The 42,523-nt window shown below is 50.7% G+C and carries 31 protein-coding genes; 9 read left to right on the forward strand and 22 right to left on the reverse strand.

What is annotated here, in order from left to right; genetic code table 11:
* Window positions 1-291: 291 nt before the first annotated feature.
* The 3 genes from DEF47_RS19990 to DEF47_RS20000 all read right to left on the reverse strand — a co-directional run bounded on the left by DEF47_RS19990 (window position 292) and on the right by DEF47_RS20000 (window position 6,430).
* Window positions 292-1,326 (reverse strand): hypothetical protein, encoded by a 1,035-nt coding sequence (locus DEF47_RS19990; protein WP_012190516.1) that lies wholly within the window; start codon window positions 1,324-1,326, stop codon window positions 292-294.
* Window positions 1,323-3,647 carry a fibronectin type III domain-containing protein gene (locus tag DEF47_RS19995; protein ID WP_012190517.1) on the reverse strand — a complete coding sequence of 775 codons (2,325 nt, stop codon included), beginning with the start codon at window positions 3,645-3,647 and terminating at the stop codon, window positions 1,323-1,325. Before DEF47_RS19995 ends, DEF47_RS19990 begins: the two co-directional genes overlap by 4 nt.
* Window positions 3,648-3,856: 209 nt before the next feature.
* Window positions 3,857-6,430: a choice-of-anchor I family protein gene (locus DEF47_RS20000; RefSeq protein WP_012190518.1), complete on the reverse strand. Its 2,574-nt coding sequence runs from the start codon at window positions 6,428-6,430 to the stop codon at window positions 3,857-3,859.
* Between the two features lie 135 nt (window positions 6,431-6,565).
* Between DEF47_RS20000 and trmD the strand changes: the two genes are divergently transcribed.
* Complete coding sequence (gene trmD / locus DEF47_RS20005; RefSeq protein WP_012190519.1) at window positions 6,566-7,330, forward strand: tRNA (guanosine(37)-N1)-methyltransferase TrmD; 765 nt, start codon at window positions 6,566-6,568, stop codon at window positions 7,328-7,330.
* A gap of 156 nt (window positions 7,331-7,486) precedes the next feature.
* On the opposite strand, the gene DEF47_RS20010 is transcribed toward trmD, so the two are convergent.
* The 7 genes from DEF47_RS20010 to pabB form a co-directional block, all read right to left on the reverse strand.
* Window positions 7,487-10,051 carry a polynucleotide kinase-phosphatase gene (locus DEF47_RS20010; protein ID WP_012190520.1) on the reverse strand — a complete coding sequence of 855 codons (2,565 nt, stop codon included), beginning with the start codon at window positions 10,049-10,051 and terminating at the stop codon, window positions 7,487-7,489.
* Between the two features lie 12 nt (window positions 10,052-10,063).
* Window positions 10,064-10,960 (reverse strand): nucleotidyltransferase domain-containing protein, encoded by an 897-nt coding sequence (locus DEF47_RS20015; protein ID WP_012190521.1) that lies wholly within the window; start codon window positions 10,958-10,960, stop codon window positions 10,064-10,066.
* Window positions 10,950-12,332 carry a 3' terminal RNA ribose 2'-O-methyltransferase Hen1 gene (locus DEF47_RS20020; protein ID WP_012190522.1) on the reverse strand — a complete coding sequence of 461 codons (1,383 nt, stop codon included), beginning with the start codon at window positions 12,330-12,332 and terminating at the stop codon, window positions 10,950-10,952. Before DEF47_RS20020 ends, DEF47_RS20015 begins: the two co-directional genes overlap by 11 nt.
* Before the next feature lie 114 nt (window positions 12,333-12,446).
* A complete protein-coding gene (locus DEF47_RS20025) occupies window positions 12,447-13,472 on the reverse strand; it encodes an STAS domain-containing protein (RefSeq protein WP_012190523.1) in 1,026 nt (341 codons plus the stop codon).
* Complete coding sequence (locus tag DEF47_RS20030) at window positions 13,450-14,466, reverse strand: terpene synthase family protein (RefSeq protein ID WP_012190524.1); 1,017 nt, start codon at window positions 14,464-14,466, stop codon at window positions 13,450-13,452. The genes DEF47_RS20025 and DEF47_RS20030 overlap by 23 nt, the downstream gene beginning before the upstream one ends.
* 73 nt (window positions 14,467-14,539) lie before the next feature.
* Entirely contained in the window at window positions 14,540-15,529 is a 990-nt protein-coding gene (locus tag DEF47_RS20035; RefSeq protein ID WP_012190525.1) for a terpene synthase family protein, read from the reverse strand.
* A 292-nt stretch (window positions 15,530-15,821) separates the two neighbouring features.
* Window positions 15,822-17,576 carry an aminodeoxychorismate synthase component I gene (pabB, locus tag DEF47_RS20040; protein ID WP_012190526.1) on the reverse strand — a complete coding sequence of 585 codons (1,755 nt, stop codon included), beginning with the start codon at window positions 17,574-17,576 and terminating at the stop codon, window positions 15,822-15,824.
* Between the two features lie 98 nt (window positions 17,577-17,674).
* Here pabB and trpC point away from each other — a divergent pair, with 98 nt between their 5' ends.
* The 3 genes from trpC (at window position 17,675) to DEF47_RS20055 (ending at window position 21,275) form a co-directional block, all read left to right on the forward strand.
* A complete protein-coding gene (gene trpC, locus DEF47_RS20045) occupies window positions 17,675-18,493 on the forward strand; it encodes an indole-3-glycerol phosphate synthase TrpC (protein WP_012190527.1) in 819 nt (272 codons plus the stop codon).
* 249 nt (window positions 18,494-18,742) lie between these two features.
* The gene (gene ettA / locus DEF47_RS20050; protein ID WP_012190528.1) at window positions 18,743-20,422 is read left to right on the forward strand and encodes an energy-dependent translational throttle protein EttA; all 1,680 of its coding nucleotides are present in this window, start codon (window positions 18,743-18,745) and stop codon (window positions 20,420-20,422) included.
* Between the two features lie 385 nt (window positions 20,423-20,807).
* The gene (locus DEF47_RS20055; protein ID WP_012190529.1) at window positions 20,808-21,275 is read left to right on the forward strand and encodes a hypothetical protein; all 468 of its coding nucleotides are present in this window, start codon (window positions 20,808-20,810) and stop codon (window positions 21,273-21,275) included.
* 272 nt (window positions 21,276-21,547) lie between these two features.
* On the opposite strand, the gene DEF47_RS20060 is transcribed toward DEF47_RS20055, so the two are convergent.
* From DEF47_RS20060 to DEF47_RS20070, 3 genes are all read right to left on the reverse strand, one after another.
* Entirely contained in the window at window positions 21,548-22,612 is a 1,065-nt protein-coding gene (locus DEF47_RS20060) for a saccharopine dehydrogenase family protein (RefSeq protein WP_012190530.1), read from the reverse strand.
* A 62-nt stretch (window positions 22,613-22,674) separates the two neighbouring features.
* Window positions 22,675-22,971, reverse strand: a complete 297-nt coding sequence (locus tag DEF47_RS20065) for an ArsR/SmtB family transcription factor (protein ID WP_012190531.1) — start codon at window positions 22,969-22,971, stop codon at window positions 22,675-22,677.
* 123 nt (window positions 22,972-23,094) lie between these two features.
* Complete coding sequence (locus DEF47_RS20070) at window positions 23,095-23,856, reverse strand: DUF2249 domain-containing protein (RefSeq protein WP_012190532.1); 762 nt, start codon at window positions 23,854-23,856, stop codon at window positions 23,095-23,097.
* Between the two features lie 269 nt (window positions 23,857-24,125).
* Here DEF47_RS20070 and lon point away from each other — a divergent pair, with 269 nt between their 5' ends.
* The 4 genes from lon to mutL all read left to right on the forward strand — a co-directional run bounded on the left by lon (window position 24,126) and on the right by mutL (window position 30,586).
* Complete coding sequence (gene lon / locus DEF47_RS20075) at window positions 24,126-26,573, forward strand: endopeptidase La (RefSeq protein WP_012190533.1); 2,448 nt, start codon at window positions 24,126-24,128, stop codon at window positions 26,571-26,573.
* A gap of 199 nt (window positions 26,574-26,772) precedes the next feature.
* Entirely contained in the window at window positions 26,773-27,144 is a 372-nt protein-coding gene (locus tag DEF47_RS20080; protein WP_041306511.1) for a response regulator, read from the forward strand.
* 11 nt (window positions 27,145-27,155) lie between these two features.
* Window positions 27,156-28,349 carry a class I SAM-dependent rRNA methyltransferase gene (locus DEF47_RS20085; RefSeq protein ID WP_012190535.1) on the forward strand — a complete coding sequence of 398 codons (1,194 nt, stop codon included), beginning with the start codon at window positions 27,156-27,158 and terminating at the stop codon, window positions 28,347-28,349.
* Window positions 28,350-28,690: 341 nt separating this feature from the next.
* Complete coding sequence (mutL, locus tag DEF47_RS20090; RefSeq protein ID WP_012190536.1) at window positions 28,691-30,586, forward strand: DNA mismatch repair endonuclease MutL; 1,896 nt, start codon at window positions 28,691-28,693, stop codon at window positions 30,584-30,586.
* A 253-nt stretch (window positions 30,587-30,839) separates the two neighbouring features.
* On the opposite strand, the gene DEF47_RS20095 is transcribed toward mutL, so the two are convergent.
* The 7 genes from DEF47_RS20095 to DEF47_RS20125 form a co-directional block, all read right to left on the reverse strand.
* Window positions 30,840-31,706 (reverse strand): hypothetical protein, encoded by an 867-nt coding sequence (locus tag DEF47_RS20095; protein ID WP_012190537.1) that lies wholly within the window; start codon window positions 31,704-31,706, stop codon window positions 30,840-30,842.
* A 101-nt stretch (window positions 31,707-31,807) separates the two neighbouring features.
* The gene (locus DEF47_RS20100; RefSeq protein WP_012190538.1) at window positions 31,808-32,182 is read right to left on the reverse strand and encodes a cupin domain-containing protein; all 375 of its coding nucleotides are present in this window, start codon (window positions 32,180-32,182) and stop codon (window positions 31,808-31,810) included.
* Window positions 32,179-32,886 carry an ABC transporter ATP-binding protein gene (locus DEF47_RS20105; protein WP_012190539.1) on the reverse strand — a complete coding sequence of 236 codons (708 nt, stop codon included), beginning with the start codon at window positions 32,884-32,886 and terminating at the stop codon, window positions 32,179-32,181. The genes DEF47_RS20100 and DEF47_RS20105 overlap by 4 nt, the downstream gene beginning before the upstream one ends.
* A 217-nt stretch (window positions 32,887-33,103) precedes the next feature.
* Window positions 33,104-33,919: an ABC transporter ATP-binding protein gene (locus DEF47_RS20110; RefSeq protein ID WP_012190540.1), complete on the reverse strand. Its 816-nt coding sequence runs from the start codon at window positions 33,917-33,919 to the stop codon at window positions 33,104-33,106.
* Window positions 33,920-33,928: 9 nt separating this feature from the next.
* The gene (locus tag DEF47_RS20115) at window positions 33,929-35,680 is read right to left on the reverse strand and encodes a branched-chain amino acid ABC transporter permease (protein ID WP_012190541.1); all 1,752 of its coding nucleotides are present in this window, start codon (window positions 35,678-35,680) and stop codon (window positions 33,929-33,931) included.
* A gap of 13 nt (window positions 35,681-35,693) precedes the next feature.
* Window positions 35,694-36,707, reverse strand: coding sequence for a branched-chain amino acid ABC transporter permease (locus DEF47_RS20120; RefSeq protein ID WP_012190542.1), 1,014 nt, complete (start codon window positions 36,705-36,707; stop codon window positions 35,694-35,696).
* Window positions 36,708-36,965: 258 nt separating this feature from the next.
* Entirely contained in the window at window positions 36,966-38,189 is a 1,224-nt protein-coding gene (locus DEF47_RS20125) for a branched-chain amino acid ABC transporter substrate-binding protein (protein WP_012190543.1), read from the reverse strand.
* Window positions 38,190-38,742: 553 nt separating this feature from the next.
* On the opposite strand from DEF47_RS20125, the gene DEF47_RS20130 reads away from it, so the two are divergent.
* On the forward strand, window positions 38,743-40,473 hold the full coding sequence (locus DEF47_RS20130; RefSeq protein ID WP_012190544.1) for an endo-1,3-alpha-glucanase family glycosylhydrolase: 1,731 nt from the start codon (window positions 38,743-38,745) through the stop codon (window positions 40,471-40,473).
* Window positions 40,474-40,538: 65 nt separating this feature from the next.
* On the opposite strand, the gene DEF47_RS20135 is transcribed toward DEF47_RS20130, so the two are convergent.
* Window positions 40,539-41,153: a thioredoxin-like domain-containing protein gene (locus tag DEF47_RS20135; protein ID WP_012190545.1), complete on the reverse strand. Its 615-nt coding sequence runs from the start codon at window positions 41,151-41,153 to the stop codon at window positions 40,539-40,541.
* 21 nt (window positions 41,154-41,174) lie between these two features.
* Entirely contained in the window at window positions 41,175-42,086 is a 912-nt protein-coding gene (locus DEF47_RS20140) for a pseudouridine-5'-phosphate glycosidase (protein ID WP_012190546.1), read from the reverse strand.
* Between the last annotated feature and the right edge of the window lie 437 nt (window positions 42,087-42,523).

Below are 42,523 nucleotides of genomic sequence, written 5' to 3' on the forward strand. Positions count from 1 at the left end.
AGGCTATTCCCAATCTGATCGATCCCAGTCGGAACTGGGGTGGCCCACAGGATATCGAACTTACAACATAGAGCATAGAGCGATTGGGAGTTTCGATCCACGAAGGGCACAAAGGGAGATTAGGCTATGGGCTGATGGCTATCGGCTTTTGGAGTAGAGAATTTTTTGAACTGATTAAACCATTCCGATAGCCGATAGCCATAGTTCCTCTGCGCCTCTGCGTAAAATGTTCTATGTTCTATGTTCTATGTTCTCCCCTTCATCCCTCATCCTTCATCCTTCATCCTTGACCTAAGGGTTACATGGCAAATACTCGATACCACCATAGACTTGAGATTTTGACGACTGTCCATCGCTGCCTTGGGCCAAAATATAGTATTCGAATGCCCCAAAACGTTGCCCTGACATTTCGCGTTTCGCGAACAAGGTACGGCTCCAATTACCACCACCACCTTGCATCACCGTCGATTGCCAGCGGCTTGGCCCAGCGTGATAGTACAAGCTCACATCGCCTGCGGGGAAATTATCGACCGACACGCTGATCGTAATTTGGTCGGGCATGCCACAAGCAGTTTGTTCGGCAAAGGCACGTGCTGAAGCTACTGGCTCGCCAATAATTGGTGGCAGAATTGGCGCAGGTGTGTCGGTTGGCGTTGACGGCACAGGCGTATCGGTCGCGGTTGGTGGCACTGGTGTATCAGTTGGTTTTGGCGGCGCAGGCGTATCAGTTGGCGTTGGCAGCACAGGCGTGTTGGTGCTACGCACCGGCGTATTCGATGGCCGAACAGTTGTTGGTGCTGGTCGGGTTGTATTGCTTGGAATTGGTCGGGTTGGCGTTGCCGTGAAGGTTGGCGAACTCGTTGGCGTGGCAGTCGGAGTCGTGGTTGGCGTTGTGGTGGCACTCGGCACGCTGGTTGCACTGGGCAAGGCTGCTATTCGCAAGCTATTAATCTGACCAACTGCCACCTCAGCACTCGCCGGATCACTCCATTGGCCTTGGCTGCTTTGGGCACGCACCGCTAAACGATAGGCGGCGGCTTGGCTCGGCTGCCATTTGAGATTGGCATAGCCAAATTGTGAGCCGCGCATGGTTGGTTGTTGGGTTGCCACAACTTGGCCATTGACGCTTAATTCAATCGTGCTGAGACCCATTGGATGATAGCCATGAGCCAGCACTTGAATCTCGCCAAGTTCCAAAGCGCTGCCAGCTAATGGTGCGTCGATCCACACTTGAGGCATAATTTGGGCTTGACTTGGTGCGGCTGCTGGTTGCTGTTGGCAAGCACCCAAGAGGCCAATTAACAAAATTCCAAGCCATCGTTTCATGGTTGCACCGTTAGTTTCAATGAAAAATCGCCTAGCTCGCTACTGCAACGTTGGTTGCGATTGGCAAGTTGGCGCTCGGCTTGAAGTGTAAAGTTCAATTTGGGGTCATTCGATTGCCCAATTTGTTCGAGCAAGGCTTGATCAACAGCAACTGTAACCAAGCCATTCGTGGGCCAAGTTGCTAAATCAATTGTTTGGCTAGCGCTCCCGATTTGCAGGCTGGCGCTGGCGGGGCAGGCTTCGTTGGCTGGCTCAGGTTGACTTGCGACACTAAAACTTAATTCTAAGCCACCAACTGATTGATCGAGTCGCGGCAAAATAAAACTCACACTGCCATCAAACCAGCTGGCCGTGTAGCGCCGACAGGCAGTTTCGGCCACAGCATTGCGCTGAAGTAGCAACAAACTACTGACATAGGGATAATTCAGGCTGGTTGATTGGCTTTGGTTGATCGGCAAGGCTGGGCAGCCATCACCAACCGTTTGCTGAGCCACGCCTGCATTCAGATTAAACAAACTTGGGGCGAGGGTATAGCTACCTGCTGCCAATTTAAGCGCTGGCAAACAGAGCACTTCACTATCCAGCGAAACGGCCAAACCACGAAAAGCTTGCACACTCAAACATTCATCGGTTGGGCTGGGCATGGTACGTGGAGCCAAAAACACCAAGCGTTGTTCAGGATTAACGCGGGTTAATTCGAGCGGCGTTCCAGCCAAGCGATCGTTAATTTGAAAGCCTTCAAGATTGGCGTTGGCACTACAATCTTGGCCGTCAGCGCTTGGAAAACAGGCCTGTTCGCTCCATTGCCAGGTTAGAACGGTCGCTCCCGCCGCCAGATTGGTGCTACAAGCCGTCCGCCAAAAATCATCAGCTTGCGGCGCTGCTTGCACACACTCCTCAAGATCGGTGGTTAAGCGAAGGTTGGTTGGCGGCGCAATTGTGCTGAGCGTAGGCACTTGCTGAATTTGGGTGCTAGTGTTCAATTGGCCTTGCAAACTGAATAAATCGGCATCGAGGGCAATTATTTGCTCCTGCCCAAGACTTAATGTGGTGCTGGTGTTGCCCAATAATTGTGGCTGCGTGCCATTCCAGCCCCAGCATTCCAAATTCCAAGTTTGGCTGGCGCTGATCGCGGTTAGTGGTAAAGCGCTGGCTAAATCGTAGCCGCCAGCAATTGGCAGCAAAAAGCCTTGATTGGGCACTCGTTGCCATGGGCCGTTTGCTAACGAGCTATAACAATAAACATCGCTGACGGCTATTTTTGGCGTGAGCAGCAAACTGGCAAATTGAGGCACTTGCAACGTGGCACAAGCCGAATCAGCATTCTCTAGTGCCACCACTGGGCTAGCCGCTGCCCCAGCTGGATTAAACGCCACCACATAATAGAGCGTTTGGCCAAAATCGGCTGGTTCTTGCCAAAGCTGTGGGCCAGAACCATTGGCGGCAACGGTTGCCACCAACTCAAAATGGTTTTGCGTTGGCCCAGCCCGATAGATAAAAAAGCCATCAGCATCATCTGATGTGGGCGTAAACACCAACTGGGTTTGGCAATTGCTGCTGCCAACCAGCGCCTCAGGAGCTAACGGCACATTGGCTGTGCCAAAACGGCGCTGCAAATCAAACCAGATTGCATTGGGGTCGTAGGGTGTAGCCAACGGCAAATTGGCAACATCAGCCGGAAGTGGCGTTTGAGTCGCGCTCAGGCTGGTGGTAGTGCTGATGGGGGTAAATTGACCAGCCAACTGAATCGTAATCGATTGATCGCTGCCCAAGGGCTGGTTCAAGGGCAAATTGCCAAGCTGTGGGTTGAGCTTCAGCAGAGTTTGGGGCGCAACGTCAAAGGCTTTGCTCAGGCTTTCCAGGCTTTCACCTGCTGACTGTTGCACTTGGAAGGTCGCAACAGGCTCATATGGCATCACAGCATTCAAGCGCACAATCGCCGAAGTTGAGGGAATTTTGCTGGTATCGTTGGTGCGAGCAACCAAACTGTGGTCGCCCAAGCCAAGAGATTGCCAAGCAAATAAGCCTTCGTATAGCGTTGCATTATTGGCTGCTTGCAGCGCCCATGGCTGACCATCAGCCCATAATTCGACGTTCTCAATCGGCTGGCTGCCCCACGAGCGCGAATGCACCGTCAGCACTTTGCCCACTGGAATCAAACTCTGATTGAAAGGGTATTGCAACTGGGTAAAGAGGGTTGGTGGCGTTGGTGAAAGTTGGGCGACAACTGGCTGCACCAACAAGGCATAGCCAATCAAGCCAACCAGCAGCGCCAAACTGAGAATGGCAATAATTAACATTCCAGCACGTCGGCTCATCATAACTACCTCCCGTTGAAGCCCAGCCATAGCTGCACCCCAAACGGTTATACGTAAAGACGCTGGTCAGATCGTGAAGTTGCGCAGCGTCGGATCACCGATGCGTAATCCGACGCTTGGTCTTTACGTTGCATTGCGCAATCATTCAATTAAAGGTTGTTGATTACGCTTGTGTATGTCACTTTGAGCTATTGACGAATCGTTGCTGCTGCTTATTTCCCAATCAAGGGTAGGTAAACCGCGTTGGCTTCGATGGTGAGTATGCCAGCGCTAAAGCTCATTTGGTAGTGTTGAGCCTGCAAACTACCTTGGCTAATTGGATACTCACCAAGCGGGCTGGTGAGGGTTGCGGTGGTGGTTAATGTGCCAGTTAATGCACTTGCAGCCGTATCTTGCAAGCGCAAGCCAGTTACTTGATAGCTCAAGGGCGGGTTGGGTTGGCCGAATAAACGACGTTGGTTATCAGCAACGACCTGCAATGGCGCTTTGGCAACGGTCAGCGTAAAGCTTTGCGTTACCATTGTACCAATTCCGTTGCTCACTTGGAAGATCAAATTTGGGAAACTACCGCTGGTGGTCGGCGTACCCGCCAAAATTCCAGTTTGGCTATCGAAGCTCAAGCCTGCTGGCAAGTTGCCAACAAGATTGAGAGTTGGGGTTGGCATGCCGCTCGCCGTCAGGGTGTGGCTATAGATCGCGCCATAGCTCGCCGCCGTGGGCAAGCCACTGGTAATCAACGGTGCAACGCCAATTGTGGTCGTATCGCTGACTTGAACCGTGGTTTGCAATTCGCCAGCATCGCGATAGCTGAGGCTGGCTTGATGCTCAATTGTGCCTGTGGCATTGGGCTTGACCGTGGTGGCAACCTGCAACAAGCCTTGGCTAGCCGAGGCAAATGGTGTGGTCAGATTGAAGGTTACTAGGCCATTTTGCTGGCTACATGTGCCCGCCAAGGGGCTGGCAATTGTACAACCGTTGTAGCTTAATTGGCTTGGCACAAGATACTGCACTTGGACTTCAGTTGCCGGGCGAGCGCTTGGCTCAGTTTGTTGATTATTCAAGCTCAGCGAGGCAATAACCGAGGTGTTGGGTTGCACGCTGGTTAAGCCATCGCTCAGGTTCAAGTGCATGCGAGGAGTTTGGGCGCTAATTTGATAGATCGAAACCGAGCCGCTCACTTCGTTAGCAACCAACAACAAGGGCTTGCCAGTTGGGCTATCTTCGGCGGCGATCACATGCATGCCTTCAGGCCCAAGATCATCGGGCGTGCCAGTAACATAGCTGCTGGGGAAGCTACGCGCAGCGAAATATTCGAGAAATTGGGGCGCGTGCGGGTTGCTCACGTCGTAGGCCATAATTCCGCCCATCCGCTCCAAGCCGACAAAGGCATAGCTGCGGCCATCAATCGTCGCTACCGCCAAAGCTTCTGGCTCTGGGCCTTTATCGTCGCTACGGTTATCGCGGCTGTGGGCGGTGTTATTGGCATTAAAATTATTTGGAAACGTAGCGGCAGTCCGGGTTTCCAAATCATCGCCACTATCAAATACCAACTGACCTGTCGTACCATCCCAAATTGAGAATGAGCGTGCGCCAAATGAATAGAGTGCATGGTGCTGCCCGCCAAAGTTGCCCTTAGTATTGGTGATATTCAAGCGCCCAAGTTGGGCATCTTGTTGCAGGCTGGCAGCGTTGGTAAACACGCTCGAATCAAGCATCACATTTTTGATCCGCACTTCTTCGGTAAATCCGGTGTAGTCGCGGGCATCACCTTCATTGGCAGTTACCAAATAGGTTTGGTTATTGGCAGCATAGCTATTAATCGTATCTGGCTGATACATACCCAACACAGGCCATGGCGCAATTGCATTCATGCCATCGCTATCGCTGGGATCAAGCCCATAGCCCGCGAGATTGTGATTTTTATAGCCCAAAGCTTTGAGCCATTGCACCCGCCCTGCATTCAGATCGATCAAGGCCAAGCCATTATTTTCTTGCAGCGTCACATAGGCTTTGCTCGAATCGGCAGAGATTGTTAAATATTCCGGCTCTAAATCTTGGGCGACGCTGGCGTTTGGCCCGAAAATTCGAATTTGCGGGTCAAGCTCAGCATGGCGACTGCCACCCAGATTAAAATCAGTAAAGCCAACCAAGCTTGATGAAAGCACGCTGGTGGTTGTAATGTTGGCAAAATTTTGCGGCAAATCGATAATCGCCACCGCCCCCTCAGGATCAACCGAATCAACTTGGTTGTAGCTGTTGGGTTCGCCCTCAATTGCCACCACGATCCGGCGGCCATCGGGCGTGAAGGTCAGCATATCGGGCACTGCTCCAACTGTGATTTCATTCAAAAACACGCCATCGCGATTGAACAACACCACCCGCCCAGGATCGGTTTTGACGGCAGCATTGGCGGCCACCGCGACTAAGCCATTGTGCACGGCCACGCTGTTGGGCACATTGCTGCTGGTGGGCGTAATGGCGATCGTTGTAAGCAACTGCGGGTTGGCCGGATTGCTCAGATCAACAATATCCAAGGCGCTGTTAAAGCCATTGATCAAGACCATGCGCTGGCTTTGCGGATCAAAATCGACAATTTCAGCTGCCCGTGGATCAGCGCTACGAAATGGGCCTGGGTTATAACGGCCAATTCGCGTGAGTTTGATTGCCGGAGTGGGGTCGGTTGGAACGCCAGTTGTGGTGAGCGCTGGGGTTGCCAAGCTTGCGTGGGGGAGGGTCGCTAACAATAAACTTAATCCTAGCCCGTATGCTGTTCGCCGAAAACGCATAGCCAATTGCTCCTCATAGAAGAAATATTATTCACACAGCGATTTTTTGCACCAGCCCTAAGCCATCGAGTATCATAGGCGTTGATTAACAAACAACAATCAACAGGTTAAATCTGCTACGATAGGATTTTTGCAATGCGTTTTGATATTTTGACCTTGTTTCCGGCCATGTTTACTGGCCCGCTGACCGAAAGCATTTTGAAACGGGCGGCTCAGGCTGAATTATTGCAATTTCACTTGCATGATATTCGCGATTACGCCACCGACAAGCATAAGATGGTCGATGATTCGCCAACTGGCGGCGGGGCAGGGATGGTGATGAAGCCTGGGCCGTTGGCGCTTTGCACTCAGACAGTACTGTCCGCCGATCCCAATCCAGCTCCGGTGGTGCTGATGACTCCCAGCGGACGTGTGTTTAACCAAACGATCGCCCGTGAATGGGCGCAATTGCCGCGTTTAGTGCTGGTGTGTGGTCATTACGAGGGCATCGATGAGCGCTATATCGAACGTTATGTGACCGATCAAGTGTCGTTGGGCGATTTTGTACTGACTGGCGGTGAGCTGGCAGCAATGACTATTGTCGATGCAGTTGGCCGCCTCGTGCCCGAAGTGCTCGACCCTGAATCGCTGCTGCACGAAAGCCACGACGATGGCCTATTGGAATATCCACATTACACCAAGCCCGCCGAATGGAATGGGGTTGCCGTGCCGCCAATTTTGCTGAGTGGGCATCACGCCAAGATTGCCCAATGGCGACATGAGCAGCGTTTACGCCGCACCTTGGAGCGCCGCCCCGATATGTTGCGCCATGCCACGCTCTCCAAAAAAGATCGTCAGTTACTCAAAGAATGGGGCTGGGAAGAAAAATCAGAAGGCAAAAATCAAAAGGCAGAAGGCTAAGATCTAAGAAGAGATAGCTATGAGCTATCGGAATTAATGAGCTACCACAAAAACGTTCCGATAGCCCATAGCTTTCATCCTTACAATCCTTCGTGCGCTTCGCGTCCTTCGTGGATCAAACCTGCTCCCCGACCCCCAACAACTGATCCCCAAGCCTTACAACCGTGGATCGATTGGCTCGCTTTCAAGCGCAAGCACCCCAAAAACACATTCATGCACACGGCGTAATGGCTCACGATTGACAAAACGATCGAGGGCTTCGAGGCCTAAGGCAAATTCGCGCAGCGCTAACGAACGTTTGCCACTCAGGCCGCGCTGGCGTAAGCGCTCCAAATTTTCGGGCAAATCGTATTCAGGGCCATAAATGATCCGCAGATATTCAGCGCCACGACATTTAATTGCTGGTTGTACGATGCCGCGCGAATTCTGCACAACCCATTGTTTGGGCTTGATGACGATGCCTTCGCCACCCGCCGCTGTGAGTTTTTGCCACCATGCAATTGTTTGCTCAACGCTGGCTTGATCGTGCAAATCGACTAGGCGATAGGGTGTGGCTACCAATAAACGTGGCTCGGCCTCGGCCAAGGCTGCCAAAGTTTGCATATGCCACTCGTGGTCACGATCATACAATGGGCGTTGTTCACAAGCTAAAAGATGAAACGGCGCTAACCGCAAATCATCGAGGCTGCGGACTGGCCAGCAATAGTGTTGGTAGGCCTCAACATAGCCTTGCACCGCCTGTTGGCGCAATTGAGTATGGGCAATCAGCGCTTGCAACTCAACCGATTCGGGCAGGCGCGTGACCGTTTGGCGCAACGCGGCTTGGGCGGCGCTCATGCTAGCGGTTGCGGCAGCTCCGACGGGCGCATATTGATTTTGAATCAAATCATGCGCTTTGGCCGACCACGGCAGCAGTTCACAATCTAAGGCAAACCAGCCTGAATCGAAGCTTTCCCACCAATTAAGCTTACTAATTGCTTGTTGCAGCCGTTGCAAAAAGGCCGTTTCAAGCTCAGGATCGCTAAAGAAGCGCCGCCCAGTACGGGTGTAGCAAACGCCAATTTGCTCGCCAGTTACGCCAAAGCGCTCACGAGCAACCTCGCTATCGCGGCAGATAATCACAATCGCCCGCGAACCCATATGCTTAGCTTCGCACACAACTTCATTAACCCCCGCCCGCCGATAATATTCTAAGGCTTCGGCAGGATGCTCCAAGAAACTGCCAAGTTGGCTAGTTTCAGAGGGCGACATCGTTGGTGGTAAGTAGATCAGCCATTGTGGCTCGATAGCAAAACGGCTGATCACTTCCAATGCGGCGCTGGTTTGTTCTTCGCGCAGGTTGATTTGGCTGATCAAGCTGGTGCTAATTTGCAATTTGCCTTGAAAATCGCTCAAATCGAGCACTTGATCATGCGCTTGTTGAGCTGAAAGTTGGGTTGCATTCATTTCCAAAGGCCGTTTGGGAATGGCATATTGGGCAAAGGCTGGCACTCGCACAAACTCACGCTCGGGATAACGCAGCGCGGTGAGTGCTCCGCCAAAGGCACAGCCAGTATCAATATCAACCGTGTTGTTCAGCCATTCGGGCTGGGGAATTGGCGTATGGCCATAAACAACCAAACCCTCGCCGCGATATTCTTTGGCCCAGGGGTAGCGCACGGGCAAGCCAAACTCATCGGTTTCGCCCGTAGTTTCGCCATATAAGGCAAATTCGCGCACGCGCTTCGACATCCGCCCTTGTAACTCTTGTTTCATGCCAGCATGGGCTACCACCAACTTTCCATCATCAAAAATTAAATGACTGACCATACCTTCGATAAAATGGCGCACTGCTTGGCGAAAAGCCTCATCAGTTTCAGCCAACGCTTGCATCGTTTCGGCCAGGCCATGAGTTTGTTTGACTTTACGTCCAGCCAAAGCCCGCGCTAATTTATCGTCGTGGTTACCTGGCACGCACAAGGCTGCGCCGGTTTCAACCATACTCATCACCAAGCGCAACACGCCAACTGAATCTGGCCCGCGATCAACTAAATCGCCGACGAACACTGCGCGGCGGCCAGCAGGCGGCGTAACCGTAAAGCCATAATTGTGGCCTGGCGTGAGATTAATGCTATAACCCAATTCCAGCAGCAAGCGCTCAAGTTCAGGGTAACAGCCATGCACATCGCCAATAATATCGAAAGGGCCATGCTCAACTTTACGGTTGCTCCAAGCGCGTTGGCGCACAATTTCAACGCTATCAACCTGCTCAGGCGTAACGCTATGCACCACCCGAAAGCCTTCATCGTGCAGCGTGCGCAGCGAACGCCGCAAATTATCGATTTGGCGCTTGACCACAAAATCGCCAAAATCGCGATTGGGGCGACCTAAATTGCGCTCCAAACAGACGCGTTCAGGCGTGTGCAGCACAATCGCCACGGGCCAGACGTGATAATGCCGCGCCAAGGCTAACAACGGTTTCCGTGCTTCGGCCTGCACATTGGTCGCATCGATCACAGTCAAACGGCCCAAGGCTAGGCGCTTGGCAGCAATTGTATACACTAAATCAAAGGCATCAGCTGAGACCGATTGATCAGTTTCATCATCGGTGAGCATTGCGCGACAGGCATCGGACGAAATAATTTCGGTGGGCTTGAAATAGCGCTGCGCAAAGGTCGATTTGCCTGAGCCAGAAGCCCCAACCAATACCACCAACGACAATTCAGGTATTCCTAATTCCATGAAACCAGCTCCTTAGTCCACTTGGGCGCGACGCACTTGGAGCAACCAAGCATTCGCCGCCGCTAGATCGGGCAAAATTGGCAGTTTGGTTGCGGCATAGGCTTGTTCAAATTCAGCATGCAGGGCAATTCGCCAACGATTAATCGTATCCCATTCCAATTCGCCAGCGCGAATCGCCATCAGTTGATCGTGTTCGGCAACGTGACGCAAGCGTAATTCGCCATGGCGCAAAGCGTGGATGCCGCTCAGCAACAAGCGAATCAAATGCATCACATGTTTCCAGCGCAAGCTGCCATGAGTGCGTAAATCGCGCTCAAGCAGGCGAAATTGGGCCAACACATAGCTGTTATGGCTTTGATAGATCCGGCTGGTCAGCAGTTTATGGCGCATTGCGCGTAGCTCCAAGGCCAACGGCGAGGCATGCTCAACCATGTCGGTATACAAACATTCAAGCGCATTTGGATTGGCTCGCAACAGCAAATTCAAAAATTTTTGCACTTCCCAATAGTGTTCTTGGGTTTCAACAAATTCATATTGTTCAGGCACGGTCGCCAAGCCCCAATCTACTGCTGCTGCTGGCACAAAAAAGCCACGCCAATCAGTATCCGATTCAGGCGTATCCAAGCCATAAGCGCGTGAGCCAACCACACAACGATAGTGAATCCATTGGCGGTTTTCAGCGAGTTGCGGTTGCTCCAAGCCCAACAATGGGTCGTTGAATTGCTTACGCAGGCCAAAATCTTGGCGGGTGAGTTGCAAAAGCGTACCATCAACACAGCGCACCGTGTAATATTCGCTATGTTCGCAGGGCGTTGCAACCACTTGAGCCACACTATGTTTGGCCTGATTATCGATCGTGCGCAACAGCACCACATGGGTTCCGAGCGCCAAATGCAGTTTAGGTTGCATCTTCAAACACCCCCAATTGCGACGGCGCACCATGGTTGGGATCTTCGGGCCCCAACGGCTCGATGCTGACGCGATAGTTGTAGCTTGCCGCAACTCGTTCGGCCCAAACTGCAAATTCAGCCCGCGTCCATTCAAAACGATGATGGCGGTGGCGCAGCTGGTCGGCGGGCAAACTTGGAAACAATTGATTGTACTCACGGTTGGGCGTGGTTACGAGCACCAATTTCGGGCGGGCAAAACCAAATACAGTTCGTTCAAAGGCCGCCAAATGGCCAAGCTCAAGGTGCTCCAAAACTTCGACGATTGCGGCGGCATCGAAGCCTTTCAAGCGAGCATCGCGATAGAGCAACGAGCCATGCAGCAAGCTCAGGCGTTGGCGTTGACGTTCGGGCAAGCGTTCAATCCGTTGCTGTAAAATTGCCAACGCACGGGTGCTCAAATCCATGCCAACGACCGCACTAAATTGGCTCTCTTTGAGCAATTCACGTAAGAGCTTGCCTTCACCACAGCCTAAATCGAGAATGCGTTGTGCTCCGCTGGCCTTCAACCGCTGTACAATTACATTATGGCGCTGAGTATGCAGGCTTTGGCGTTCAGTTGGTTCGCTCACTTGCTCCTGATCTAGCTCGGTTTGAGTTGTGGTTTCAGGCGCAACTGCTTGGAGCAAATGCTCAAGCGCAGCGCTGGTAAGGCTTTTTTGATAGCGCAAATAACGGGTTGTAATCAACTCGCATTCTGGATGTTGCGCCAACCACCCATCGCCTTTGCGTAACAATTTGCTCACCTCGTCATTGCCAATCCAATAGTGTTTAGCATTATCTAACACAGGGATGAGCACATATATGTGCGTGAGCAATTGTTTAACCGTGAGATTGGCAGTTAATTTAAGCGCAAGATAGCTATTTGCTGGATTATCATTGGCAATTGGCTCGGCGCTAACCTGATAGCCCAACGGCTCAAACAACCGTTGAATTAAGCTTAAACCAGCCTTCGCCCGCACTGCCACAACTGGCAACTCGACGGTTAGCGGCAACACCAAATCGACCAACTCTGGGCGTTTTTTACAAATCCCTGCCATGGCGCTCGAAAAAACATCACCCATGGCAACACATAGCAACGACGAAGCCACATATGGGCGATCGTTGACATATTGGCTGAGCATGCCCTCGCTGCCACGATTGCCGCGCACCAACGCCACCGGATCGACATCAAGCAATAGGGCGATGGTACAGCGCTCGGCGCTGGCTTCGGGGTAGAAGATATGGGCCGAGCCAAAGGGGAGCGGGAAGGTTTGCACCCGATCAGGATGCTTATGTAAAATAAAACTCAAGTCGGTTGCAGGTGTATGGGTGGTTGTTAATCTGAGTAGCATCAGCAGACTCCCTCTAAATCCATCTCGGCATGATGGCTATTTAACCACAAAAAACCCTCTTGCAATCCATCGCAAGAGGGAAGCCGCGATTCATCATTCGACCGACAAGCAGACTTAGCCAAGCATCAACTGCTTTTCGCCGACACCCAGCATGCGCATCGCATCGCTTGGGCTACGAGCCACCCGCAGATCTTCGCCAAACGAAATGCCTAAGTTGGTCAAAATCATCGCCATCGAGGCCGAAATACCACAAAGCACGACTTGGGTTCCCAACAATTTGACCGTTTGAATCGTTTGGGTCAGCAACCCGCAGCCATAGGTATCGATATGGGCAATACTAGTAACATCAAGCACCACTGCGCGAGCACGCTGCTCGTGGACCCGTTTCAATAAGGCTTCGCGAAAGGTATCGATCCGTTGATCATCGAGATGCCCAACAATTGGGGCATAAATCACGTCGTGGGCTAATTCAGTAATTGGCACTTCTAGATCAGCAATTTGCTCGCGTAATTGTTTTTCCAGCTCAATTTGCTTTTTCAAATCGCCGTTGGTTGAGAGCAAAACCTCATTTTTGAGCGCCAACGCAGCGTTCGATTCCGTAATCGAATCGATCATGCTAATCAAGCGTTGATTGAATTGCCATAACAAAAAGCCAATAATAATAAAGATCCCGATAATCACTGCTGCATTCAAATAGACAAACCATGACAAGACTTGATATTCTTTAAATGGGCTAAATAAACCAGCAAAAAAAGCCACAATACTGCTACTAATTGACGTAACAACAATCGTACCTTTTTGCTCATTAGAAATATATTGTAGCCCGGTAATTGCTACAATTAATGGCGTAAACATATAGCCAGTTGATAAAATTGGCTGGATCAAAGCCAATATAATCGTTGAAAACAGTAAACTTGCCCCAATCGACCAGACGACTGTGGTGTTACTATAATTATCGTAACCATACCACATAAAACCACAGATGAGCGCATTTACTCCCATAATGCTACTAACTATTAAAAGAACTGTATTCGAAAATACAGTTCCTAAGCCCAAAAACGCTAAACCAAATACACCAATGATGACCGTCAATGAAATAACAACCTGCAACAGGCGTTCACGCACAATACTGAGATCCATGGGATTCCTCGGTAGATGTCTGATAACGAGAGGTCATGGTAGACCAATCGTGGTTTGCTCGCATCCAGGTAGCTAAACCATCGACAAAGCGATACAAGCTTGGTGAACAAATCTCAGGAGCCAATTTATCGAGCATAATGCGTTCGCGAGTGAATTGGTTGATTGTATCATTATGCAAACGGGCGACATAATTTAATGCTTCGCCGATTGGTAATTGATGTTGCGTATGCACGAGATACACCAAATTTTGCCAATCGCCAGCTAATAATTCTTTACGCAACGAAATAATATCATTTGAGTAGAACACCACCCGATTAACATATTCACACAAACGCCGCACCATGGGATGCAAACGCACTTGGGGATGCAGGAAATCGTTATTGCCAAATTCAATCAAAGCCAAGCATAAATAAGTACCACTGGTATATAAACGTTGCATTGCATAGGTTTTTTGAGTTGGAATATAGCCCTGAGCACGGTTGTTAGCTTCCCATTGCACTGCTGCAAACGATTTGCGCAATGAATCAAAAAAGTAGTGTTGCCAGGCTTCGGGCGAACCTTGCACAAGTCGGCTGGTTACATCGCCCATTGCTTGCACAATTGGCAAATCGTGGCGCTTGGCAGGCGAACCTTTGAGTACCTTCATCAAGCGTTGCAACAAGGTTGCCATGGCCCCGGCATCATGCTCACGGCCAAAGCGATCCAATTGATCATCTAAGAGAAAGAGGCTGGTGCTCCAATCGGCAATGGTTGGCATGCGCTCAGTTAAAGCATTAGGATAAGCTCGCGCCATCAAGGTACCATAGCCACGTTGATTAAAAGAGAGCCGCGTCTCCAAATCATCGAGCAAGCCAAAGCTATCAGCCCATGCTTGGGTTGAGGCTTGAATCGCAACCGCATCGGGATGAATCGCCGCCGGAAATGGGCAATAGAGCACCGGAAGATCACGAGGCATAAGCGTGGCTAAGTGATGCAATGTAGTACGGGTTGGCATTGAGTCAATCTCCTAGATGCTTGACAAACCTAATGCAAATTGGTTGTTTCAGCAAATAATTCATCTCTACGTTTCATGCAGCATACGACAATTCGGTAAGTTTAGTAGCATAACGGCTAGTAATATCCGACCAATCATAATTTCCGCGCATCAATGTCATCATACCGTTTAATACTTTTTGAAGTGCCACGCTACAATTTTTCAGTTGAGTGGTAGTTGTTATAAATTGTTGAATACAATGATTATGCTCATTGGCGACTATTTCTAAGGCTTCAGGAATACTCATACCTCGTTTTAATGCAACAATTGCTCCATAATTATGCCAATCGCCTTGACGTAATTCTTTTTTAACTGAAACAAGATCATTACATAAACTCAGTACAAGGTTCGTCCAATTTTGTAGATTGCGTAAGTCGATTGATTGACGTTCATCAGCGGTTAAATAACTTGCATTCATAAATTCAATAAACGCAATATAGATCGCAACAGCACTAGTAAATTTACGATAGTGCAAGTATTCAATTTCGCTGGGAATAATCGAGTACAGCCGATTGTGGGCTTCCCATTGATTGCCAATAAAATAATCGTCAACCTGTTGGGTAAAAACCTCAAACCATGCCAGTGGTGCTAGCGCCCGCATCCGACCCATAATATCAGCGAGGGCTGTAACTAATAGTGGTTCGTCGGCAGCAACCGTGGCTCCGCGAATAACTGCCCCAAGCCGCTGATGCAAGCGAGCCAACGCTTGAGGGTCATGGCCAATTCGCGCTTCGTCACATTGATCATCAAGTTCAAACAGCCAAGCATTCCAATCGCTGATAATTTGCAGCCGCTCAACACTCGCATACGGATAACAACGGGCAATCAACAAGGTATAGTTGTAATCAAGAAAAGCTTTACGCCGCGCTTCGCTCAATAAACCTTGTTCAAGCACCCATTTGGTCGTCTGCTGTTGAACCTCCGCTGCCAATGGATGGATTTGCGCAGGAAACGGTGATTCCAACTTGGGAATGGTTGCTGGAACCGTTCTCGCTAATTGTTGTAGGTGTGCTGTATTTGGCATAACATACCTCATCTACACGTTCTACACGGGCTACCATCTGCGCTTCTCACGGCGACACATGGCGAGTAGGTTAAATTACCTTGGTACTACCTTAATCTATCCACCTAACCTATGTCTATCACCCAAAGCGCATTCTTTAGTCCTCTCTTTGATCACCGCTATAGGTGAATCAGTTAATAGCTACTTAGCTACACAAATGTACACACACATCGCGATTATATGAATATAAAGTGATATAACACATTGCGTTATACCACTTTTGACTATACCTTTAGTACTAGTACCTAGGGTGTTATTGGCAAGAAATGGTAACTTCTGTAGTAGCTAACTCAACTAATACCCAGCCACGAACGCTATTAATCAGCCAAATTTTGCTGGCCGCCCAAAGATCGGCTAGGACTAAAGTACGCTCTTGGATAGCGCGTTGTTGCAACAATTCGGCACGATAAGTTCCGGCCAATAAGCCAACTTCGACTGGGGGAGTCCAACGCTGGCCATCAAGTTCAAGCACGAGGTTGCCTCTGGTAAATTCGGTCAATTGACCATGCTCATTCCATAGCAACACATCAAAATCTGTGGGGGATTGTTGGGTGTACTCGTCGTACAATCTGCGGTTAGTCGTTTTGTGGTAGAGGAAGCGGTTCTGGGAGTTAACCGCTGTTGCCGCCAAGCTCACCTTTTGGCCATCGGCGGTCGGCGTTAGCGGGCTGCTACTAATTGCAATATCACCTGTATGGGTGAGGTTCAAACGCACTCGCAACGCAGTTGAATGGCCAAAGCTATGCTGATTGAGCGCATTCAGCACGGCGCTTTGGTCGTAGGCAAAGCCAAAATAGGCCGCCGAATCGTGCAAACGTCGTAGATGGTGTTCAAGCAACCAGTAACGCTGACCATCCCAACGCAGCGTTTCGATCAGATCAAATTGGGGCCAGCGCTCGGTCAATAACTGAGCTTTGAGTTGGGCTTCAGCATATTCGTCGTCAGCCTGCGAATCCCAAGTAATACCGCCGCCCACGCCATATTCGGCCTGCTGGCGCTGTTGGTCGATCCATACGGTGCGAATGGCCACATTAAAGGTTGCGCTGCCATCAGGCCGCAGTATGCCAATCGCCCCACAATAAACCGCCCGTGGATCAGCCTCGAACTGGCGAATCAGTTCCATGGTTTTGACTTTGGGAGCACCAGTGATCGAGCCACAGGGAAAGAGCGCTTGCAGAATATCAAGCAGGCTGGTGTTCGGCTTGGTTTTGGCGGCAACAGTTGAGGTCAGTTGCCAAACGGTGCGATAGCGCTCTAGCTCGAATAAACGTGGCACGCCAACGCTGCCAATCGCTGCGACTCGCCCCAAATCGTTGCGCAACAGATCAACAATCATCAAATTTTCGGCACGGTTTTTCTCCGAGGCCAATAATTGACGGGCCAAGCGTTGATCTTCTTCAGGCCAACGCCCACGCGGAGCCGTGCCCTTCATTGGCTTGGTGGTTAACCGCTGATCACGCCAATCGAAAAAGAGTTCGGGCGAAGCCGAGAGAATTTGATACTCGCCAAGATTGAGGTAGGCACAATAGTTGGCAGCTTGAGCCGCCCGCAAATCATGATAAAAGGCTAACGGATCGCCGTTAAACGTGGCTCGTAGTCGCAAGGTATAGTTAACTTGATAGGTTTCACCACTGGCAATCGCTGCATGAATCGCCGCGATCGCTTGGCGGTAGTGTTCAAGGCTAATCGTCGGTTGCCACGGCGAGAGCTGGTAGTGCTGCGTTGTTGGTTCAACCACTTGAGGCACAGCAAAGGCCGCAAACCAGACCAACGGCAATGCGGCTGGTGGATACGATTGCAAGGCCGAATCAAAGGCGACTGCTGCCTCGTAGCTCACATAGCCAATTACATACGCTCCAGCTTGCGCCGCCGCCTGAGCGGCTTGAATCGTCGGCAGCACCTCGGCACTGGTCGTCGCTTGGTAGATTGCCAAGGGTTGACGAAACTCCAACGCTTGGGGCTGACCAGTTGCATCAGCAAAATCAAAACGCCCATAAATCGCACTCACGAATTGTTGCCTCCCAACAATAAAGCCAATTGGCATAGCCCGCAACGATATGCTACTCTAGCGGCATGCACACCGGTTTCTAGCCCACGAGGTTTCTGATGACTGCGACAATTCTAGATCAGATTTTTGCCCATAAACGCACCGAGGTCGAGCGCCAAAAATTGAAGATCCCCCAAGCTAAACTTGAACAACAACTTGGCAACGCCCCCAAGCCGCGTAGCTTGCGCCAAGCCTTGCGCCAACCTGATCGGATTAGCTTGATCGCTGAGGTCAAAAAGGCCAGTCCATCCAAAGGGGTCTTTTTAGAGAATTTCAACCCAACTGAACTAGCTGAAACCTACGCTAGCAATGGGGCGGCTGCGATTTCGGTGTTAACTGATGTGCGCTTTTTTCAAGGCAGCTTAATCTATTTACGCTCAATTCATGAGCACCTTGATACATTGGGCTATGCTACGCCCCTGTTGCGCAAAGATTTTCTCTATGATCCCTATCAAATTTATGAGGCCCGCGTATCGGGAGCCGATGCAATTTTGTTGATCGTGGGCATGCTCGATGATCAAACGCTGCATGAGTTGTATCAATTAACCTATGGCTTGGGTATGGAAGCCTTGGTTGAGGTGCATACTGAGGCTGAAATGGCCCGTGCTCAGGCATTACAAGCCCAAATTATCGGCATCAACAATCGTGATCTGCATAGTTTTAGCGTTGATCTTGCGACAACTCAACGGGTTAGCGCTAGTTTGCCTGCAATTGGCGACCCTCAGCGGCCTGTGTTGGTGGCCGAAAGTGGCATCCATGGCCCTGATGTGCTGCCAACGTTGCGTGAATGGGGTGTTGAGGCAATTCTCGTAGGCGAATCGATCGTGCTAGCCCCCGATCATGCGGCCCATGTTCGCGCCTTGAGCCAAAAAGCGTAAAGAATAGAGCGCATAGCATCGAGAACCTAAGGTTTTTTAGCGCAGATGGGATTTAGGGATCAGGGGCTAGCGATTAGGAATCAGGATTGCTGATAGGGCTAGATAATTCAAATCTGATCCCTAGCCCCTGAATCCTGACCCCTCGTCCTTCGTGTCCTTCGTGGATCACCACACCCGATCCCCAACAACCAATCGCCAAATTCAAGTACAATAAGGCCGAATGAACTCTGGCCTAGATGTGAGGTGTTTGTGGATAACAAAGTTATCTACTCGATGATTCGGGTGAGCAAAATTCATCCGCCGAATAAGCAAGTTTTGAAGGATATTTCGTTATCCTATTTTTATGGTGCAAAAATTGGCGTACTCGGGGCGAATGGCTCGGGTAAATCCAGCCTGTTGCGCATTTTGGCGGGCGTTGATCAAGAGTTTCAAGGCGAAACGGTTTTAGCGCCAGGCTATACCATCGGCTATCTTGAGCAAGAACCCCAACTTGATGCCAGCAAAACGGTGCGCCAAATCGTTGAAGAAGCAGTCAAACCCGTCGTTGATGCCTTGCGCGAATACGATGAAATCAACGCTAAATTCGGCGAATCCATGAGCGACGACGAGATGGATGCGCTGATCCAACGTCAAGGCGAGGTGCAAGATAAGCTTGACCAAATGAATGCCTGGGATTTGGATAGCCGCCTCGATTTCGCCATGGATGCCTTGCGCTGCCCTCCATCGGATACGCCAGTTGAGGTGCTTTCTGGTGGCGAACGCCGCCGCGTGGCGCTCTGTCGGCTGTTGCTCGAAGAGCCAAGCATTTTGCTGCTCGACGAACCAACCAACCACCTTGATGCCGAATCGGTGGCTTGGCTCGAAAAGCACTTGCAAGAATATCCTGGTACAGTCATCGCGGTTACCCACGATCGCCACTTTTTAAATAATGTGGCTGGCTGGATTTTGGAGCTTGATCGTGGGCAGGGCATTCCGTGGAAGGGCAATTATTCGTCGTGGCTTGAGCAAAAACAACAACGTCTAGCCAACGAAGAAAAAGCCGAATCACAACGCCAAAAAACCCTCCAACGCGAGTTGGATTGGATTAACATGGCTCCGAAGGCCCGTCAAACCAAGAGCAAAGCCCGCATCAACGCCTACGAACAATTGCTCAGCCAAAATACGGAAAAAGCTCAAGGTGAATTGGAAATTTTCATTCCACCAGGGCCACGCTTGGGCGATATCGTGATTCGTGCCAATAATGTGAGTAAATCGTTTGGCGATAAGTTGCTTTACGAAAACTTAACCCTCGATTTGCCTGCTGGCGGGATTGTAGGCATTATTGGGCCAAACGGCGCAGGTAAAACGACCTTGTTCCGCCTGATTACCGACCAAGAACAGCCTGATGATGGCGTGTTTGAGGTTGGCTCAACTGTCAAATTGGCCTATGTTGACCAAAGCCGCGAAACGCTTGACCCCGAAAAAACCGTTTGGGAAGAGATTTCCGAAGGCGCTGAACAAATTCAGCTTGGGCCACGCACGGTCAATTCACGTGCCTATGTTGCCCGTTTCAATTTCTCAGGCTCGGATCAACAAAAGAAGGTCGGTGGCCTCTCTGGTGGCGAGCGCAACCGCGTGCATTTGGCCAAAATGCTCAAATCGGGCGCAAACGTTATCCTGCTCGACGAACCAACCAACGACTTGGATGTGCATACCCTACGAGCCTTGGAAGAGGCCTTGGAAAATTTTGGCGGCTGTGCCGTGATTATTTCCCACGATCGCTGGTTCCTTGATCGGGTTGCTACCCATATGTTGGCCTTTGAAGGCGATAGCCAAGTGGTTTGGTATCCTGGCACCTACAGCGAATACGAGGCTGATCGCCGCAAACGCTTAGGCAGCGCCGCCGATCATCCGCATCGCATCACTTACCGCAAACTACGCCGCGATTAATTTCCCTCAGCCCTCCTTCCAAGGGTAGGTTTTAATAATGATTGGGTGAAATTCATCGTCGATGATCATGCGCTCACCCCCTAGCCCCCTCGCCCGCTGAGCGAGGCGAGGGGGAATTGCCAAATAAGCTTGATCATTTCTATCAATAAATTCAGCTTAACTCCCCTCTCCTACGGCGCAGGAGAGGGTTTGGGGTGAGCGCATGATCTTCTCCACTATTGAACAATGCTTATCGTATTTGCTAGGCTGCCGCCCGAGATTAAGCGTCGCCCCATCCTTCTGCCAACCCACCCCAATTCACTCTTTTTGGCTTTACTGCATGTGATTCAACAATTTTTTGATCGCTAAAACGCTTATTTTTTCAAATGATGAGAGGAGGTTTTCAATGCTTTTGTCGCTTTTTATGATTGGGATCGGCTTAATTGTATGGATCATTCTATGTTATGGTTATGCATTTTTCAAAACAAAAATTCGCTGGTTTTTGCTGCATAGTTTGCGCTGGATCGGCATTGGTCAATATTTTGCCCTGTTGCTCTATCTGATGCTAATCGGGGTTTTACCACTACCCTATGGTGAATTAATTGTCGTTGCGACGATTGGGTTTATCATTGCGCGAAAACATGGGCCGATGTTGCGCAATACTTACACCGAGGGGCCATATCGGACACGAGATATGTTATTTTTTCGCATATATGAACCAGCCATTGCCGCTGAACAAGGTTTTTTTGTGCCATTTCATGCCGCCGTTGATTTTGGCGCACAACGCCAATTACGCACCCAGTTGCTATTCCATGGGGCAATGATTCTGATTAATTGTCTCATTCTTTATGGTGCGTTTTTATTGGCCGATTAAGCTTAGGCAACGCAAAGCAGCACCTTACATATAATGGTTGATTGGAATTAACTATCACGTGGAATGCCCTCACCCCCTAGCCCCCTCCTTTCAAGGGTAGGTTTTTAACAATCGTTGGGTGGGATGTACCGCCGATTGGAATGCCCTCACCCCCTAGCCCCCTCTCCCACCCAGCAGGCGAGGGGGAAACCATCCATCAGGATCATTGGATCTCGCCTCTCCCGCCACGGTGGGAGAAGGGTTGGGGTGAGGGGTTTACATTGTTTGATCGATTAATTTAATTCCACCCCAAGCTGCTGCATCCGCCCCAAAGCATAGGCCAATTTCGGCGCTGTCTCAGGAAAATAAATGCCTGGCGCAAATGCTTGGCTGCCATCTAGCCCCAACATTGTTTCAAGCTGAATCACCGCACCCACTGCCGTCAGATGAGTTTGGCCTTGGCGATCAACAATTGTTTTGGTCAATTGCTGGGCTTTGCCAGCATGATCACGCCCGCTGATCTGCCACACCAATTCATGCGCCGCACCCGTGCCAGGATTGTAGAGCAAGGCATGGCGCAAACGATCAAAGCGCCGATGCATCAACAATTTCCACACGCCAGAACGCGCCAAGCCCAACAACAAACCCATGGTCAAACGATCATCAAAGGTGATGCGGGCCGAAACACTCGCAGCCTTGGTGCTTTGCGGCAATGTCCATTGATCAGGCGTATCAAAGCGATAAGTTTTGGCGCGATAACCATTGGGAAAAGTCACAGTTTGCGGCTCGGTATAGGGGTAAACCTCACGTGGCTGATGTTTCTCAGTGATGGTAAACGGCGTAGCAATATGCTCCATATATTCAATTGAATTTGGCCCAGCTTTATCTTTGAGCGAAAACAGCACATGCAAATCCATCTGTTCGGTTTGGGCTAATTGCTGGGTTGCTGCAAACGCCACCACACTAGCCAAGCCCGCCATCCAATGCGAGGCAAACAGCAATGGAGCCTTCAGGGTGTTGCGATCAATCCTATCCAAGGTTTGTTGTAAACGTGATGTCCAACGGGTGATATCAACCATAGGAATCCCACGGGCCACTGCTTCTTGCAACACATAATCATGCGGGTCATTGACAGCATTGATAATCGCCTGTGGTTGCAACCCCGCCAATGGTTGCGGCTTGAGCACATCGATCGCCGCCGCGCTGGTTGGCCCGCCAAGTTCGGCAACCAATTGCTGGGCTTGCTGTGGATTACGCCCCGCCAAAATCAACGGCAGATCAGGGTGACTCTGGCGCAAAATCTGGGCAATTTGCGAACCAACCACGCCATAACCACCCAAAATAACGATTGCTTGCATTGCTAGCTCCTTGTAATATATCGTCATTTCGGAATATAACGATATGTTTGATAAAAAAATAATTATTCGTAGGTACAGGTTTTTAAGTAGACCACTAATTCCTCGGCATAGGCGACCATCCGCTGAGTATCGGCTTGGTAAATCACCTCTTTGCCTTGGCGGGTCGAAATCAACAAGCCCGCCCGTTTGAGCATGGTCAGGTGTTCCGAGGCGGTTGATTGGCCAATTTGGGCAAGTTCGGCAATTTCGCCGACCGTGAGTTGCTGATGGTTGGCAAACAAAAACAAAATCGTTTGGCGGGTTTCGTTGCCCAATGCCCGCAGAAAAGCCTGAATTTCAGTTGGGAGTGCCGCTGTCATGCGCAACCTTCATTTCGGTAATATCCGATATGATACTCTAATTTTGATCAAAAGTAAAGCTCCAGATTAAGCCAAAAATCCCAAGGCCAGAGGGGCAGCAACATTGCTCACCCCATCCAGCAATTAATTAACTGAGATCAATGGCCGATTGATCGTGGTGATATAGCCATAATCGATCGCGCGACTAGTACTGTAGATAAACCCACGTTCTTCGAGCATCGGGTAAAGATAGGTTGGCTGGATATCAGTCAAGGCTAACAATTGCTGGCCTGGCTCCAAAGTTGTCAAGGCTGCCAAGGTATTGACCAAGGGCAAGGGCGTTTTGAGGCCACGATTATCGATCACGGTGGGTTGTTGCAACACAAGCCGCGACGCGAACCACTGCTCTTCGCCAGGCAATTGGCGATACAGATAACAATCCCAGCGTTCACGATTTGGCCGTTGCCAACTGACAAAGCCTTGATGATCTAAAGCGGCACTAATTGGCTTAGGATCAAATGAATTAACTAATAATAAGACCATGCCAGCGGGCACTGCTTTGGCGCTGCGCAAAATCAATTGCACCGGATCATCAACCTCATTGGTTAATTGATCAACCTGAATTGTGCGATAAATTGGGCGTTCTTGCAGCCATCCTGGTGGCTCTTGGGGCGTAACTTCGGGCTGATTGGTGGCATTTAAGGCCTGATTGACCGCCATCAGCAATTGATCAACTTCTAAGTGCATCATTTGCGCCAATTGGCTGAGCGTCAACCAACGGCTTAAAATCCGCCGCAAATGTGGATTCGACAGGCGAGCCAGCCTTGGCACGTTCAATACGAGCCAATCTTCTAGCTCAGGATGCCGTCCCAGCAATTCACCAACACGCATCGTTGCGGTAATCATCGCAGCCTCCCCCAGACCTTCAAAGCCTGTTGCCGTTGCGTGGCCATAGCGATCCTCCTTTGTCGTAATTCAGTTTAATCAGCCAAGCACAGCCGCTAAAGTGGGAATTTGCCTACGCTATGTAACAATTTCTTCACGATCGCCACCAAGCTTAATCTGCTAAAGCCTGAGACCGACCCGCAACCGTTCATCGCAAGAAGGCTGTGCTATAATGCCCCGTATGTTTCAACGAGCAACCCAAGCCAGAATTGCGATAAAAGGTGTAACCCATGGCAGATGATCGACAGTTGGTGGATGAAATTTCGGCAGCAACCACGCTGGAATTGCCAGTGCTTCCACTCATCAATACCGTGCTTTTCCCAACAATGGTCACCCCACTTTTTGTAGCCCGCGAGCTATCAATGGCTGCGATCGAGGCGGCGATGAGCGCCGATCGGCAAATTGTCGCGGTAGCGCAACGCGCAATTGAAATCGAGGAGCACGATACCAGCCAACTGTATCAGGTCGGGGTGATTGCCCATATTGAGCGGGTGCTCAAACTGCCCGATGGCACAACCTCGGTCTTGGTGCAAGGCCAACAGCGGGTGCAAATTGTCGATTGGCTGGCAACTGAACCCTACATTAATGCGCAAGTGCAAATCATCGAGCCAGATCATGAATCGAGTTTGGCGATTGAGGCCATGATGCGCGGCGTATTGGCTTCCTACGAAAAAGTGGTCAAACTAAGCCGCACTATGCCCGATGATGCCTATGTTGCGGCGCTCAACCTTGAAGATGCGAGCGCCTTGGCCGACTTAATTGCCTCGACCTTGCCGCTTGATATCGTGCGTCGCCAACAATTGCTCGAACTTTTTGAGGTCGAGGAGCGCTTGCGGCGGCTGAGTGTGGTGCTCTCACAAGAGATTGATGTGCTTGAATTAGAGCATCATATTCAAAATCAGGTGCAAAAAGAGGTCGATAAGTCGCAACGTGATTTCTTCCTGCGCGAACAACTCAAGGCCATCCAAACCGAGCTGGGTCAAGAAGATCCATTGACCCGCGAATTGAATGAACTGCATGATCGGATTGTTGCGGCCAATTTGCCTGCCAAAGCCCAAGCCAAAGCCTTAGAAGAACTTGGCCGCTTGGAGATGATGCCGCCAGCCGCACCCGAATATAGCGTTATTCGGACGTATTTGGATTGGTTGCTAGAACTGCCTTGGTCAAAAACCAGCGCCGATGTTGCTGATCTTGAAGTGGCGGCCAAGGTGCTCGAAAACAACCACTATGGCTTGAAAAAAGTCAAAGAACGGATTTTAGAATTTATCGCCGTGCGCATGCTGGCTGGTGATAGTACCAAATCGCCAATTTTATGTTTTGTTGGCCCGCCAGGTGTCGGCAAAACTAGCCTTGGCCGTTCGGTCGCCGAGGCGTTAGGCCGCGAGTTTGTGCGGCTTTCGCTTGGTGGCGTGCACGATGAGGCTGAAATTCGTGGCCATCGCCGCACCTATATTGGAGCCATGCCAGGCCGCATCATCCAAACCATGAAAGATGCAGGCACGATCAACCCAGTTTTTATGCTTGATGAGATCGATAAGCTGGGCAATGATTTCCGCGGCGATCCAGCGGCGGCCTTGCTTGAGGTGCTTGATCCTGAGCAAAATAATACCTTTGCCGATCACTACCTTGATCTGCCGTATGATCTTTCGAAGATTATGTTTATTACCACCGCCAACATGCTTGACCCAATCGACGAGCCATTGCTTGATCGGATGGAGATTGTTGAGCTACCAGGCTATATCGAAGAAGAAAAAGTGCAAATTGCCCGTAAATTCTTGATTCCCAAGCAAATCGAAGCTAACGGTTTAAAGCAACATCCAATTACGATCAGCGATGAAGCCTTGCGCCAAATCATTCGCACCTACACCTGGGAAGCGGGCGTGCGCAACCTTGAGCGCGAAATTGGCGGTATTTGTCGCAAAATTGCTCGCCGTGTTGCCGAGAAAAAGCGCTATCCACGCCGAATCACGCCAACCATGCTCACCGATTTCCTTGGTCAGCCGCCGTTTGACTACAGCCGCGCCAATGATCGTGATGAAATTGGGGTAGCGACAGGCATGGTTTGGTCGAGCAACGGCGGCGATGTGGTCGCAATCGAAACCGCGATTGTTGATGGCAAAGGCACAACGACCCTCACTGGCCAACTTGGCGATGTGATGCAAGAATCGGCCCAAGCAGCGCTTTCGTATGCCCGAGCTTCATCGCGCCGTTTAGGCATCGATGGCAAACGCTTCGAAAAAATCGATATTCATATTCACGTACCCGAAGGCGGTGTGCCCAAAGACGGGCCATCGGCAGGGATTACCTTAGCCTGTTCGGTGATTTCAGCCTTAACTCATCGGCCATTGCGTCGCGATGTGGCCATGACTGGCGAAATTACCCTACGCGGGCGGGTGCTGCCAATCGGCGGGTTACGTGACAAAATTTTAGGGGCATATCGCGCAGGCATCACCACCATGCTGATTCCCAAAAAGAATTTGCGTGATTTGGAAGAAGTGCCCAACAATGTGCGCCGCCAAATAACCGTGGTTGCGGTTGAACATATGGATGAGGTCTTGCCAATTGCCTTTGTCTCGAACCCGCTTGAGCGCGGTAGCCAACACACCAGCGACGGCGATCAAACCAGCGTGGTACTACCGACGATCACCCAACCGCAGCTTGGATCAGTCGAATTGTGATTTATTGCGCAAGTTGGTAAGCTCGGAAGTAAACTCACCCTCGTAAGCTAGGATTAAAGTCATCCATTCAAGTAGCACAATCGCGTACTCTTGGCATGATATCTGCCTAGGTAGCTACATGAGATTACGCGATTGGACGCAGGAACCTGACCTTTGCGAGGTTTTTAAATCGATCCACATTACGGGGGTATTGCAGATTATGCAACATATCGTGGTTGTTGATGATACACCAGCGTTAGCCGAATTAGTCATGCGCATGTTGACTCGCTATGGCTATCATGTGCGCACGCTGAGTGGCGGGCTGCAATTAATTGAATATATGCGCCAACATCGCCCAGCACTTGTACTACTCGATGTAGGACTTCCAGTCAAAGATGGTTGGACGCTGATTCGCGAAATTCGCATGCAGCCTGATTTAGCACATATTCCGGTGATTGCCGTCACCGCTCATGCCGCCGACGAAGACCGCCAACGCGCCTTCAGTGCTGGCTATACCAATTATCTTTCTAAGCCGTTTGATGTTCAAGATTTATTGCAGATGGTGCGCGGATACGTGCCATCGGCAGTCTAGAGGAGTCGTGTGTGGCCGCCCGTTCAATGCCAACAATCAACTTGCCAACCCAGCTAAAGGCTCATCTTCAGGCCGGCCATCCATGGGTCTACCGCGACCATGTGCCGCCGAGTACTCGTTTAGCCAGCGGCACATGGGTGCGGCTGCATTGTGGCAATTGGCAAGGGTTTGGCTTGTGGGATGCTCGCTCGCCGATCGCTCTACGCATCTTTTCGAGCCGCATGCAGCCCGATGCCAACTGGATCAAAACGGTCGTTCAGCAAGCATGGCAGGCACGTGAACCGTTGCGCCAAACTGCCACCACCGCCTATCGTTTGCTGTTTGGCGAGGGCGATGGCCTACCAGGGATCACCATCGATCTCTACAATCAATATGCCGTGATTGCGACCTACGCCGATTGTGTTGAGGTATTGATTGCCGATGTGGTCAAGGCCTTGCAAGCCAGCGTGCCACAACTGCGGGGCGTGGTGCGCCGCCGCCGCGACGATAGCGAAAACGACGATGAAACTGGCAAAATTGAGTTGTTGTGGGGCGAATTGCCACCAGCCCAACTGATAGTCGAAGAACATGGCCTTAAATTGATCGCTAATTTGTTTGAGGGCCAGAAAACTGGCTTATTCCTTGATCATCGTGAGAACCGCCATACCATTGAGCAATGGAGCCATGGTAAAACGGTGCTGAATTGCTTCTCGTATACTGGGGCATTTTCGTTATACGCTGCTCGTGGCGGCGCAACTGCCACCACCAGCGTCGATATTGCGCCAGCCGCTGCCCACGATGCTGAACAAAATTTTATGCTCAATGGCTTGATGAATGAACACCAGCGCTTTTTGGCCCGCGATTGCTTTGATTTTCTGAGTCGCACGATTCAGCGTGGCGAAACCTATGATTTGGTGATTCTTGACCCACCTTCGTTTGCCCGCTCGAAGAAAAATATTCATGCAGCAACTCGAGCTTATGTCAAACTCAATGCCTTAGCGATTCAATGTGTGGCGAAGGGTGGGCTACTGGCCTCAGCCAGTTGTACTAGCCAACTTTCGCCCGCCAATTTTCGCTTGATGCTGGGCGAAGCTGCTGCCCAAACCGATCAGCAATTGCGCATTATTCATGAGGCAGGGCAAGCGCTCGATCACCCAGTGCCAGCGCATTTTACCGAAGGCCGCTATCTCAAATTTGTGTTAGCCCGCGTTGATGAGCGTATGTAAAGTAATTCACCACCCTTCCGTCCCGCCTCAAGGCGGGAGACGCAGGGGGTTTTCATCCCCCTGCACCCCCAAATGTTTATGTTGTGGATTATTTCTGTTGATTCTATTACCCCAACTCCTAGCCTTCGCGTTCTTCATGCTCTTCGCGGTTTCAGTGCTTAATTCGTTTTCTGGATTATTCCTATTGATTCTATTACCCCAACCCCCAGCCTTCGCGTTCTTCGTGCGCTTCGCGGTTTCAGTGCTCCCGATCTCCATCCCAAACTAGCTCATTTATGCTAAAAAGCCCAATTTATGCTACAATAGCAGGGCAGAATGTGTATCTACGAGGAGCCTGAGCAATGCCAATTCGTGTTTTAGACCCAACTTTAGCTGCCCAAATCGCCGCTGGCGAGGTGGTTGAACGCCCAGCCTCGGTCGTCAAAGAATTAATCGAAAATTCGGTCGATGCTGGCGCTACCGAGATTCGGGTCGAGGCACGCGAGGGCGGCAAACGCGAGTTGCGCATCCAAGATAATGGCTGTGGCATTGCCAGCGATGAGGTTGAAACGGCATTTTTGCGCCATGCCACCAGTAAAGTAACCGAAATTGAAGACCTATTTTCGATTCGCACACTGGGTTTTCGTGGCGAAGCCTTGCCTTCCATTGCCTCAGTTGCTCAAGTAACATGCCTTACCCGCACTGCCGCCGATGAAGTTGGTACTGAATTGCGGATCGCTGGTGGCGAAATTCAGGCTAAAACGCCGCGTGGCTGCTCGGTCGGCACAACCTTCACGATTCGCAATTTGTTTTATAACACCCCAGCACGGCTCAAATTTATGCGCTCCGATGCCACCGAAATGAGCCAAATTAGCACAATCGTGACCCAATATGCCTTGGCCTACCCCAACATTCGCTGGACCTTGCTGCTCGATGGCAAGCTGGCCTTACAAACCCCAGGCAATGGGCGTTTGCTCGATGCCTTGATTGAATTGTATGGGATTGATGTTGGCCGCGAGATGATCAGCGTTGATCGGACCTCGGAAGCCGAAGATGAAACTGTGCGCGTTCATGGCTTTGTCAGCCAACCTTCGACCTTTCGCGCTGCCCGTTCGTATATGCACTTATTCGTCAATCAGCGTTGGATCAAGCCGCAAGGCAATTTGGTCTATATGATCGAAGAGGCCTACCATACCTTATTGATGAAGGGTCGGCATCCGATTGTGGCCTTGAATATTGAGCTTGAGCCAGAAGCGGTTGATGTGAATGTGCACCCAACCAAGAGCGAGGTCAAATTTCGCAATCAATCGCATGTCTATGGCGCATTGACCAAAGCAGTACGCGAAGCCTTGGCTGCTCAAAGCACTATTCGGGCTTGGACAGGCTTTGGAGCCAACGAAAGTGTCAATCGGCGGGTCGAATTACGCTCGCCCAATGGCGAACGACGTGGCTCAAGCAATGATGCACCCTTGTTTGATGATGCACCAGCAGCGCCACGCCCTCAGGTCAATAATTATCCTGATGACGATTTTGATTCGACCGTGAATTTGCCGCCAATTGCTAAACAAGCGCGGTTTGAAACCCCAACCACCAGCCAAACCAGCAGTTTCTTGCCGCCGCAGCAACAAGCTTTTGATCCGGCGTATGCACCGAGCATGCCAGCTCCAGGCGAGGCCAAATTGCCGATGTTACGGGTGGTTGGCCAAGTTAACGAAACCTATATTGTGGCCGAAAGCAGCGATGGTATGTATTTGGTCGATCAGCATGCGGCCCACGAACGGGTGGTGTATGAGCGCTTGATGGCCGAACATCAGGATGTGCCAATTGAACGCCAAACCCTGATGTTAGCCCAACCGATTGAACTACCACCAGCCGTCACCCGTTTGCTCAGCGCTCACTTGGCCGATTTGGAGCAATGGGGCTTTGAGGCCGAGGAATTTGGCGAAGGCACATTAATGTTGCGAGCTGTGCCAAGTGGCTTGCACGTTGGCCAAATTGCCACCGCCTTGATGGAAATCGCTGATCATTTGAGTTATGAAGGCGGGGCCACTAGCGACGATCGGCGTGAAAAAATGTTGACCACGATCGCCTGCCATAGCTCAATTCGCGCGGGCAAAACCCTGACCCACGAAGAGATGCGCCAGCTTTTGCAACAACTTGAGCGCTGCGAAATGCCGCGCACCTGCCCGCATGGCCGCCCAACCATGCTCCAAATTACGCAAGGCCAAATCGAACGCCAATTTGGGCGCAAAGGCTAGGGATCAGGGATCGGTTGTTAGGGGCTGGGGATCAGGATTTAACACAGAGGCACAGAGACGATTTAAGGGTTAGGGGCCAGCGATCAGGACTCAGGATTGACGCTTGGGTTCGGTAATGCCAATCTGACCCCTCGCCCCTGAATCCTAACCCCTCACCCCTTTGTGCTCTTCGTGTCCTTCGTGGTTAAAAAACTAAACTCCAATAACACTCAAGATCATTTTATGCTCTATGTTCTATGCTCTATGTTCTTCACTAGATTTGCCAAATAAACAAAGCGAGGGTTGCTAAACTAATGGCGATGATTTTGCGGGCAGTCAATTGTTCGCGGAACAATGGTACGGCAATAATCGCAGTAATTGGCGTTTTGAGATTAATTGCTAGCAGCACAAATGGCAGCGTTGCCGCGTCGGACATGGCTTGGGCATGCATCATCGCCACAAAACCACCAAAGGTGATCAAACCAACCACCGCGCCCCAACCCCATTCGTGGCGGCGCACTTGCGGCGTAAGGTGCAAGCCAGGAATCACCCCAGCCGCAAAATCAACAAACATCAACAAGCCAATTTGTGCCCCAAAATTACGGGCATAGGTCACAGCAGCAAAACTTGAAACCACCAACAAGCCTAAACAAACATAGGTGGCGTTGCTCAGTTTCTCGCTACCTTTAACTTGAGCACCAATGAGCACGGCGACTGCGGTTAATACACACGCCAATAGATTGCCCAGCGTAGGATTGCCAGCCTGCGAGGGTAAATTGATCGTGACCGAGCCAATTTGCAGCATATTCCATGCGGCGGGCAAGAGCAAAATAATCACCCCAGCTACCACTAGATCTAAATTGCTGATCGCAAAAACCAACGATGCAGGCGAATGCTCCAAGGCTTTGGCGCGGGCAATCGTGGCAAAATAAAAGGTCACGCCTGCCAAAAAGGCCAATATCGCCGCAGGCCACGACCATGATTCGCCGCTGGCGATAAAATAAATAAGCCCACAAATTGTTGCAATCACGCTTGAAGCATAAACCATCTGGGCCGGACGTGTCCGACTAGCAAGCGCCTTGAAGAGCAGTGACAATCCCGAATAGGCCACTACTGCCAACGCTGTTAATCCAAAAACCATCGTGTTCCACCTTGGTGTGTCAATAAAGAGTTCAATGCTGGTTGGAACAGAGACGACAAAAAAGCGCGGGAAGACCCGCGCCCAAAGACTCATCAGCGAGGCTACTCAGTAATCGTCTCGCCTGCCGCCGTCCAAGGCGGCTCGACGATACATAAAAACTCTAAGCGTTGTTCGCCATCATTGCGCAACCATTGTGAGCAACGTGGCGGAATATAGTAATACGAACCAGCCTCGATCGCATGGGCCTGACCATCAAGCACCATCGTTCCATGTCCAGCGATGATGTAGTATACCTCAGATTGCTCAAGCCAGTGATCGGCAGTGCGACAACCAACATCAACGTAGGCATGGGCTAAGCTATAACCAATGCGAATTGGCTGCTGAGTTGGATGCAAGAGTTCGCGCAAATGGCAACCATCGCCAGCCACAAACTCGGCTTGATCGCGCAGATGCGCCAAAAAAACTCGGTCGCTCATTCCATCCCCAAGTAGGCCTTTTGTACATCTTCATCTTCGCGCAAAGTTGCGGCATCGCCTGCCTTAACAATTGCCCCAGTTTGCAGCACATAGGCTCGATGGGCAATTCCTAACGCCATCAAAGCGTTTTGCTCAACCACCAAAATGGTTGTGCCTTGGCTGTTGATATTTTGAATAATTTCAAAAATCAGGTCAACCAACACTGGAGCTAATCCCATCGATGGTTCATCGAGCAACAGCAAACGAGGGCGTGACATCAAAGCGCGGCCAATTGCCAACATTTGCTGCTCACCGCCAGAGAGCGTGCCGCCGCGCTGGACAACTCGCTCCTTCAAGCGGGGAAACAGCTCAAACACCCGATCCATGTCACTGGCAATTTCAGCTTTATCGTTGCGGGTGAATGCGCCCATTTCTAAGTTTTCGCGCACGGTGAGGTTGGCAAAAATCCGCCGACCTTCAGGCGATTGCGAAATGCCCTGCGAAACAATTTTATGGGCGGGTACACCATTGAGCGGCTTGCCTTCAAACAGCACTTGACCTGTGCGAGGCGGCGTAATGCCGGAGATCGTCCGCAGGGTTGTGCTTTTCCCAGCGCCATTCGAGCCAATTAGGGTCACAATCTCGCCTTGATTAATCTCCAGCGAAATGCCCTTGAGCGCATGAATGTTGCCGTAATAGGTATGTACATTTTGCAATTGCAACATCGCGAATGTCCTTATCATTAAAGGATGAAGGATGAGGGATGAAGGATGAAATACCAAACCATCCAATCGATCCTTCTTTATAGGCAACCATGAATGCTAGGCCACAGCGATCGGGTTGTTAACCAGAAGTCTTGAATTATGCTAAGCGACTTAGCATTCTTCGCGCCCTTCGCGGCTTCAAACCCGACCTCTGATCCCCAACAACCAATCCCCAAACCTAGGCTTTATCAAACACCGGAGCGCCGCCGCCTTTGCCCTTGGCGGCATGGCCTGTGCCAAGATAGGCCTCGACAACCTTGGGATCGGTTTGGACTTCGCGTGGCAAGCCTTCGGAAATTTTAATCCCGCGATCAAGCACGGTTACCCGCTCGGAAATACCCATAACCACTTTCATATCGTGTTCGATCAGCAGCACCGTCAGATCGCGCTCATCACGTACCTGATAGATCAATTTGGTCAAGGCATCGGTTTCTTTGGGGTTCATACCAGCGGTTGGCTCATCGAGCAACAACAGTTTGGGATTGGTTGCCAAGGCTCGTGCCACTTCCAAACGGCGCTGATCGCCATACGGCAGATTTTTGGCCATTTCGTCAGCACTGTTACGGCCTAAACCGACATATTCAAGCAGCTCAAAGGCTTTGTGTCGCGCTTCTTTTTCCTCGGCTCGCATGCTGGGCGTGCGAAAAAGCGTGCCCAACAAGCCAGTATGCATACGGCAATGCTGGCCAACCAAAACATTTTCAAGCGCCGTCATGTGCGCAAACAAACGAATATTTTGGAAGGTTCGGCCAATCCCCAGCTTGGTTACTTCGCTGGGCTTTGTGCCATTAATCCGCTGGCCATCGAAAATCATGTCGCCATCGCTGGGCGTATACAAACCAGTGATCATATTGAAAAAGGTGGTTTTACCAGCACCGTTTGGGCCAATTAGCCCAACAATCGAACCTTTTTCAATCTCAAATGAAACATCGCTCACGGCGGTTAGGCCACCAAAACGCTTGGTAATGCCGCGAGCTAGCAGCAAAGGTGCCATGCAGGTCTCCTACGCCGCCAACGACGGATCAGCATCCGCCTCGGCTGCCACGCTATTGATATTGATCGGATCATCATCGGAATGTAATTCGGCTTTACGGCGCTCGTTGGGCAACAGGCCTTCTGGTCGAATCAGCATCATCACCACCAACACGATGCCAAACAACAATAAACGTTGTTGGGTCAAATCTTGTAGAGCGGAAACCCCGACCGTACTACCACCGGTGGTGAGGGCTCTCTGGTCAGCAATATCGCGGAACAATTCGGCACCTTTGGGGATAAACATCTTATCAGCGCCCTGAATTAGCAAGCCACCGACAATCACCCCGGCCATATTGCCCAAACCACCAAGAATCACCATACAGAGCAAGATGATTGAAACGCTAAAGTCGAATGAGCTTGGGAAAATCGCTCCGATGAATGCGCCATAGAACGCACCACCAAAGCCTGAGAACATTGCCCCCATCGAGAAGGCTAACAACTTGGTGCGTACTACGTTGATACCCATGGCATCAGCGGCCAATTCATCCTCGCGCATGGCCATCCAAGCGCGGCCTTGGCGTGAATCACGCAGGCGGTTGATGAAGAAAATCGCCAAGCCCATGATGATAATCAACAGGTAATACCAAGGAATTTTGTTCGATGGCTCGAAATTGCCAATCAACGGCAAATTTGGCGGCGAGATTGGGTTAATCCCCTTATTACCACCAGTCAAGTCCATCTGTTCAATCCCAATTGGCAGGCCGAAGAAGCGCAAGGTCAAGGTTCCTGTGGGTGGGCCACCACCAAGGTTGCGGAAGAGAATCGGCACAATTTCGCCGAAACCAAGGGTCACAATCGCCAAATAGTCGCCTCGTAAGGGTAGCGTGGGCGCACCCAAGGCTAAACCAGCAATTGCCGCGACCGCCGCCGCCACCCAAATTACCAACCAAAAACTAATGTTGATGCCAAGGTGCGGCGATGAGAGCATGGCGGTGGTGTAAGCACCAATTGCAAAGAAGGCTGCATAACCTAAATCAAGCAAGCCCGCATAACCCACCACAATGTTCAAGCCTAAGGCCAGGAGAATAAAGATATAAATCGGAATCAAGGCATCAAGCAAGAGCAAGTTGCCAGCACGATCAATCAAGGGAATCAAGATCACTGGCAGGGCAATCACCGCTAACAGTGGGATATTAGGCCGCAACGGCAAAGCCCGTGCTGCACCCGCTGCCGCCCCCAATAATGCGCCAGTGATGGTACAAAACACCAACACAAACAGCAAAATCAGAATATCGCTGGCTAAGCCCATCGCATCAGCCAAAATCACGGTTTCGGATAAATGCTCGGCAAACTCGCTAGCATCAACCCCAGCGGCGGGAGCGATCACAAAGGCAGTTAAAAAGAGGGCGAGGGCCGTCCAAGCGCCAGCAATTGCGCCAGCCCCAGCGCCCAAAGCAGCCCCAGCTTGGGGCGTTGCTTGTGGTTTGCGTTGAAATGCCAGCAAACCAGCGCCCAAACCACTGAGCATGCCCGCAATAATCGCCACCCCTGGCTTATCGGGGCCATAGACAATTGTCATGACTGCGCCGAACAAACCAGCAATTAAGCCACCTTTAACCATATCGGGTAAGGGCGCACTATAGAGCAAACAGAGCGCGGCAATGACCAGACCACCAATTATTGCCGAGCCAAGCGCAAGATTCGGGTAATTCCATAAAAAGAATGTCCCAACTGCAAAGCCAATTCCACCAGTTATCAAATAGCGCTTTGTATTTGGCATACAATCCTCGTTTCTAGGCTTTTTGGCCACCTTCTTGTCCGAGCAAACCAGTTGGTCGGAAGAGCAAAATCAAGACAAGAATGGCGAAAATCACCGCATTCGACCAGCGTGCGCCAATATATTGATCGCTCAAGGCGAGGATCAACCCAATCAGCAAACCACCCAAAGCCGAACCAAGGATATTGCCAATGCCACCAAGCACTGCCGCCGTAAACGAAAGCAAGCCAGCGGTAAAACCCATGGTAAATAAGGCAGTTCCGTTGTAGAGACCAACGATCATACCAGCAGCACCGCCCAACGCGCCACCAATAAGGAAGGTTACAGAGATGGTGCGGTCGGCGTTGATGCCCATCAAACGTGCTGCATCACGGTCTTGGGCCGTTGCACGAATTGCTTTACCAAGCTTGGTAAAACGCACAAACGAATATAAGCCCGCGAGCAAGCCAAGACTCACAACGACTACCAACAGATCTTTATAGGTATATTTCAAACTATCTGGAATAAAAAAGACTTGGCCATTTGGCAGCAAGTCGGGGATGTTTTTTGGCGCAACCGATTGGCTACCCATAGCGGTGGAAACCCGTTCAAGCGCATCGGAACCAAGGGCATCAGCAGCTTTGCCCCAAATCAAGCCATCGCCGAGGAAGATCCCGACGTTCTGCAAGACAAACGACATGCCAATCGCTGAAATCAAGGGAGCCAACCGTGGGGCATTGCGCAATGGCCGATAGGCAAAGCGCTCAATCCCAGCATTCAAGAAGGCGGTACAAAGCATTACCAAGCCCAAAATGGCAATTAACGAAAAGAAAATCGTTAAGCCTGAGCTGGTTTTGGGGTCTAAGCCAAATAAACTAATAAAGATCAACGAAAGAAATGCCCCGATCATAAAGAGATCGCCGTGGGCAAAGTTGATCAACTCCAAAATCCCATAGACCAAGGTATAGCCCAAGGCAATTACGGCAATGTAAGTGCCTTTGGTTAAGCCAATCACGATCTGTTGCATGAGTTGGCCGGTATCGCCAACCATCTCAAGTAAAATCGTTTGGTAAATGGGAATGGCAAAGAATCCGAGGAAGATAATCAGGCCGACAATCGAAAAAGCCCGTCGCTTGGTCAGAAATGGCTCACGTGGTACAAGCGGAGCCGACTGCGGCGACGTTGGAGTTTGAGATGCTGCCATAGCGCGTTATTCCTCTGTACCCAGCAAGGGGCTGGCAACGACACAATCCACACAGGGGAAAGGGACGATCAGCGGAGGATCGTCCCTTGGAAACGGTATCAAATCTTACTTGAGGACTTGAACGAATTCGAACGCGCCACCCTTGATTTGTTGGCCGCTCATTTGGGTCAATGTCGTGTCGCCACTTGCATCGAAGCCCCATTTGCCCAACACGCCATCAAAATCTTTGGTTGCGAAAACGTTCTTCAAGATGGTTTCGCGGTTGATGCTAGCACATGATTGGTTGATCGCAGCCAACGCCACGTTGGTTGATTCGTAGCCGTAGACAGCGTAGGCTTCTGGTTCAGCGTTGAATTTGGCCTTGTAGGCGTTGTACCATTCGGCACCTTTGCCTTCAAGCTTGGCTGGTGGAACGCCACCGAAGGTTGCATAAACGCCTTCAGCGTTATCAGCACCAGCAGCGTCGATAAAGGCTTGTTCGAAGATCCCGTCTGGACCCATGAACTTAACTTTATCAGCGGTCATCCCAGCAGCCCGCATGTCTTTGACCAATTGGCCTGCGTTGCTTTGGGTGATGCCACCGAAGTAGATCATATCGGGGTTGGTAGCGGCGATTTTCGACATCAACGCCTTGTAATCGCTAGCTTTGGCATCGATGCTATCGCGACCTGCAATCTTGATGCCATTCTTTTCAGCGGTAGCAGCAAATACGTCAGCAATCCCTTTGCCATACAACTCGGTATCATCCAAGATGTAGACATTGGTTACGCCCAATTCTTTGGCCCAGTTGCCTGCGGCAGCGCCTTGCAAGTCGTCGGCTGGCACCACGCGGGTGTAGTTGCGCGTACCTTTGGGATAGTAAACTGCTGGTTCGCCTTCAGCACCTTTGCCATCCTTGGTCAAGCCAGGGTAGGTGTTGGCAGGGCTGATCATCACAATCCCAGCATTGTTCAAGATCGGAATCGAGATCTTGGCAGCACCTGAGTTGAAGGTACCGATATAGACCATCACATCTTTGTTTGAAGCAGCAGCATTAGCGTTTTCGGCTTCTTTCGCTTCATCCCAAGCGCCTTTAGCTGCGGTTGCATCGTCAAGATCTTCATACTTGATCTCAACATTCCCATCGCACGCGGTGTATTTGGCTTCTTCTAAACGCATCTTAATGGCGTTTACAATGGTATCTGTTTGTCCTTTTGAGGAACCGGTGCGGGGTAAGCTACTAACAATCGTGACGGTAGTTTTGGTTGTTCCACCAGTTTGGGTGCCACATGCGGCCAAAATCACCATGATCATGGTCAAGACGAGCGAGAATGAAAGGAAACGTTTCATAATTCCAGTTGCTCCTTGTTTAAAAGCGAGGAAAGCCTAAAACTGGCTAGCCCAAAGCCATACATGGTTTTAGTGATGAGGCAAAAACCTCCTTAAAAGCCACATTCAACTCAAAGGTGCAATCATTGAACGACGGCTACCTGCAATGGTAGCGGGTTGGATTGGGAGAAAGTAGAGGGTCTTATAGGGCGGTAGTGTACACAACGACCATGGTTTTGTCAAACAATCAGGGTAGGACAATTTGAAAATCAAAAGGCAAAAGGCCGAAGGCAAAAGAGGTGTCCTGGCCAAGAATGAAGGGCAAGGAATTAACCTAGAGGCGCAGAGTTAAGCAGGATGAGGGATGAATTATGAGGGATGAAGAACCATAATCAAACAAATCTGTGCTCATCTGTGGCTAAATATACCTTCGCGTTCTTCATGCCCTGCGTGGTTTCGGCCTTCGTGTCCTTCGTGGATCAAAATAAACTGGCCCCTAATACCTAATCCCTTTTTGCCGATTTTGCCTGTACAATACCAAGTACCTGAGTCGCAGTGGACGAAAGGAGCAAACATGCGACGGATTGTGATCCTGCTGGGCTTGATTTTGAGCCTGATTCTCATCCCCTCGAATTCGCCCTCAACCAGTGCCGCCGAGCCTTCGCGTCCGGTTTTTGCCTACTACTATGGCTGGTGGGGCAGCCAAACTTGGTATCTCGACAAGATTCGCGACCGCCCGCTGGAACTCTACGAGAGCGACCGCGATAGCACCATGCTCAACCATATTCGCCAAGCCAAAAATGCTGGCATCGATGGTTTTATCTGTACATGGCGCTATACCTGTGCCCGCTTGTTGCAACTGGCTGAGCAAGAAGGCAATTTCAACGTGGTTTTCAGCGTTGATCCGGTAGCTGATGGCACGCTCAACTCAACTCAGGCAATTGTCGATAATATGCGCGAAATGGCTGGCCTCGCCAGCAGCAATGCCTATTGGCGCTGGGATGGCAAGCCAGTTTTCGTGTTTTGGAATGATACAATTTTGCCTGGTGGCCGTGGTTCGCTCAGCGATTGGACCGATCTGCGCAGTCGGGTTGATCCCAATCGCAATCAATTTTGGCTCGGGGGCGGGGTAAACTTCAGTCTGCTCGATGTGTTCGATGCGATTCACTTTTTCGATATTACCTGGGAACGCAAGCAAGGCGATGCGATGATTTCGTATAGCCGCAATTTGCGCGAATATAACAGCAGCCGCAATAGTAACAAACCATTTGTCGCGACTGTTATGCCTGGTTATGATGATTTGCTCTATCGCAACGGCCACTTCCGCGACCGCGAAAACGGCAACTACTATCGCGCTGGCTGGGATACGGCGATCAATTATCAGCCCAAGGCGATCATTTTAACGAGTTGGAATGAATGGTATGAAGGCAGCCAGCTTGAGCCAAGCCAAGCATATGGCAACCTCTACCTCGATATTTCACGCGAAAAAATTAGTGCCTTCAAAAATAATGTGCCGCCAATTCCCGATGGCTTTGCCGATACCAACTTTGAAAAAACCTGGCAACGCACTGATAAGCCCGTCCAAGATGGCCGCACCAGCCGCTCATGGGTTTGGGGGCCAGCAATCGCCAAAGGCCAGTACGAGCCATATGGTGGCAGCACGCGGCTCGTCCAATATTTCGATAAATCACGTATGGAAGTCAATAATCCCAATGGCGACCGCAACCAGCCATGGTTCGTTACCAACGGATTATTGGTGGTCGAGATGATTCGCGGCCAAGTCCAAATTGGCGATAGCTCGTTTGAGCAACGTATCCCTGCTGATGAAGCTTTGGGCGGCGATCCACGGGCAATTAACGATGTTGCGCCTGGCTATAGCTCACTGCGCAATGTATTGGCCAGCCAGCCCGATAAAACTGGCCAAACTATCAGCACCCAACTCAAGCGCGATGCGACGACCAGTGGTATTACTGCGCCAAGTGTTGTCACCAACGCCCATTATGTCAGCCAAACCCAGCATAATATTCCCGATGTCTTCTGGAATTTTATGAACCAAACGGGCACGGTTTATGAAAATGGCCGCTTTGTCAACGATAAACAAGTTGTTGATTGGGTGTTTGCTTTCGGCTACCCACTAAGCGATGCCTACTGGATGCGGGCCAAACTTGGTGGCACAGAAACATGGATGTTAGTCCAAGCCTTTGAACGGCGGATATTGACCTATACCCCAACCAATGCACCTGCCTTTCAGGTTGAGATGGGCAATGTAGGCCAACATTATCGCCGCTGGCGCTACGGCAACTAGGTTAAATTGATCAATAAAAAATGCGCCCACTTCGTTTTGAAGTGGGCGCACTTATTTAATTAAGCCTATTGAGGACAGCGCAAGTTAACGCACTCTGGGCCTTTGAGAATAAACTCATCGAAGAAGGCACGAATTGCGGTTTCATCAACACTATCAAGCAATTGGCGATGGTTCCAGGCAGTCATGGCAATTTTGGTATCCATATTTTCGCGGCTAACCAAAATCGTGCGATATTGTTCAGCGCTCAAAGCAGTAAACAATTTAACCAATTGATCGTTTTCTGCGGCGCTGACTGCACTGGGCTTGAACCAAATAATTACCCCACCATGCTCCATGTTGTGCACAATTCGTTCATCTTCGGGGGGATTGGTTTGATAAAGTCCCCATTGAGCAGGGCCAGCCCAGTGGCTGCCAGAAGTTGGGGGATTCTGCTTGTAGGCGACTTTTTCGCCATCGGCAACGTGTTGTTGGCCTTCATCGGGCAATTCTTGAACAACCCCAGTCGTTGAGGGTGCTGTCGTTCCTTCGGCAACCGTCACCTTGTCAACTTTATCTTCACCACCATTAAGCACCACAACGGCAATCACCACAATCACCAATAGCACGGCTCCGATGCCAAAAAACAATGGCAAACGCGATTTTTGGCCTACTTGGCGACGACCACGACGAGGTTGAGACATGCGAAAAACTCCTTGAATAACTTAAACTGATTGGAACAAAGCAACTGCAACTTGAGCAGCTACCTGAGCATTATTATTAAGTAAAGCGGTGTTGGTGGCGATGCTTTCGCCTTCGGTTTCGCGGGCCATGGCACTCAGCAAAAATGGCGTAACTGCTGCGCCACGAATGCCTGCTGCTTCGGCTTGGGCAATTGCCCGACCAATCGCCGCCTCGACAAATTGAGGATCAAGCGCTTTTTCGACCGGTGGTGGCACTGCCAAAACCATGCCACTGCCCCCGCCATACAAGCGATGAGCGGCCCATGCGGCGGCGGCTTGAGTTGGGTCATCAACACGGCGACCCAATTGCAAACCACTATGAGCACTATAGAAAGCTGGTAACTCTTCGGTCGTATAGCCAACCACGGGCACACCATAGGTTTCGAGCACTTCAAGCGTTGCTGGCAAATCAAGAATCGATTTAGCGCCAGCGCAAACCACTAAAACTGAGCTTTTGCCCAACTCCCCAAGATCGGCTGAAACATCCCAGGTATCGCGAGCACCCCGATGCACGCCGCCAATTCCGCCAGTTGCAAACACCTGAATGCCCGCCAACTCGGCGATGGCCATCGTTGCAGCGACCGTAGTAGCGCCATCGCGGCCAGCAGCTACCGCGTAGCCAATATCGCGGCGACTGAGTTTGAGCACATCCGTGGCCGTGGCAAAATGCTCAATTTGCTCGTTGGTCAGCCCAACATGCACTTGCCCTTGAATCACGGCAATCGTGGCAGGCACAGCTCCCCCGGCTCGTACAGTCGCCTCAAGCTGCAAGGCAATCTCACGATTATGCGGGTACGGCAAGCCATGGCTAATCACAGTAGATTCCAAGGCCACCACTGGTTGGCCATTGGCAAACGCTGCTTGCACCTCAGGTGCGAGAATTAACTTCGTCACAATGGATTTCCTTCTGTGTGAATCAAAAACGTGGGTCAGCCTCGATCACTTCAATCAAAGCAAAACTATACCATAACTACATCTTCTAGATGCGTGCCGATAGTCCTAAATTAATATTCTAACTTAAGTTACTCAAGAACGAGGGGTGAGGGATCAGGAATCCTTACAAGGGTAAGTTTAAGATCCCTCACCCCAACCCCTCTCCCACTGCGGTGAGAGAGGGGAATACCAATGGTCATGATAGGATGGTTGCCCTCTCCTACTGGGCAGGAGAGGGGGCTAGGGGGTGAGGGCATGTGTACGGATCAGGTACATCGTCGGTGAATCCATCCACATCGTCGGTATGGTCAGTCGGGTGTTCTAGCCTTGATTAAACACCGATAACTGCATCGCCGATGATGTCCCTGATCCATGTGACGATGTACCTGATCAGCACA

Source organism: Herpetosiphon sp., from assembly GCF_003512625.1.
Taxonomy (GTDB): domain Bacteria; phylum Chloroflexota; class Chloroflexia; order Chloroflexales; family Herpetosiphonaceae; genus Herpetosiphon; species Herpetosiphon aurantiacus.

What these genes read in the sequence shown, in the direction of transcription:
- DEF47_RS19990 (WP_012190516.1), bottom strand. Translation starts at nt 1,326, where the DNA reads ATGAAACGATGGCTTGGAATTTTGTTAATTGGCCTCTTGGGTGCTTGC.
- DEF47_RS19995 (WP_012190517.1), bottom strand. Translation starts at nt 3,647, where the DNA reads ATGATGAGCCGACGTGCTGGAATGTTAATTATTGCCATTCTCAGTTTG.
- DEF47_RS20000 (WP_012190518.1), bottom strand. Translation starts at nt 6,430, where the DNA reads ATGCGTTTTCGGCGAACAGCATACGGGCTAGGATTAAGTTTATTGTTA.
- trmD (WP_012190519.1), top strand. Translation starts at nt 6,566, where the DNA reads ATGCGTTTTGATATTTTGACCTTGTTTCCGGCCATGTTTACTGGCCCG.
- DEF47_RS20010 (WP_012190520.1), bottom strand. Translation starts at nt 10,051, where the DNA reads ATGGAATTAGGAATACCTGAATTGTCGTTGGTGGTATTGGTTGGGGCT.
- DEF47_RS20015 (WP_012190521.1), bottom strand. Translation starts at nt 10,960, where the DNA reads ATGCAACCTAAACTGCATTTGGCGCTCGGAACCCATGTGGTGCTGTTG.
- DEF47_RS20020 (WP_012190522.1), bottom strand. Translation starts at nt 12,332, where the DNA reads ATGCTACTCAGATTAACAACCACCCATACACCTGCAACCGACTTGAGT.
- DEF47_RS20025 (WP_012190523.1), bottom strand. Translation starts at nt 13,472, where the DNA reads ATGGATCTCAGTATTGTGCGTGAACGCCTGTTGCAGGTTGTTATTTCA.
- DEF47_RS20030 (WP_012190524.1), bottom strand. Translation starts at nt 14,466, where the DNA reads ATGCCAACCCGTACTACATTGCATCACTTAGCCACGCTTATGCCTCGT.
- DEF47_RS20035 (WP_012190525.1), bottom strand. Translation starts at nt 15,529, where the DNA reads ATGCCAAATACAGCACACCTACAACAATTAGCGAGAACGGTTCCAGCA.
- trpC (WP_012190527.1), top strand. Translation starts at nt 17,675, where the DNA reads ATGACTGCGACAATTCTAGATCAGATTTTTGCCCATAAACGCACCGAG.
- DEF47_RS20055 (WP_012190529.1), top strand. Translation starts at nt 20,808, where the DNA reads ATGCTTTTGTCGCTTTTTATGATTGGGATCGGCTTAATTGTATGGATC.
- DEF47_RS20060 (WP_012190530.1), bottom strand. Translation starts at nt 22,612, where the DNA reads ATGCAAGCAATCGTTATTTTGGGTGGTTATGGCGTGGTTGGTTCGCAA.
- DEF47_RS20065 (WP_012190531.1), bottom strand. Translation starts at nt 22,971, where the DNA reads ATGACAGCGGCACTCCCAACTGAAATTCAGGCTTTTCTGCGGGCATTG.
- DEF47_RS20070 (WP_012190532.1), bottom strand. Translation starts at nt 23,856, where the DNA reads ATGATTACCGCAACGATGCGTGTTGGTGAATTGCTGGGACGGCATCCT.
- lon (WP_012190533.1), top strand. Translation starts at nt 24,126, where the DNA reads ATGGCAGATGATCGACAGTTGGTGGATGAAATTTCGGCAGCAACCACG.
- DEF47_RS20080 (WP_041306511.1), top strand. Translation starts at nt 26,773, where the DNA reads ATGCAACATATCGTGGTTGTTGATGATACACCAGCGTTAGCCGAATTA.
- mutL (WP_012190536.1), top strand. Translation starts at nt 28,691, where the DNA reads ATGCCAATTCGTGTTTTAGACCCAACTTTAGCTGCCCAAATCGCCGCT.
- DEF47_RS20095 (WP_012190537.1), bottom strand. Translation starts at nt 31,706, where the DNA reads ATGGTTTTTGGATTAACAGCGTTGGCAGTAGTGGCCTATTCGGGATTG.
- DEF47_RS20100 (WP_012190538.1), bottom strand. Translation starts at nt 32,182, where the DNA reads ATGAGCGACCGAGTTTTTTTGGCGCATCTGCGCGATCAAGCCGAGTTT.
- DEF47_RS20105 (WP_012190539.1), bottom strand. Translation starts at nt 32,886, where the DNA reads ATGTTGCAATTGCAAAATGTACATACCTATTACGGCAACATTCATGCG.
- DEF47_RS20110 (WP_012190540.1), bottom strand. Translation starts at nt 33,919, where the DNA reads ATGGCACCTTTGCTGCTAGCTCGCGGCATTACCAAGCGTTTTGGTGGC.
- DEF47_RS20115 (WP_012190541.1), bottom strand. Translation starts at nt 35,680, where the DNA reads ATGCCAAATACAAAGCGCTATTTGATAACTGGTGGAATTGGCTTTGCA.
- DEF47_RS20120 (WP_012190542.1), bottom strand. Translation starts at nt 36,707, where the DNA reads ATGGTTGGCGATACCGGCCAACTCATGCAACAGATCGTGATTGGCTTA.
- DEF47_RS20125 (WP_012190543.1), bottom strand. Translation starts at nt 38,189, where the DNA reads ATGAAACGTTTCCTTTCATTCTCGCTCGTCTTGACCATGATCATGGTG.
- DEF47_RS20130 (WP_012190544.1), top strand. Translation starts at nt 38,743, where the DNA reads ATGCGACGGATTGTGATCCTGCTGGGCTTGATTTTGAGCCTGATTCTC.
- DEF47_RS20135 (WP_012190545.1), bottom strand. Translation starts at nt 41,153, where the DNA reads ATGTCTCAACCTCGTCGTGGTCGTCGCCAAGTAGGCCAAAAATCGCGT.